Raw genomic sequence first — 56,735 nt, forward strand, 5'->3', positions numbered from 1 at the left:
AGCACGGGTTTCCCGAGCAGGTCGCCGAGCGGCACCCGAAGCACACGGGCCAACTCGGCGAGCATGTCGATCCGGGGAGGCTTGCGTCGGCCCGACTCCGCCTTGGCGAGCCAGTCTGTGCTGCGGCCCACCAGTCCGGCCAGTACCTGCTGGGTGTAGCCGCGGCGTCGCCGGTGGAAGGCGATGCGCTCACCGATGGTCAGATGATCGCCGAGCCCATGCATACAGATCCTCCTCGGCTGCAGGAAGTGCGAGGGACAACTCAGGAGATGGACTCCGGCACTGTGGCGCCGCTGGGCACCAGGAGCCTCACCGTCAGCCGAGACCAGGCCTCACAGCATGTACGAAGGCGAGCCAAGCCCACCTTCCGAAGAAAACCTCAGGTCCTCCCTCACTCTTCGAGTCACGGACCACAATGCCGTCGCCGGTGAACGCACACTGGACGCACTCCCCTCCCGCACCATTGCTGTACGACGACGTGAACCACTTCGGACGGCTCGTCCCGTCGGGCGTTGCCATGCTCAACTCGCGTATTCCTTCGAGATCGTCTCGATCAGATGGATCGAACGCAGAGGGCTCAGAGCTGCGGCTCTGAGGCCGTCGAACGCTCGGGTGTACTCACGGACATGATGCTCGCCCTCCAGATAGACGGCATCGGTGATGCCGTCCCGGTAGACGATGTCAGGGTCCTCCGGGGCGGGAAAGCCCAGCATGGTGAAGGAGCCCGTTGCCGGGTAGGCGCCCGAGTCGAAGGGGAGGACCTGCAAGGTCACGGCAGGCAACTGACCGACCTCCAGCACCTGTTCGATCTGCTCCCGCATCAGTCTTCGGTCCCCGATGACATTGCGTAGAGCGCCTTCGTTGACGATGAACCAAGCTTCCGGGGCATCGGGCTGCTTCAACATCGTCTGGCGCTCCATACGCACCTGAACTGCTCTGTCGATGTCCTCGGCAGACATGTGCGCGCCGACCCTGTGCAGTTCCGAGGCGTAGGCAGGGGTCTGCATGAGACCGGGTACCAGCTCGCACTGGTACTGGCGGAACGTGGAAGCGTCCTGCTCCAGGCCGATGTAGATGTTGAACCACTCCGGAACGCCTGAGCCGTGAACCTGCCACCAGCCCCGCAGCTTGGCCTGACGGGCCAGCGACTTGAGGAACTCGCGCAGTTCCTCGCTCGTGCCGTAGAAGCGGCAGAGAGCGTCGATGTCGGAGGGCTGGACCCGTCCGCTGCCCGTCTCCATGCGGTTGACCTTGGACCCGCTCCAGTCGAGAGCCTGGCCGACCTGGGCGCAGGTGAGAGTGCTCTGCTCGCGGAGCTTCTTCAGCTCGATCGAGAGACGGCGCCGGCGTGCGGTAGGTGATCCGGCCATATCAACCCCGTTTTTCGAATAGCGGGCGTTCAGTCTCTCGCCAAGGGGGCTGCATTCCAATCACTCGGAAGTGGGATTCTCGCTGTGCACATTGCATGAGGGGATGCGAGCGCTGCACCCTGATGTCGCAACACTCATCGTGACAGCTCGTAACGCTTCGCGCTCGGCGGGTGTCACGGGGACGAAGGGAGCTTTCGTGGGCCAGGGAGAGTGCATGACGCGCAAGCCGTGGGACCTTGCCTTCACGGCCGATCCGACAGAGGTGGCCGCCTTGCGCCGGGTCATGCGGATGCATCTGGGGATCTGGGGACTGCACGAAGTCGCGGACGAAGCCCAACTCTGCGTCAGCGAGTTGGTGTCCAACGTCATCACACACGTTGGCCTCGGGACCCAGGCCACTCTCTCGGTCTCGATGAGCGGGGTGCATCTCCGCATTGAGGTCCACGACCCTGACACGCGGGCCCTGCCCACCCTCCTCGACGCGAACGTCCACTCGGAGGGTGGACGAGGCATGGCCCTGGTCGACGCGGTCGCCGCCCGCTGGGGCGTCCAACTCCACCTCGACCGAAAGGTCACCTGGTGCGAGCTGGCAACGGGGCTCACCTCACCGAACGGGCACGTGGAGCGCCCCGGTGTGCGGCGAGCCGAGGCGCTGCTGGAGTTCTACACCGGCGACGAGCCACCCCTTCGACCCAGCCAGGGAAGGGTGGGCAAGGCTCTGGCCGAGGAGTCGGTGGTCATGCTCATCGCCGACTTTCTGCACTGGCTGCGGGCGCACGGCTGCGATGCGGACGAGGTCCTGGACCGTGCGCATGCCCGCTTCGACTTGGCACCGGACAGCTGAATCGGACAGCGGCCCGCCGATCAACACTTCGTGCGAGATCGGCAGGACGCTGTTTTGTACTCGGGCTCGGCCCCCGCCGAGCGGAGATCACTGCCGCAACACCTCCACGAAGAAGCCCACCTCGGGATCGTCCGGGGTACCGACAAGCAGTGCGCGATCCAGGAGGACGTTGTTGTGCTCGCAACTAGTCTCCGGGAGCATCACGCAGGCATGGCAGGCCGCCAGGTTGATTCCGCCGGCGCCGGATGCCTCGGTCTCCATGCAGAGCGGATCCGAGGAACACCACTCGGCACGGCGGACGGCCGAACGGGCCGTACGGTCGAGGAGTTCCGGTTCGCCTTGAGCGACCAGACCCCCCAGGCTGCCCGCAGAGTCGCTCGTCGCCGTGTAGACGAGTACCCCCGCCATGTCGTCCGCGGCGTAAAGGCGCTCGCGCAGGGCCGCAGCCGGGTAGCCCGCTTCCAGGCTCCACTCGTTGATGAGGACGTGGGCCAGAGTGTGCAGCAGCACCATACGAGGAGTGGCGGGGGAGGGGGCAACCCGGCTCGGGTCGTTGGCCCGCTGCTCGAGCATCCGCTGGTGGGCGGCACGCATCCGCTCGACCCGGGCTGCCACCGCCGGTGCCTTCTCCCAGGCGTCGAGTCGGTCCTCGTTCAGGCGGAGGAAGACTCCCTCGCCCCGCACCTCCATGGCCGGGAGCCAGGGCAGAGAACGTTCGGACAGCGGCATCTCTTTGGAATTGGTCGTCGACTCGGCATCGATGAGCCGGGTGAACGACTTCAGGGCACGCACCTCGCGAAGCCTCTTGACCAGCATCGGGCCGGTGATGCCGAGCGGATCGAGCACGCTCTGGTCGCCCAACGGGGTCTCGCAGACAAACTGCTCGTCGCGAGAGTGCTCGCTCTCGTCGTTGCCCGAGCGCAGGCGCTCGTACTCCTTGTTGCGCAGGGCACGGTAGCGGTGGTCGAAGCTGGGGGCCGTCTCGCTGTCGGGGTCCTCCTCGCGCTCGGCGTCGAGGAACGCCATCACCTCGTCCAGCGGTACCGGACACTTTCCCTTGAAAACACCTCTGAGATAGATCTCGACGTGCGCGCGGTCGTCGTACTCGCGGAGCGCGTCCCAGTGCTCGGCGAGCGGATCCGCGCGGCCGTTGCTCCATGGAGGGATGGACAGCGCCGACTTCAGCACCGGCTGCCACACCGCTGACGAACCACGCTGCAACGTGCGCAGGGGGTGTCCGCACCCGTCGTCGGGAGAGGACGCACCGAGCCACGGGCGGGTGCCTCGGCACATGAGCCCCAGGTCCTTGAGCGCGCTCCTGCGGAAGGAGCCCTCCATCGAGGCCTCGGAAGCCTCCCCGCAGGTGCAGGAGACGAGGATGGAACGGAGAGAGGCAGTGCGCCCGGTCGTGCGCATTTTGAGCTTTCCTCCGCACTGTCCCGCCGTCGTGGCACCACGATCCGTGGAGCCGTGCACCCACTGCCAATACGGGAATTCGGCGAGGTGCCCGGCCTCGCAGGCGACGACGAAACGGGATGGGACCAGGTCGACCTCGCACGTACCGCAGACGCTTCGTCCGGCGGGCGGGTTGAAGTCGCGGTGCCGTTGCAGGTCGTTGCACTCGGGGCAGGAGTGCATCAAGGGGAATCGCCGGACGCGGAGACCGTCCCTGCTGGTGTCGTCGGAAGCGGGTGGCAGCCGGAAGTAGTCGACGTCGAGCACTCGGGCCAGTCGCCGTTCGTAGATCCGCGGGGACTCGTCACGGCTCCAGCTCTGCTCGGCCTCGTCGAGTCCCGAGACGATGAAGGACTCGTGGTCGACGGCGATGAGAGAACCGACGCCGTAGGTGGTGATCGCCTGCGCGCGGCGGACCGCACCACGCCGAGGGAAGTTGTGGGCGGGTGCGGTGCCGTTCGCACCGGTCCGGCGACGACGGGCGGGGGGCGGGGTCATCGGGTTCCCTCCATGAACAGGGCGGTCTCGGCGTCGACATCACGCAGGCTCCACAACGTGGGATATGCCTCGGCGTGCCGGGACAAGTCGTCGTACGCCTTCAGGAGCGAAGGGGCACGATTGCCCCTCTGAGGCTCGAACAGCAGGTTGTTTTCGATGTCGGCCTCTTCGCACCACCAATCGACGAACTCGTCGAAGGCCCGGGACACGGCGCCGGTCTCCTCCTGGGTGACCGCCTCCACGCGGTCCAGGAGGATCGACTTGATGCGCCCCCGCAGTATGTCTTCGTAGGACTCGACCTGGCCGGCGCCTTCGTTGGGGCGGGCGGCGGGGATCATGATGCGGGCGAGGGCGACGATCACCGCGTGCAGGCCCCGGTCGCGGGCTCGGGCGGAGAACGGGGTGACGGAGGTGGACTCGACCTCGCGGTACAGGGCCGAGTGGAAGTGTTGGAAGCTCTCGTAGTGGGAGCGGTCCCGGGACCGGGTCGCGTTGAGCATGACCGCGACCAGGCCGGGGTGCGCGCGACCGACCCGGCTGGTGGCCTGGATGTACTCGGCGGTCGTCTGCGGCTGGCCCATCACGGCCATGAGACCGAGGCGGTCCACGTCCACGCCGACCGCGATCATGTTGGTGGCCAGGAGGACATCTACGGTGTCATCGTCGGGTAGCCGCTTCTCGATGCCCTTGAGGCGGGTGGGGATCTCGCTGGCGTCGATACGGCTCGTCAACTCGGAGTAGTTGGCGACCGAGCGGACCTCCACCCCCTCGCGCTCGGCCAGCAGCTCCAGATAGGCCACCACGTCGTCATGGACCTGGAGTTCGGCCGCCGACAGCACCCGGAGGCTGTTGAAGTAGCCGACGAGACTCCAGTACGCGTCGCGCACCTCGTCCTCGGTCTTTGCCTGCTTGGCCCGGTGCAGCAGGGTGGCGTACGTGCGGATCAGGAGGGTCGACTGGCTGGTGCCGGGGGCCAGGAGACCGACGTAGCGGCGGCTCGCCTTCTCCTCGCGAGGCGTCTCCACGGCGAACCACGAGTCACGGGCATCCAGACCGGCAGGCGGGAACTGCCGTACTTCGCGGGCGAAGAGATGGCGTCCCTGGTCGGCGGCGCGACGGATGGTCGCCGTGGAGGCGATCACCTTGGGCCGGTCGGCGAGTGCGTCCACAGCGGTCTCGTAGAGCCCGGTGAGTGTCCCCAACGGGCCCGAGATCAGATGGAGTTCGTCCTGGACGATCAGTTCCGGGGGAGGGGTGCCGCCGTCCGGGTCGTCGTCGCGGTTGAAGAGCGCGGAGGTCGCGGGACGCCACGGCATCGACGCGAACTTGTCGACGGTGGCGATCACCAGGGTCGGTCGCGCGTCGTACACCGCCTCGTCGATCAGGTGGACGGGCAGGCCGTCGGCGAAGTCGCAGTCCGCGCCGGGGCATCGGACACGCATCCGCTTGGCGTCCTCGTCGACTTCGTAGTTCCGTGCGTCGAGGCGGGTTCCGCACCAGGGGCAGGCGTGCAATTGGACGGGGTTCTCGGTGGCGAGGCGCTTGTCGAGATTCCTCCGCAGCTCGTCGAGCTTCAGCCCTGCCATGGTCAGAGTGTTGGGGGTGGCCGAACGCCCCACCCACATGCCGACAGAGAACTCCTCATGGCCCAGCTCGGGCGTACTGCGCCGCATGTGCTCCATGGCACAGAGCAGGATCGCCGCGCGCTCGAACTGCTGGAGGGTGAGCAGCCGCAGCGTATAGCGCATGAGGACGGTGACACCGCCGCCGTCCGTGCCCTTGCGGATGCGGCGCAGGAAGGACGTGAGGGCGATCAGTCCGAGGTAGGCCTCCGTCTTGCCACCACCGGTGGGGAACCACAGCAGGTCGGAGATCTGCCGGTCGCTGTGCTCGCGGTCGTCGATGCCGGCCAGGCAGAGCAGCACGAACGCGATCTGGAAGGGGCGCCAGCGACCGGCGGCCGGGTCGGGGGCGCCGACGCGTCCGCCCTTCACCCATGCACTGCGGGCACGCTGGTCTGCCATGGCGTGATTGGCGAGTCGGAAAGCCCTCATCAGATCGGGCTTGGTCCGCAGCAGCTCGATGCCCTCACGGATTCGGTCGAGCGCCTCGCGGCAGGCCCTCACCTGCTCCCGCGCGGGCTTCTCGTGGGGGGTGCCTGTCAGAGCGTCCGCCTCGGCCGACTTGCGGTCGATCCAGTGTTCGTACCCCGTGGCGAGGCCTTCCAGAGCGACCAGGACGTCGGCGTCGGACCGCTCGGCCAGCCCCAGCATGGACAGCGCCGAGCTGTCGATCTCCGGGTTGGAGTCGGTGAGCAGTACCTCCACGGTGGGCACGAACTGGGTCCGCACCTCGCGGACGGCGGGCAGTTCGGATTCGGTCACACCGATCGGCGACGGAGTCCAGTCCCACTCGGCGGCGCAGCCGTGGCCGACCGCGAAGGTCGGGGCGTGGCGGTGCAGCAACCGACTCGTGGCGATCTCCGGGTCGTGGTCGGCGGCCGGGGCGGGACGCTCGACGAACATGGTGGAGCCGTCGGCGGCCCGGACCGTGAGACGGCACTGGAACAGGGAGAAGGCGTCCTGGAGATCCCACTCCCCGACCTTTTGCGTGTTGATCAACGTGATAGTGATCGTGATCGTGCCGTTGGCCTGGTCGAGACGTCGGACGTTGACGTGCAGCGCGGCTTCCGGGGCGAGATCGATCCTCATCCTCGGATCCGGTCGGGTCACATCGATGGTCTGGTCGGGGAGGGCGAGTTCCTTGCGCCGCCACCGCTCCCGCTGGTCGGCGGTGGTTCGCGCCTCGGCGCGGCGGGCCGGGACGCGCTTGCCGTCGGCATCGGTGGGCTCGTAGACAGCCGCACGGGTCGAGACCACGATCGAACTGCTGCTGGCCGGGCGGACTGCGAAGGTGAGACCCATTGAGGAGGGACGCCTGTCTCCCGAGGCGCCGACCTCCTGCGCGGTGCCTGACTCCTCGGCGTTCTCGTGGGCGATCACAGGGGTCGCATCCAGGCCTTGCTGTCCGTCGGCGTCGTCGTTCTGCTGCTCCTTCGCGGCCTTGTCCGCGGCCCGCGGATACAGCACGCCGGTCAGATATCGGTCGATCGGCGCGTCCTGGCTGAGCACCTCGCCCTGGTCGGCCGGCTCGGAGTCCTCAGCGGGGCCCAGGAGTTCACGACGGAGCCCCGCCAGGAGTTCCTCGTCCCGGACCCGGTAGTGCTCGGAGTGTCGGCCTGCCACCTGCGTCATGCGCGCTGCTCCTCGTAGTTGTCGGCTCTCCGGTACCGGCCGATGCCGGTGATCCGCGGGACGATCCACACACCTCGCTCACCGAGACCGGCGTTGGCGCCGGCGGCGGTGCTGCCCGTCACGGTCTCCAGGGTGTCGATCCGCAGGCCGTGGATCTCGTCGGGCCACCAAGGCTCCCAGGTGCGGTTGACCTTCTGCACTTGGAACAGCTCCTCGCGAAACCTCCGCGAGGCCTCGCCGATCTCCTGCCCCTCGTGCACCAGGGCGTACGGCGGGCTTTCCGTCTCACCCATCGGCAAGTTGTGGTGCCTGCGCAGCAGTACCTCCTGGCCTGGACGGACCTGGTTCAGGAGATACGCCTGGGTGGCGACGGCATCCGTCTCCTGACCGGGTGGGTCTTCCCGGTTCACGTCGCCCGGCTCGGCGACGATCCCGTACCTGTCGTACGACCGCCACGACCCGAGATAGCGCCGGCCGTGGTGCCGGCCCCCTGCCCTCCTGAAGAGCGGCAGCTCGGGAGGGGCCACGTGGTACAGGTCCTGGCGGGCACGTGTCATCGCCACGTACAGGGCGCGGGCCTCGGCGGGCAGGTCCAACTCGTCCCGGTACCTCTTGTGGAGTTCGGCGAGAGTCGGTGGCGTCAGGACGATCACCCGGTCGAACTCCAGGCCCTTGGCCCTGTGCACCGTCGAGACGACGACGTGGGCCGTCTCCGGGTCGGCCGCTTCGTCGGGGAATCCTCCCTGTGCGATCGCCCGGCGCAACCGGTCCAGATCGAGGACGCCGCGTCCCGTACCGCGCGCGGTTCGACGCAGCACCGACCACAGTGCGGCGGCGTCGGGTTCATACGGGAGCGGGATTTCCGCCAGGAGCGTACGGAAACGGTCCTCGGTTAGGGCGTTCGCCTCCGTACGGCGCAGCAACTCGGCCACCCAGTACGGCACCGGCCGCTCCTCCAGCGGGCGCCGCAGTCGGTGGTCGACGCCGTGCGCGTGCAGCAGGCCGGAGACCACGAGGGCCTGCTGGTTGTCGCGGGTGAGGAGAGCGCACGTGTCGGAGAGGTCCCGCAGACCGTCCAGGGTGAACTCGTCGTCCAGGTCGCCCATTCCGTTCGCCGGATCCAGGAGAAGGTCACGCAGTGCGTCGTAGAGCGTTCCCGCCTCGTCCGGATCGCTCAGTTGTTGGAGGCGGGGGCCGAGTCCCAACGCGACCCGGGCCTCGGTGGTGGTGGCCCGGAAGTTCCGCGTGAGGTGCAGCTCCACCAGGTCATCGGGGTAGGAGCAGCGCAGCCAGTCGAAGAATCGGCCCGTTTCGTCGACGCGTTCGCCCAGGTCCTCGATCTGGAAGCCGTACACGGACTGGGCGGCGTCGCCGACAACGGTGAAGCCGCAGCTGTCCTGGTACCGGTCGAGAAGCGTCTCCACCAGCTCGCGGCGTCCGCCCAGCAGGTCCTGCACCTCGTCGATCACGACATGGGCGGGCGGGACCGCGTCGCCGATCTCCAGCGCGCCCTTCTCGATCGCGCTGGTCGCGGCGGCGATCCGCTCGTCGAAGCCGACAGCGCCCCACTCGCCGTCCGGATGCGCCTGGAGGAGCACCTCGTAGGCCCAGGCGTCGAAGGTACGGGCGCGCACCCGGTGGGCTCGTTCCCCGTGTCGGGAAATCCGCTCACGCAGCTCCCGGGCGGCGGCCCGGGAGAAGGTGAGCACCAGGATCTCGGCTGCCTCCAACGCCTGTTCGGGGTCCTCATTGCCGCACAGCGTGTCGAGTCGGCGCACGAGGGTGTGGGTCTTTCCAGCACCGGCTCCCGCGGTGACCAGTACACGGGCATCCCAGGGCTGCTCGACCACGGCCAGCTGCTCGTCGGTGAGCGGAGGGCTGTCCTGGTAGACATCGGTCACTTCCGGCTCCAGAGGTGCTCGAAATCATTGAAGGCGAGGTCGGTGTCGAAGTTGGTGATGTTGTCGCTGATGTTGAGGATCAGGCAGCTGTCCTTGCCGCCGTTACGCGGTCCGCGCAGGCCACGACCGATCATCTGTTGATACACGTTGGTGCTGAAGACCGGCCGGGCCACGACCACGGCACGAGTGGCCGGAGCGTCGAATCCCTGGGTGAGCACACCGTAGTTGGTGAGGACCCGGATACGTCCGTTTCGGAAGTTCTCGATGCGAGTACGACGGTCCTGTGCACTGGTCGTCGAGTCCACGGCGGCGGACCGGACGCCCCGGTCGTTGAGCATGGCCGCCAGGTACTTGGCGTGGTCGACGGAGGTGGCGAAGAGCAACGTTGGCCAGTCATCCGGCAATTCGGCCACCGAGTCGACGATGCGCCGACTGCGCGCGTGGTCGTCGGCGAGCCGCTGTTCGGCGGAGCGGGAGAGCATGGCCATGCGATCGGCGTGCGTCTTCTCGTCCCGGGTGAGCTCGATACGGCCGCCCTCAAGGGTGCGGTGCTCGACCTGGGCGAGCATCCCCCAGTCCTGGAGGTCGCGATACGGGTCGCCCGATGGGAAGACTCCTTCGTCGAGTCGCCGATTGCCGAAGCGGCTGGCCAGACGGCGGGTCTCCTCCTCGTTGCGGTTCCGGAACGGGGTGGCGGTCAGGCCGAGGAGATGCCGGCCGGTCTCGTACTGTGTGAGTCCCAACTGGCTCAGGATCTCGGTGTATCGCTTGGAGATGGCGGTGTGCGCCTCGTCCACGATCACCAGCGCTGCCTGGCGCAGCCATGCGTACTGGTCGGTGCCCAGGCACCGTTCCAGCTTGGCGTCGGTGGCGACCACCAGGTGCGGGTGGTCGACCACGTTCCCGACCTCGTTGGTGCTCCACAGCCGGCTGATGGTGAGCGGGCGTTCGGCACCGACCTTGCTCCAGACGAACTTCCAGCTTTGGACGGCCTGTTCGCACAGCTCCTCGGTCTGTGCGATCCACAGCAGCGGACCCTTGAGGTCGCCAACCCGCTTCACCCAGCGGATCACAGCCTCGGCGGTGACCCGTGTCTTGCCGGCGCCGGTCGGCAGCGACAGCATGCCGCGCTGGGGCGCCAGTCGGTCGAGCATGGTGGAGATGTTCCGGACCAGATCTTCCTGGTACTCGTGGAGGCTCGGGAAGTCCCGAGGGCCCTCGACGGTCTCGAACGGAGGCGGGGACGGAGTCCTCGAACCGGCGAACGCGAGTGGCAACCTCAGTTCCGAGACGAATGAGATGGCCGCCGATGAGCCCCCGTATGCGACCGGGGCGTTGGGGAAGCGCGCCTGGATGTCCCGGGCATGCTGCTGGAGTACTCCGTCACCGTGCGCGTTGAACGCCATCTGCGCGATCCGGCGCCCGGACGGCTCAACGCCGTCAGTCGCCAGCAGTTCGGCCTCCATCAATCCCTCGGGGAGGCCGGTTCGGAGCGCGTCGGCACCGATCAGCAGCTCGATCTTGGCCACCACGTCCTCGGCCTCGCGCACCGCCTTCTGCGCCGCCTTCAGCTCGCTGTCCCGCGCCATACGGTCCTGGTGCTCCAGCACCGCTCGGCAGCCGGCGGGGCCGAGGCCCAGGCCGAGTTCGCGGTCGATCAGCCGCAGCATCGGCTCAGGCTCCAGGGGCACGCGGACCTTGACGGTGCCGTCCTGGCGAACGGCGTCCAGAGGGGAGGCGTGCGTGCCGTTGGGCGTACGGGTGACCTCCTCCAGTTCGCTGCACCGTTGCACCATGCTGTTGCGGTTCCCGCTGTTCAGGCGCTGCCGCAAGGCGGGGAACAACTCGACCAGCGGCACGGGGTCGCCCTCCGTGACTTCACGGGTCTCCAGGCTGATCACGTCGGCGTAGCGGAGCATGCCCCACTTCTCGATCATCAGCTCGGCGTCGTCGGCCGTCGGTACAAGCAGCGCTGGGAGCTGCTCGGCGCGCAACGCCTGGTACTGAGCGGCCCCGACGGCGACGGTGATCTCGTTGTCGGGCCGGGTTCCCCAGACGTCGCCGATCCTGCAACGGGTCAGGGAGTCCTCGGGGAAGTCCGCGCCGAACCGGGTCAGCATCACGTAGGTGGCGCCCACGAAGGAGTCGTCCTCGCTGCGGGTCACCTCGTTCAGCAGTGCCTCCCAGCGGTCGGCGGGGACCTCGTCGACGGTGGTCGGGAGCCGCAGCCTGCGGGCCTTCTCGGCAGAGATGTCGGCGACCGGCAGCACGTCTCGGTAACCGGAGAGCTGGGGGCCGACAGCTTCCCTCAGCGGCTTGATCCCCTGGGAGGTGGCGATCGTGCCGAACTTCTTCAGCATCCACCTGATCGGCGAGGGCACCGCCTGTCGGGTGTTGGTCTGCGCACCGATTTGCCGCGTCCAGTTGTCCACGACAGCGTCGTCGGGCAGCACCTTCAGAAACGCGGCGCGGGATTCCTCGGAGAGGGCGCGGAATAGGTGGAGCGGGCCGCCGATCGGGGCACCCTCGACCCTCATCCGGTTCAGCGCGGGGCGCGGGGCGCTACTGTCCAGGCGGCGCAGGTAGTCGGTGTGGAGGGCTTCGCGGTACTCCTCGAACCACGTCTCGCCCTCCTGGGGCCGGACCCCGCCGGACGGTCGTTCCCGCAGACCGACCTGGGAGAAGAAGGGGGTGTCGTCGGAGTGGAAGGCCATGTCGACGGCGATGCTCGGGTCCCGCTTCGCGTCGACCACGACACCCGGCAGCATGCAGTCCTTGATCGGCCTGAACCGACCGTCGGCGTTACGCACCCGGAGCGTCGAGCGTGCTTCGGGCACCCGCTCCAAGACCTTGTGGGTCAGACGACGGACCCCCGCCTGACGGAAAAGCTCCCAGAACCGCTCCCAGTCGGATGGGCTGTAGTGGTCGAAGCCCTGATCGAGAACGCTGTCGAACCGGCCCTCGACATCAGCCTCCCTGATGCCCAGGACGTCAAGCGCGTGCGCCAGCGAGGGGTCTTGGGCGAGCTCGTCGACCACGTACACCAGGGACTCGCGCAGCCCGTCCTGGTTGGTGCGGCGGTAGACCTTGCCGTGCACAGGGGCGACGAGACCATGCTCCTCGGTGAGGACGATGTGGGCTTTGCGGGCCTCTTCGACGAACGGGGAGCTGACCTCGATCATGTCGGCGAGAATGCGGACTGCCGTCGCGGAGGCCCGCGCGGTGCCGCTCTCGACGAGGGCCTCCAACCAGTGGCGAACGTCCGCTCGTTGGTGCTTGGCTGCACCAAGGATGTGTTCGACCTTGCCGGAGCGCAGAGAGTCCACTTCGACGCTCGGATGCAGCCAATTCGACGGACGGTCCGGGCACTCGTGCCACCACCGCAGCCAACGCAGGAGGGACTTCGATTCCTTCCTCGGGTCCTTGGGACGCGGGTGCACCCGCAGGTCCTTCGGCACGCGCAGTACGCCGTTCTGGTCAGGAAGCGACGCATTCACCGCGGTACGCATCCAGATCTCTTCGGTCAGGAACTCGTCCGCCCAACTGATCGCCTCCTTTACACGGCCGGGCAGCAGGGGGAGGTAGGCGGCTGGGTCCTCGACGGGCGCCAAAGCCGGGAGCGACTCGACGACCAGTTGCGCTGCCGCGCGGATCATCTCCTGGTTGAAGGGGGAGGAGTCGAGCAGATTCTGCCGGTCCTCGTTCGTCTTCCAGGCGCCGTTGAGGATGCCGCTCAGCGACATCTCGTACTTGGTCGGGAAGAAGGACCAGAACTTGCCGCGTCCGCGTGATTGCGGGCTGACGTACAGGCCGCTCTCTTGATCCTTCTCCAGGGCCGGGACGCCCCACGCGAGGTCGAGCGAGAGCCGGTCGTGCAGTTCTCCGGCGTCATCGCGGGCAGCCGGACCGGGTTCGTGGCTCGTGGTGAACACGCGCCACCGGTCGGTCGTGACGGCCTTCCCTGTCCGCTCCTCGACCACCGTGTGCAGGTCGCCGGTCTGCCGGGCGGTCAGCGTCCGACGGACCATGGGCCGGGGCCGGCGGTCCTCCAGCACGACCTTCGCGACGTGCGGCGAGAAGAGTTGGAAGCCGGCTGGGAATTCCTCGCGGGGTTCGCCGTGGTCCTTGCCACGTCCGCCGTGCATGTCCCGGCCCAGCCGGTCGTCGGCTTTCGTGAGTAGGGGCAGGCGAACGACGGTGGTGGCCCAGCTCAGCAGCTCGTTCAGGACGCGATCGGAGGCGCGCTCGGCCTGCATGTCCAGAGGTCGGGCCATCCGCAGCACAGGAGCGTCGAACTCGGGGCCGTAGCGTGCCGCCACGCCGGGCACGGCCTTGATCTGCTCGAACGACCAGGCTCGGTCGAATCCGAAACTTCCGGTGCTGCTGAAGAATTCTGGTGCGTCGGTCACGACGAGGACCGATTTAACGCCCACTCCGAAACGCCCGATCTGGCCTCCACGCTTCTTCGACATGCTCATTCGAAGAATTGTCTCCGCGCCTTCTGGGGTCACCGGGTTACCCTCGTTCGCGCAGTACAAGTGGGTTTCCGTGAGGATGAAATAAATTCGACCGCCTCGCTCGTCGGCCATTTCGTCGGCCGCGTTCTGGGCGAGCTCGAAAAGCTGGCGGTCGCCATATCCGCCCTGCGTGATGCGGCGCTCTCCATTGGCGTGCTCGGCCACGAGGCCGGGGTCCACGGCGTATGTCTGCAGGACACGCGATGACTGTTCGAGAACGGTTTGAATTACCGGAGAGGACGAATACGGCACTGCTTCTGCGCTCCTGGGATGTCAAAGGTTCGGCGAAAGATCGAACGGCGGGCCCCTGCTCGTTCGCCATGGCACGTGGGCGTGGGCGTATTCCCACAGTGCCGTGGTGAAGCGGATAACTCGCGGTGAAAGCGTTGGTTGTTGCCAGACCGAGATTCCCCCGGACATGCTCGGGACTCTCTGGGTCAGGCAGGGGGAGTGGTCTAGTTCGGCAGCCCCTGGAACAGCTTGGCCAGGACAGGGAACCTGTCGGTGAAAACCTCCTCGGACAGGTCGTGTTCGCAGAGAATCCCCAGAACTTCGACCTTGCTTTCTGCGGTCTTGATCCTCAGCTCGAACGAGCTGGAATCCCGAAGCGAGTCAAGCGACTCACTGTCCTGTTCATTCATCGAGTGGTGCACCCCTGTCGGTCGTCGCATCCTGCAGCTGCACAGGGGTGTATTCGAGCACACGTCCCCCGTGTGAAACGAAATGGAAAATATCTATGACCTGGTTGAGACTTGCTCCCTCGAAATAAGCTAGCGGATGGGGTCTTGGGTGGCCAGCCGCTTTCGGAAGGGCGTTTCTTGGAAGAGCTCTGCAGGGTGATGGCTAGGCAGATGGTGGGATTTTGGGCGCACTTCTCCCCCGGTCGCCCGGTCTTCCCGTTTTCGGGTTTCACGAGCGAGATGAGATCCCCATCGTCAACAACGCTATCGGCGTTCACTCGAACGTGTCAATCAACTTCCTTCCCCCTGGGCGGAGTTGATGCTTCCGCTTGTGGAAATAGGGCATCTGGTTCCAAAGTCGATCATTCGAGACAAGTTGGACGCTCGACTGAAGTGATTCAAGTGATCAAGATCGATCAACTGTTGGTTGACGCTGCTGCGCGTGTCAAATTAGCCTGGTGGTCCACAACATGCGATCAGCATGGGACTCCGAGGAAAGAGCAGGCGGCGCGTGGAGACAGGTGAGGAGTTCGGGCCCTGGTTGGCCCGACAGCTCAAGCTCGCGGGGAAGACGCAGGCCGAACTGGCCGACGAGCTCAAGCTGACCCGGGCCGCCGTGTCCGCGTGGATCACCGGCAGGTCGACTCCTCGCCCGACCGTCATGACGGACATCGCCAAGGCGCTCGGCACGGACGTGGGCACGGTGCACACCCGTACCACCGACACCCAGGCCGGCCTCCCGATCTCCTGGTACCACCGCCCCGGCTACCCCGACGGCGGCCGTGAATTGGGCAATGCCGCAGCCTTCGCCTTCGACGCCGACGTGCAGGTCCTCGCCCGAGAGACCTGCCAGAACAGCCTCGATGAGCGTCGGAAGGACACAGGCCGCCCCGTCAGGGTCCGCTACACCCTGCACGAGCTGACGGGGAAGTTCCTGGACGACTTCCGCGACGCCATCCTCTGGAACGACCTCTTCCCGCACTACTCCGCCGTCTCGGAGACCGCCGGGAACCAGAAGGTCGGCAGGGTTGTGGACGCCGGGGTGCGCGACATGTACGAGAAGGGGCGCCTCGTCCTGCTGCGCGTCGACGACTACAACGCGTCCGGGCTCACCGGCGACGACTACGAGGACGGCAAGTTTGCCGCCGTGATCAGGCGTCAGTTGGAGAGCCTCAAGTCCGGGCCGGGTGCGGGGGGTTCGTACGGTCTCGGCAAGGCGACGCTGTGGGCCACCAGTGCGCTTGGCCTCGTGCTCGTCAATTCCACCCTGTCGGAGGCCCACGAGGGGCGTACCGAGCGGCGGGTCATCGGCCGCCTGGAACTTCCCTGGCGGGAGGTCAACGGGGAGCCGTGGGCCGGTCCGGCATGGCTCGGGCGCCCCGACCCCGATTCTCCTGGTGCCAAGGTCGCCCGCTCGTGGTGGGCGGACGAGGAGACGGTGGCCCGTCTTCATCTCACCCGGGACAGCGACGAACCGGGCACGTCCTTCCTCGTCGTCGGTGCCCAGGACGTGGCCAGCCTCGACGAACGCTCGTCCCCGGACGGCGACCAAGAGGACATGGACGGGGAGGAGGAAGAAGGCGCCGAGGATACCCGCGACATTCGCAGGATGCACCGCCGCTTGGTCGAGGCCTTGGGGCGCGACTTCTGGGCCGCGATGACCGGTGGGGGCGGCAGGCTTCCGCTCCTGGAAGCCTCTGTCCGTACGATGCGCAACGGTGAAGTCGTCGTGGCGGAGGAGCAGGTCGACCCTTCTGTCGAGCAGCCTTCCCGGACCCGTGCCCTGCGGGCGCACTACGAGGGCGTCACTGTGGATCGGCTCACCGAGGTCGGTCAAGTGGCGTCCCAGAACATTCCGCTGAAACTGCCGCTGTCCGGAGGCGTGAAGAGCGGAACCCTCGGGACACACCAGGCAGTTCTGCTGGTAACCGATGTCTTGAGCGACGGAGAGGAGAAGAAGAACGGGCCGAAGAACCAGATGCATTCGCTACGAGGCAACCGTATGACCGTCAAGAGAGCATTGGTCCCGAACCTGCCAATCGGTACCAATGCATTCCAGGCCGTGCTCCTGGTGGGAGAGGCCGCCGGGGAATCGGCCCCCTTCGCGGCCGAGGCCGAGGAATTCCTGCGGGCGGCGGAACCGCCCGAGCACGACCGGTGGGGGCAGACGGAAGAGCTGGCCCTGCGGTGGTCACCCTCGGCCTACCGGCGGATCAACACGATGACCGCCGAAGCCAACAAGGCCGTCAAAGACCTCGTCGCACGGCCGAAGCGCGGTGGCGGCGCCGAGGGCGGCGAGGCCCTGCGCAAGGCGTTGACCGTGAAGAAGAAGTCGAAGGCCAAGGTGCCCACCGGGCCTGTGGTGCCGGAACTGGACGCACTCGATGCGACGGTCGGCGAAGAAGGGGAGTGGCGGATCACCGCGGAGGTGAAGATCCCGCGCGGCGACGAGATCGTCCCGATGGTTCCGGTCGCCCAGTTGGACGTGCGCTCCGGTGGTCGCCCGAAGCTCGACTGGGCGGAACTCGTGGCCGTCGAGGGTTGTGAGGTGGAGGACGGGATCCTGCGCTTCCCGCCCGGCACACGACGGGCCAAGTTCCGTGGCTCCACCGACGTAACCAGCCATCCCGTGAGGGCCATGTTCACGAGCCTCGTACTCGAACTCCGTGCCGGCAAGGGGGAGTGAGGCGTGAAGTCCTACCCCTACGATCGCCTCAAGCGACCGGTCACGCTCAGGGTGACCTCGGTCTCCCTCAAGCTGCCCGACGGCACCCGGGATCAGTTGGAGACCACCGCGTTCTCCACCCAGCAGCAGGCCGTCGCGCTCGGCATCGCGGGCCACGCCGACTGGGTGAGCGCCACGATCGGGCTCTCCGCCACGCTGCCACCCGGTGCGAACGCGCCCGATGTCGCCTGGTCCGAGCTACGCGTCCTTGCCGTGGTGACCGATGGCGAGACCAATGCCCGTACGTCCACGGATCTCACGCGGGACACGGAGGACGGCCGGGACTGGTCGGGCTCCGTCGAGGTGCTCCGTGACGACCACCTGGGGCGTGCCTCCCTCACCGCATACGCGGTGGGAACGGTCGGCGGGGTGCGGGGGCGGTCCATCGCCGAAACTGACCGGAACTGGGTCATCGACACGGTCTCGGACGACCCGGTCCAGGAGCTCCGACTGGAGGTGCGCAGAGCCTCGTTCAAGAAGAGTTCGCGGGAATGGTTGCAGGCGTATGCCGATGCCCCCTGGGTCGTGGACGCTGCCGCCCGGGTCCCGACGGTGTTCGTGAACACCGATGTCGAGGGAATCCTCGGACTACTGGACAGCAACGGGTCGGCTGTGGAGAGCAAGGTGCGCGACCTCTTGGTCGCGCAGATGTCCACCGACGTTTGGACAGCGGTGTTCCACGGTGCCATCGGCGACCTGGAGGTGGAACCCGGCGCCGGTCCGGTCTTCCCGACCGACTGGCGGGGCGAGGTGCTGCGGGAGATGCTCCCCGATGTGGTCCCCGGCGTACACGTCGAGGAGGCGCTACGGCAGGTGCACCGCCGCCGCACCGGAGACTCGGGCTGGGTGGAACTCCAGACCCGCATCCACTACGCGGCGATCCGCCGCGCCGACGCCACCAAGGCCCTCGCCTATGTCATTCGCGGGCTGGAACAGATGAACCGGGAGAGCGAGACGTGATCACCAAACCGAGCCATGTCCCGGAGCGCCTGGCGCTGCTCGACGCCTCGGCCGCCGACCCGTTTCTCACCGAGGGACTGCTCAAGGGCGAACAGGTGCATGCCGGCATCGACCTCGCCAAGGTCGTGGAGCTGCTTCCGGAGGACGACGCCAGATGGTGGGTCGAGCCGCTCCGAAGCCTGGTGGAAGACGCCATGTTCGAGTTTCGGGAGGACCGCACCCGAGCCGACGCGTGGTTGGCGCCTCGGCTCCACGCCACGCTGCGGCTGACGCGGCGGGAGGCGGCGGACAAGCGTCTGTGGAACCACCTCGCGTTGGCAGTGGCTCCCGACTACGTGGTCTGGCGTCACCTTTCGGAACCGACGGCGAAGAAGCCGGAAAGGCGTGTCCCCGCGGAGCGCTTCCGGGGATCTGCCGATCGGCAGTGTTTTTCACGCCTGTGGTGGGCAGCTGAGCTGTTCAGGAACGGGGCGGACTACGAGCCGGTCGAGGCCGCCTGCAGAAACCAGGACCTCATCCACAGCGTTCTGAAGAAGGAGATAATCGACCACCGCCCCACTGCTCAGGCTGTGGTCCGCCTGCTGAAGAATGGACTGGTCACCACTGGGCGAGAGGTCGATGGCCTCAGCGTCGCGATCAATGCGGCCGGCGCGACCCTGGTCTACGACGTTCTCGCGCCGGATGAACCCCGCGACCCCGTCCATCTGCGGGACTGGATCGCGCAGGCGGAATCCGCGCCACCGGTTGAGCGGTACGAACTCCCGAAGGGGCCCGACGAGGATCCCGTCCCCGAGGAATCCGTGGCGGTGCTCACCAGCTACTTCGCGGACATGTTCGAGACTGCGCCGGTCAGGGGCAGGAAGAGCGGGGATTGACCTGGAGCCGTTCTCGGACTATTTCGCCGACGCCTTCTTGCTCTTGCGCGGGCGCACGGAAGAGGGCGGCGGCACTTGGTCCTTGGGCCGCGGGCACTTGTCGGTGCAGTCGTTGGCGGCCCCACAGCCGTTGCTCCGCAGCTTGGCCCGCTGCTCCTCCGTGGCCGGCTGCCACGGCTTGCTCAACGCTTCCGGGTCCGGCCTGGGAAGCCCGAGAGCTGCGCTCAGCAGGTGTGCACCGAACAGCGGCGGTACGGCGTTGCCCACCTGCTGGGCCTGCGCCGTACCGGACCACGGATAGTCCGGCGGGAAGCTCTGCAGCATCCCAGCCTCGTTCATGCTGAACCGTGCGCCCTCGTAGACGATGCTCTCGTCGAGGTGTTGGAAGACTACGAAGCGGCTGATTTTGCCGGTGACGGTGAAGGCGGGCTGTTGGTCGCTTCGCACGCCTCGTCGTCCGGGGTGGCTGGAGCTGCCGTAGTTCGAGCGAACCAGGAACGGAGTGCGGCGCCCCGGATGTGAGCCCACCTGGTTCGCCAGGGCATCACCCATCGACCTCCAGGGTCGCAGGCCCTCGTCGCCTGTCGCCCGGTGCCCATGGGTCTCCGGTTCGGCGCCATCGTAGAGGGTCGCCTGACGGACTTGGTCTGCGGCGGCCTGGTCCCCCTGCTCGTTCTTCCCGTTCCTTCGGTGCCATCCCTTGGCTTCGTAGGATTGGTGGGTCGGCGAGGGAAGCGAGGGCTCACCAAGCCCCTCGCGCCGAGCGATCAGCACCGCGCGGGATCGCGTCTGCGGAACCCCGTAGGTCTCGGTGTCGAGGACATCGACGACGACCTTGTACTTGGTCCCGTCGGGCAGCCCTGTCTCCTCCAGCACCTTGGCATAGTGCTTCCAGAGCGCCTCGACCTCGCGGACCTGCTCCAGGACGATGACGTCGTACGGGCGGTGCTCCCGGTTAGGGCTCCTGGTCGCCTGAATCGCGTATCGGAGGGGCTCGAGGACCAACGCGGTGCGTGGATCGGTCAGGGTCTTCAGGTCCTCGTCGATCTCTTGGTCGGAGTCGCCCGCCATCAGTCGCTCGATGTACTCCTTGACCCTGTCCAGAGCTTGGCGCCCGGCGCCGTGCCCGGCCACCGAGTACGTCTGGCACGGAGGGCCGCCGGCGAGCACGTTGATCTCCGGCGGTAGCGTCTCGAAGGCGTCCCTGCGTACCGCACTCACATCGGCGTGGAGGGTGTCCAACCCGGCGGCGTACCGGGTCAGGCACGCGCTCTTGTCCCACTCGATACCGAGACTCGGGATGTCGAGCGAGTGACCAGCGACGTCCAGCCCACCAGGACCTGCGAAGAGGTCAAGGACAAAAGGCTGGTCGAGGATGTACTTGAGGGACGCCGTGCTGGTCATGTGGCGGAATTCTAGCCGGCCGGCGGGGCGGGTGGTTCCAGAATGAGGGCAGCGGCGACAGCTCGTCCCAGTGCCTTCCCCACGGGTGGTGGTGTCGCGTGTCCGATCTGGCGGTACCGGGCGGTCTTGCGCCCGGTGATCTCCCACGTCTCGGGGAAGCCTTGCAACAGCGCAGCCTGCGTGGGCGTGATCTTCACCATGTGATCCCTGCCGAGTGTGGGATCCCATACGAAGTCCGCGTCGGGAACCTCGTCGCCCACGGTGTGACCGTTGACACCCATGGTCGCCCAGGTGTTCTTGGCTCCCGTCGGCCCTAGATCCGCGCCGCCCCGGTTCTTCGAGCCACCGACCAGAGTCGGAGCCGGTCGATCGGCTTGGGCGGCCCAACAGGCGGCGTCCCGCCAACCGCGTGCGGCCATGGAAGGCCCCAGAACGGCACCGACCGTCGTCGGCTGCGGCACGGTTGGTGCCGGCGGCCGGAACGCCGCGGCCCACTTCCGCTCGATGGCGACCAGGACGCCCTGCTTGCGGTTCTGAGGCACGCCGAAGTCGACGGCGTTCACGACGAACCAGCTGAACTCATAGCCCAGGTGGGCCAGTTCGGCTCGGGCGAAGTCCCGGAAGGGCTGGTAGGCGGCCGAGTGCGCGAGCCCGGGAACGTTCTCGATGAGTACCGCGCGAGGCCTGATCGCATGGACGAGAAAGATCGTGGCCTCCAGCAACCGCTCCTCCACACGCGAATCCGCGCGTCCGACGCTCGCACTGGACTTCACTCGTGGCAGGCCGGCGGACAGGAGATCCACATCATGGCTCACGGGGTACTCGGCCGGGTCGAACTCCATCAGGTCGGTGTGAAGTACGTTCCAACCCGGCCTGTTGGCCCGCAGAGTGCCGACGGCCAACTCGTCGTCGTCCAGCAACAGGCGCGGCTCGAACCCCGCCTGTTCGAGGCCGAGGGCGAGCCCACCGGCCCCGGAGCACACATCGACGAAGGTCAGTCCACTCATTCTCTTCTCCCCCGGGTCCCTTCCGTCCGCCGCCACTCCACAACTGCTCCCACCCGTCCGGCTACTTCCTCGGGAGCTTCGTGCTCCCAGAAGCGCAGCACTGTCCACCCTGCGGCGGTGAGGTGTTCAGTCGTCTCAAGATCGCGCGCCATGTTCTTGTCGAGTTTCGCCCGCCACCACTCCGCGTTGACCTTCGGATGCGTTGCGTGCACGGGGCAGCCGTGCCAGAAGCAGCCGTCCAGGAAGATCGCGATCTTGGCTTTGCTGAAGACGATGTCGATGGTTCGACGAGGCATTCCCGGTACGGGCACATTGACTCGGTAACGGAGTCCCGACGCGTGCAGTAGCCGTCGGACGGCGACCTCCGGGGCCGTATCGCGGGAACCCTGGCGGCTCATGCGGGCCGAGACGGATGGGGAGGATGGGACAGCACCAGACACGCAAGCATTCTGCCGGCGGGTCCGAGATGTTGCCCAAGCCTTTGTCCCGGGTGTGGTGCCATCCTCGAGACCGAGTCGCCGTGCCTCTGCCCGAGCCCCTTCCAATGATCACGGCACCCGGCGCCGTAGGCCACTCGCTTCCCCCCCCTTGACCCGACCCGCTCCAACACGGGGGAGAAGCGAGCGAGCGGCCAGGGGAACGGGGGGCGCGGGTGGGGGTCCCTTGCGTGAGCTTCGTTCTGGGCGTGGGTGTGGGGGCGCGGTCGCGTCTCGCCTGCACGCCGGGGGGCGGCGGATTTCCCACCGAGTGGTGGCAGGGGCCCAGTGGGGCCTGCCGCCAGGGTCGGCTCAGGGTTTCATCCGGCACATACACCAACGCACCCCCCCGTCTACCGCGAGCGAATCGGGTCGTGTCGGCGTTCACAGACGCCGAAAACCCGCCAGGCTGTCTGGCGGGCTGTGCGGGCGTGCTCCGGGCACGGTGAAGGTCAGGTCTTGAGTCCGTGGCACCCCTCATACGCCGACGCCGACCCACACCAGCAGGAAGCCCCCCGCTGCGGCGGCCAAGCCACAGCCCTCCCCCGCGCTGCCAAAGTCGTCGCGTACTGGGGCAACAGATCACCGTCCCCCGGAGTCGCCCCCTCCGACGCCGCGAAGGCCTCGTAGGAGGGGACCGTGCCCGTGACGATGCCCAGGTTCGGGGTGCCGGAGGCCGCCAGTTCTCGTAGGGACGCCTCTATCGTCGCCAGGTGCTCCTCGTGCGAGGTGTACTCCGTGGAGAGGGTCGGATACGCGGACACCAGTTCCGTCAGTTCGGTCGCCGGCCAGTGCAGGACCGCCACCGGGAACGGGCGGGAGAGGGCCTCGCGGTAGGTGCCGAGTTCGGCGCGGAGGCGGGAGATCTCCGCCTCCAGTTCCGCCGGGTTGTCCGAGCCCAGGGACCAGACGCGCTTGGGGTCGTGGAGTTCGTCCAGGGAGACCGGGGAGGAGTGGAGCGTGTCGGCCAGCGCGTCCCACTCGTCGTGCGCGGCGCCCAGCATGCGCCGTACGCGGTGGCGGCCGAACAGCAGGGCGTGCGTCGCGTACGGAGGCTCCGGTACGTCGGTCAGCAGGACCTTCGCCCCCTCCGTGAACGCCGCCTCCGCCGCCTCCAGCTCGTCGTGGGACTCCAGGGCCTCCGCGACGATCACCCAGGGGGCCGGGTCGCGCGGGGCGGCCGCGCGGATGCCCTCGATGATCGCGCGGGCCTCGGCCTCGTGGCCGTACTCCCAGAGGTTCGAGGCCTTGAGGGCGCGGACCAGGTGGGGGTTGTCCAGGTCGTCGCCGCCGTCCGCGGAGGAGAGCAGGCGGTCGTAGAGCGTGCTCGCGGCGGGGCGGTCGCCGGAGAGTTCCAGGTGGGCCGCGGCCTGGAGCAGCAGCGGCTCGGCGTCCTCGGGGTACAGGCCGGCGGTCCGCTCCAGGCGGGCCGCTTCGGCGGTGTGGTCGACGTTTTCGGCGGGCGTGTCGGGGCGCATGCACGACACCGTACTGCCCGTCGGTGACAAAGGTCAGGTACCTGGTGGGGCAGCTATCGGCCAGGAGCCCGACCAGGAGCTTGACCAGGGCCCCGGTGCGAGACCCGGCCAGGGCCCCGGTGCGGGGCCCGGCGCGGGCCCTCGCCGAGCGGGCCGAGCCCTCGTCGCGGTGCGGCGGCGAGGGCTCGGGGCGGGTGCCGAGGAGCGGATCAGATGGTCACGTTGTCCACCTGGAGCGTCTGCACCGACTTCGCCGGGAAGGACAGCGCCACCGTCTTGCCGCTGAGGAAGGTGTCCGAGCGGGCCTTGTAGAGGTCGCCGCCGCCGGACGTCAGGGTGGACCAGCGCGGGACCAGGCCGCTGGTGCCGCCGGAGACCGTGGTGAAGCGGGAGAGGTCGAAGGTCAGGGTCTGGGCGGAGGTGGAGGTGTTCAGGGCCACGATGACGAGACGCTTCGCCGTCGCGTCGTACGCCGCCACCGCGTTGGCGACGCCCGTGTCGAGGATCTTCATGCCGGGGCGGATGTGCCTGCTGAACTGGGCCATCACGTAGTACTTCGTCTCGACCGCGCCGGCCTGGAGGGTGCTCGCGTCGTACTTGATCACGCCCCAGCCCGCCGTCGGGTCCATGACCTGCCAGTAGACCCACGCCGTCGGGTGCAGCCAGCGGAAGTCGTAGAGGAGGTTGAAGGCCATGGTGTAGCCGGTGCCGTCGCTGTCGCCGGTCTCGGAGTTCCACAGGGCCTTGCCGGCCGTCGTCACCACATCCGTGTACAACAGGTCCCTTCGGCCGCCCGAGCCCTGGTAGCCGTGGACGTTGACCCGGTTGACGTAGCCCTTCGTGGTGGAGGAGAAGGAGTTCCAGGTGGTGCGGGCCAGGTCGTAGTTGGTCTCGTCGCTCGCGGAGATCCTCATCGACGTCAGGCCGCGCTTGTCCAGCTCACTGCGCAGGTACGGCAGGACGGCCGCCTGGACGGTCGCGTCCATGTGGCAGCCCTCCTGCGTGCCGGTCGCCGTCCACCAGGAGGACGAGGGCTCGTTGAAGGGGTCGACCGTCGCGAAGTTCACGCCCCAGTTGTTCTTGGCGTAGAGGGCGACCGCGGCCAGGTGCGAGGCGTGCTGGCGGTAGTTCCAGGACTGGAGGTTGTTGCCGCCGCCGGAGGCACCGGACGGGTTGTGGTTCAGACACATCCACCACATGGGGGAGTTGGCGAAGAGTTCGGTGGTCGCCCCGCGGGAGACCGCCTTCTGGAGCATCGCGCGCTGGGTCGCGTCCGCCGTCCAGTTCCAGGCCGAGGACGTGGGGTCCTCGTTGTTCCAGTCCTGCCAGTAGCCCTCGATCTGCTTGAAGGCGGGGATGCTGGCGGAGGCCACCATCGACTCGCCGCTCACCGTGTTCCAGCTGCACGCGCCGAGGTTGTAGCGGGCGATGTTCAGGCCGAGGCCGGGCAGGCTCGTGCCGTTGTAGGTCACCGACTTGGTGGTGAAGAAGGCGTCGGCGAAGTCGTCCCGGGCGCCGAAGACGTTGGCCCACCAGGCGAGGGAGGTGCCCCAGCCCTCCCAGGTGCCGTAGGAGGTCGACGGGTTGACGGCGATGGTGGCGTCGGCGTGGGCGGTGCCCGTCGCCACTGCGCTGCCGAAGAGCGCGCCGCCGGTGGCGGCCAGCAGTGTCCTGCGTCGGATCATGGCTACTCCGCTCCGAGTTGTGGCCGGTCCCGTGCGGCCGAAACGAAGCATCGGGTGTGGCGCGTGGGGTTGTCGAGAGTTTGGACAGCCCTTTCTCCAACCTGTGGAGGAAGGGGTGGGCCGGGTACCCGGCGAGGGTTCGGGGGCGAATGCGCAGGTCGTGCGCGCAAGGCTCTGGAGAGCTCGTCCGTACGGCCTTATGGTGCCCCGATGGCACGCAGCGTGCGGATCCCCCTCGTGCAGCACAGCTCCCTGCGTCGGCGTGCCCGGTACCGGCGGGTGCTCTGGACCGGCGCCGAACTCCTCGTCACCACCGGGGTGTTGGTTCTCCTCCTCGTCGCCCATCAGCTGTGGTGGACCAACCGGGAGGCGCGGGAGGGCGCCGAACGGAAGGTGGAGGCGCTGGAGCGGGAGTGGGGCGGCGACCGCGGGCACGACCTCTCGGGCGGCGGCGGGGGCGGGGCGTCCGGCGGCTCCGCCACGGACTCGTCCGGCTCCGGTGCGACGGGCGGGACGACCTCCGGTACGACGTCCGGCTCGGGCGGCGGTACGAACCCCCGTGCCTCCGAGGCCTACGCCGTCCTCCGCATCCCCCGCCTCGGTCTCCGGGTCCCCGTCGCCGAGGGCACCGACAAGCAGAAGGTGCTGAACAAGGGGTACGTCGGCCACTACGCCCACACCCAACAGCCGGGCCAGGCAGGCAACTTCGCGGTCGCCGGGCACCGCAACACCCACGGCGAACCCTTCCGGCACCTCAACCGCCTCAGGAAGGGCGACAGGGTGGAGGTGGAGACGAGGAGCACGACCTACACGTACACCGTCGACAAGATCCTGCCGCGGACCTCACCCCGCGACTCGGGCGTGGTCCGGCCCGTGCCCCGCTCCCTGACCGAGCCCGCCTACGGCTACACCCTCCCGGGCCACTACCTCACGCTCACCACCTGCACCCCCGAGTACACCTCGCGCTACCGGCTGGTGGTGTGGGGGAAGCTCGTCGCGTCGCGGCCCCGCGGGTAGCCGGCCCGGGGAGGCCCACCTGGCAAGGGTGGGTGGGCCGGCAAGGGTGGGTGCGCCGGCAAGGGTGGGCGGGCCGCGTGGGTCGTCCGACGAGACGATGTCCCACCGGGTCGGCTGTTCATCCTCCCCTCCCCAGTGCCTCCCGCACCGCCGTGAGGATCGCCTCCGGGCTCGCGCCGATGGCCCGGGCGACCGCGGTGAAGTCGCGGGTGAGGGTGGCGAGTTGGGCGGGGTCGAAGCGGACCGGCCCGGTGGGCAGGGCCGCGACGCGGGTGCCGGCGCCGCGCCGGGTGCGGATCAGTTCGGCGGCCTCCAGCTCGCGGTAGGCGCGGGCCACGGTGCCGGGCGCGAGGCCCAGGTCGGCGGCGAGCTGGCGGACGGTCGGCAGGCGTTCGCCCTCGGTCAGCCGGCCGGTGAGGATCAGCGTGGCGAGCTGCGCGCGGATCTGCTCGTACGGCGGGACCTGGCTGGTCGTGTCGACCCGGACGGCGGCCTCACTCATCGTCGACGGCCCGGGGGACCACGATGGTGAACACGGACCAGCCGAGGGCGAACAGGCTGAGCAGGCCCAGCGGGTAGATCACCAGGGCGGTGACGTTGCCCAGCATTCCGGCGCATCGTGAGTAGAACAGCACTCTGCCGATCATGCCCAGGACCAGCAGCAGCTGGCTGGAGACGAGCAGGCCCCAGGCCGCGGTGATCGCCCAACTGCGGTCGTGGCGCTGCCGGTTCTCGCCCGGGCGGTGGGCGATGCGGCGCAGAGCCCAGGCGCAGGCCGCGGTGCCGAGAGTGACGGAGACCAGGACCGGGGTGGCGTAGTGGAGGCCGGGCCAGGGGGTGAGCCGGCGGGTCAGGCCCACGGCGCAGGTGACGGCGAGCGCCCGGCCGCTGTGGCCCGCGCGGTCGGCGTCGGCCGCGGCGATCCCGATCGTCAGCAGCAGGACGAGGAACGCCGACTGCAGGACGAGCAGCCGGGCCATCCGTGGCGGTACGTGGTCGCGGACCCGGCGCGGGGAGAGGGCCGCCCTGCGGACCCGGTCCTGCGGGGCGGGGGTGAGGGAGTCGCCGAGCAGGACCCCGCCCACGGCGCACAGTCCGAAGGCGGTGACGGCCGCCACGAACGGCATGGCCATGTCGTCACTGTCCATCGTGGCCAGCCCCTGGGCGACCGCCGCCCCGAGCGCGAGCCCCGCCCAGCGGGCGCAGAGGTCGGCCCGGGCCAGGAGTCTCTCGGGCGTGACGGTGTCGATCATGTCGTCCCCCGGTGGAATGCTTGTATCAAGTGGTGAGTACAAGATGCCGGGGGCGGCTTCTTGTGTCAAACCCTTGATACAAGGCGGCGGTGCGCCGAACGCCCCGGGTGTGGAACCCTGGTACCGGTCCCGGACGTCCATAGGGGAGACGGGCGAGACCTGCGAGACGTGCGAGAAGCGAGACGTGCGAGAAGGGGGAGGGGGGAACGTGATCCGCAAGCGGCTCACCGCGCGTTCCGCGCCGCTGCTCCTCTTCCTCGTGCTCGACGTCCTGCTCCTCGACACCGGCAGCCTCTCGGCCGCCGTCGCGCTCGCCGCGACCGCCGCCGCCTCCTCCGCGCTCGCGGTCTGCGCCCTGGTCGCCTCCCGCAGCGCGCCCGTCGTCCCGCCCACCCGGGTACGCACGGCCATCAGGGACCGCGCCCGGCGCACGGCCTTCCTGCCGCAACGCGACCCGGACGCCTCCGGCCGGCCCCGCCCCCGAGCCCCCGGCCCCGCCCTCCCGGCGACCGCCGCGTAGGGCACGTCCGTCTTCTCCCCGTGACCCCGCGCGGGTCGTCATGCCGCCCCTTTCCGCAGTTCCGGCACGACGAGACCCCCGGAGGGCTCCTCACCCATGTCCGTTTTCGCCACCCTGGTCGAGCACCTCGCCGACCTGCTCCAGCCGCTGTTCGGCGCGTCCGCGGCGGCTGCCGCGATCGTCCTGTTCACGGCGGCCGTACGACTCCTCGTCCACCCCCTGTCCCGGGCGGCGGCCCGCGGCCAGAAGGCCCGGACGGCGCTCCAGCCGAGGATCGCCGAACTGCGCAGGAAGCACGCGCGCAACCCCGAGAGGCTCCAGCGGGCGGTGCTCGACCTGCACGCCGAGGAAAAGGTGTCGCCGCTGTCCGGGCTGCTGCCCAGCCTCTGCCAGGTGCCCGCGTTCTTCCTGCTCTACCACCTCTTCTCCAGCACCTCGATCGGCGGCGAGGCCAACGCCCTGCTCGCCCATCGGCTCCTCGCCGCGCCCCTCGGCGACCGCTGGACCGACGCGCTGGGCGGTGACGGGCCGTTCGGGCCGGCCGGGCTGGTCTACCTGGCGCTGTTCGCCGTCGTCGCGGCCGTCGCCACGGTCAACTTCCTGCGGGCCAGGCGGGTCCCGCTGCCCGAGACCGGCACCGGCCAGGAGGTGCCCGGCCTCGGTGCGATCACCAAGGTCATGCCGTTCCTGTCCTTCTTCACCCTGGTCACCGTGGCCGTGGTCCCGCTCGCCGCGGCGCTGTACGTCATCACCAGTACGACGTGGAGCGCGGTCGAGCGGGCCGCGCTGTACCGGTGACCATGGTGACGGTCCAGTACGTGAACCGGGTATTGCGGAGTGCAGGCGCAGCTTGGAGGATCGGCCAGACATCGGATGGCTGCACCCGGAGATGGTGATCATGAAACTTCTGCGAGTCGGTACGGCGGGCGCGGAGCGTCCCGCGCTCCTCGACGCCGACGCAACCCTGCGGGACCTGTCGGGTGTCGTGGACGACATCGACGGCGCGCTGCTCGCCGACGCCGACGCGCTCGGCCGCGTCCGCGCAGCCGCCGAGGCCGGCGACCTGCCCGCGCTCGACGCGACCGGGCTGCGGATCGGGCCGCCGCTGGCCCGGATCGGCAAGATCGTGTGCATCGGGCTGAACTACCACGACCACGCCCGGGAGACCGGCGCCGAGCCGCCGGCCGAGCCCGTCGTCTTCTTCAAGGCGGCGGACACGGTCGTCGGTCCGTACGACACCGTGCTCGTCCCGCGCGGGTCCGTGAAGACCGACTGGGAGGTGGAGCTGGCCGTCGTCATCGGGCGCACGGCCCGCTACCTGGAGTCGGCCGAGGAGGGGCTCGCGCATGTCGCCGGGTACGCGGTGGCGCACGACGTGTCCGAACGGGAGTTCCAGATCGAGCGGGGCGGGACCTGGGACAAGGGGAAGAACTGCGAGACGTTCAACCCCCTGGGACCGTGGCTGGTGACCGCCGACGAGGTCGGCGATCCGCAGGAGCTGTCGCTGCGGCTGTGGGTCAACGGGGAGCTGAAGCAGGACGGGACCACGGCCGAGCAGATCTTCCCCGTGGGGGAGGTCGTGCGGTACGTCAGCCAGTTCATGACGCTCTACCCCGGGGACGTGATCAACACGGGGACGCCGGCGGGGGTGGCGCTGGGCGAGCCCGAGCCGAAGCCGTTCCTGAGGGCGGGGGACGTCGTGGAGCTGGAGATCTCGGGGCTGGGTAGGCAGCGGCAGGAGTTCAAGGACGCGTGAGCGCTCCGCTTGGGGGGCGGGGAAGTGCGGTGGTGTGTCGGGTGCGGGCCCGGTGTGGCTTGTCGCGCAGTTCCCCGCGCCCCTGAAGGATGCGCAGTTCCCCGCGCCCCTGAAGAGATTGCGCAGTTCCCCGCGCCCCCGAAAAGATTGCGCAGTTCCCCGCGCCCCCGGAAAGAACGCGCAGTTCCCTGTGCCCCCGAGCAAGGTCCTTCTACAGGTACTTCTCCAGGAACCGTTCCAGTGCCTCGACCACGAAGCGGTGGTCCTCCAGTTGGGGTAGGCCCGAGACCGTCACCGCGCCCACCACGCCCACTCCGTCCACGGTGATGGGGAAGGAGCCGCCGTGGGCCGCGTAGGTGTCCTGGTCGAGGCGGGAGGACTCCTCGAACGTCGTGCCCCTCGCGCGGAAGCGGGCGCCGACCAGGTAGGAGGAGGCGCTGTAGCGTTCCACCACGCGGCGCTTGCGGGCGATCCAGGCGTCGTTGTCGGGGGTGGAGCCGGGTAGGGCCGCGTGGAAGAGCTGCGAGCCGCAGCGGTGGATGTCGACCGCCACCGGGGCCTCGCGCTCGCGGGCCATCTCCACCAGGAGCGAGCCGAGCGCCCAGGCGTCCTCGTGGGTGAACTGGCGGAAGACCAGCCGTCGTTCCTGCGCCCGGAGCTCCTCCAGGCTCGGGGTGATCTCCGGGGTGAACTTCGGGGTCAGCTCGTGGGTGCTCATGACAGCGTCACCGCCACTCCGTCTCGTGCCGAACGGCGGGCCGCCTCCAGGACGTCGAGGGCGGCGGCCGCCTCGGCGGCGGTCACCGGGTTCGGGCCGCCGTCGATCAGTGCCTTGGCCACCGCAGCGTAGTAGGCGGGATAGTTCCCGGGGAGGGTCCGTACGGGTCGGCCGCCGCCGGTCAGGGGGGATTCCCCGGCGCCGACGCGGCCCCACAGCTCCTCGGGTTCCTCGCCCCAGCCGGGTCCGGGGCGTCCGCCCTCGCGCAGCGCCGCCTCCTGCGGGTCCAGGCCGTACTTCACGTAGCCCGCCGTCGAGCCCAGGACCCGCAGGCGCGGACCGAGCTGGGGGGTGGTCGCGGACACGTAGAGGTGGGAGCGGACCCCGCTGCGATGCGTGAGCGCGACGAAGGTGTCGTCGTCGGCCTGCGCGCCGGGGCGCCGGACGTCCGCCTCGGCGTACACGGACGCGGCGGGGCCGAACAGGGTCAGCGCCTGGTCGACGACATGGCTCCCGAGGTCGTACAGCAGACCTCCGATCTCTGCGGGGTCGCCGGACTCCCGCCAGCCGCCCTTCGGCTGCGGCCGCCACCGTTCGAAGCGCGACTCGAACCGTCGTACGTCGCCCAGCTCGCCGTCGGCCAGCAGGGCGCGCAGGGTGAGGAAGTCGTTGTCCCAGCGTCGGTTCTGGAAGACGGAGAGGAACAGGCCCCGCTCGTCGGCGAGGGCGGCGAGGGCGCGTGCCTTAGCGGCGGTGCCGGCGACCGGCTTGTCCACGACGACGGCGAGGCCCGCCTCCAGGGCGGCCGTGGCCAGCGGGACGTGGGTGCGGTTCGGGGACGCGACGACGACCAGGTCCAGCTCGTCGGCGCGGGCGAGGAGGTCCTCGGCGGTCGCGGCGAGCCGTACGTCCGGGAACTCGGCGCGGGCCTGGTCCTGCCGCTCGGGGTTCGAGGTGACCACCGTGTCCAGGGTCAGGCCCTCCGTGGCGGCGATCAGCGGGGCGTGGAAGACCGATCCCGCGAGGCCGTAGCCGATCAGGCCCACGCGCACCGGGGTCTCGCCAGTCTTGCGTCCAGTCATGGCCCCACTTTCGCAACGCTGTTGCCAAAGTGCAAGCAAGGGGGAGAATGGAGGGGTGAACGGGACGAACGGAACCGGGCGCACGACCGGCGTGAACCTGCCGGACCTGCGCAACCACAACGCCGCGCTGGTACTGGACCTGCTGCGGGCGGCCGGCCGGGACGGCATCAGCAGGCTGGAGCTGGCCGACCGCACCGGGCTCACCCCGCAAGCCGTCAGCAAGATCACCGCACGGCTGCGGGAGGAGGGATTCGCGGCCGAGGCGGGTCAGCGCGCCTCGACCGGCGGCAAACCGCGCACCCTGCTGCGCCTGGTCCCGGGGGCCGGGCACGCCGTCGGCGTCCATCTGGACCGCGACGAGCTGCGGGCGGTGCTGACCGACCTCGACGGGAGCGTGGTGGGGGAGCGGCTGGTACCGCTGGACCTCGGCGCGGGCGCCGAGGCGGTCCTGGACACGGTGGTGCGGGAGGCCGGGGGACTGGCGCACGGCACGAGCGGCTCGCTGCTCGGGGTCGGGATCGCGCTGCCCGGCCCGCTCGACCACGTCAACGGGGTGCTCCACCGCGTCACCGGCTTCGCGGAGTGGGACGGCTTCCCCCTGCGCGACGCCCTCGCCGATCGCCTCGGGGTGCCGGTCGTCGTCGACAAGGACACCAACGCCGCCGCCCTCGGACTCGCCGTCGGCGGCGAACGCGGCTCCTTCGCCTACCTCCACCTCGGTACGGGGCTCGGGGCCGGCCTGGTGATCGGCGGGACCGTGCACCGGGGCGCGCGCACCGGGGCCGGCGAGTTCGGCCACCAGGTGATCCAGATGGACGGGCTGCACTGCTGGTGCGGCAACCGGGGCTGCGTCGAGGCGCTGTGCCTCGCGGCGATCGGCAAGGGTGACGTGAGCGAGGCCGCCCGGGTGCTCGGCGAAGGGGCCGCCAACCTCGTCGGACTGCTCGACATCGACCTGGTCCTGCTGGGCGGCCGTACCGTCACGGCGACACCGGGGCCCTTCGTCCGCGGGGTCACCTCGGTGCTCGCCGACCGCGCCCGCCGCGAGGGCCTGCCCGAGGCCGTACCCGTACGGCTCGCCCCGGGCGGGGACCGGGCGGTCGCGGACGGCGCGGCCCAGCTCCTGCTGGCGCCCGTGTTCGGCAGGGGCGACGGCTGACGGCACCCGCACAAGCCTGCACCGAGGGGGTGAAAAATAGGTCCATCGCATAGTCGTACGGTCGTGTCGGCGCCCCGGACCCCCTCCCGCCCGGCAGGCTCACATGACCATGCGAGTGTCCACGCCCGACGCCCTCCGCCGTGCCGCGACCGCAGCCGCCGTCGCCGCCGCGACCGCCGCCCTGCTCGCCGTGCCCGCGCACGCCGAGGACGGCGCGCCGTGTGCCGGTCCCGACGCCACCGCGTTCCCCCTCACCACCCGGCTGCACGGCGGCCCCGACTCCTACCGGGCGGGCGGCGGCTACGGCACCTGGTACCTCGACCTCACCAACACCACGGACCGCGCCTGCGCGGGGGTCCACCCGGTCGTCGTCCTCGTCGACTCCGGGCGCGCCCTGCGGCCCGGCCAACCGCACCTGGACTTCTACGCGGACGGCCGGCCGCATCCGGTCCGCTTCGAGACGACCGACGAGGACGAGCTGGTCGGCGTCTTCACCGACGGCCCCGACGGGGAGCCCGGCGCCTTCCCCGGCTTCACGGTCGCCCCCCGCGAGACCCTCACCGTCCGGGTGCGGCTCGCGCTCACCTCGGACACCGCGGCCGACGACATCACCGCCAACGCGGCGCTCGTCCAGCGGCACGGCGACGACGGCGACTGGATCGGGCAGTCGAACGACTACCGGTTCGCCGTCGAGGGCGGGCCCCGGACGAGCGCCGCGCCCGAGGCCCCCGCGAGCGAGACACCCACCGAGGGCGGCGCCACCACCGCGCCCGGGACCACCCCCGTCACTCCCCCCGCCCCGTCCGCCTCCCCGTCCTCCTCCGACTCCTCCGCCTCGCCCCGCCCCACCGGCACCCCCTCCCTCGCCGACGAGGCCGCCGAACTCGCCCGCAGCGGCCTCGGCTCGATCTCCGCCCTCCTCGCCGCCACCGCCTGCTTCGTCGCCGCCGGCATCGCTGTCCTGCTCGCCCGCCGCCGCAACTGAGCCGCTCCGGTCCCGGGGAGCGTCTCCCCGCCCTCGGATGCTCCGATTCCGGGCATTCCCTCAAGATCGGGCGGTGATTAGGCTGGGGCGGCACCCGCGTACGGCAGGAGATCCCGCACATGGCAGACCGCAAGCCCATCGAGTCGTGGCTCACCGACATGGACGGTGTGCTCATCCACGAGGGCGTTCCGATCCCCGGAGCCGACGCCTTCCTGAAGAAGCTGCGCGAGTCCGGCAGGCCGTTCCTGGTGCTGACCAACAACTCGATCTACACCCCGCGCGACCTGCACGCCCGGCTGCGGCGCATGGGACTGGACGTGCCCATCGACAACATCTGGACCTCGGCCCTGGCCACCGCCCAGTTCCTGGGCGACCAGCGGCCGGGCGGCACGGCGTACGTCATCGGCGAGGCCGGCCTCACCACCGCCCTGCACGACATCGGCTACGTCCTCACCGACCACGAGCCCGACTACGTCGTCCTCGGCGAGACGCGCACGTACTCCTTCGAGGCCATGACCAAGGCGGTCCGGCTGATCAACGACGGCGCCCGGTTCATCTGCACCAACCCGGACGAGACCGGCCCGTCCACCGAGGGCCCCCTCCCGGCCACCGGGGCCGTCGCCGCGCTGATCACCAAGGCGACCGGCAAGCAGCCGTACTTCGCCGGCAAGCCGAACCCGCTGATGATGCGCACCGGCCTCAACGCGATCGGCGCGCACTCCGAGACCAGCGCGATGATCGGCGACCGCATGGACACCGACGTGCTGGCCGGCATGGAGGCCGGGATGCAGACCTTCCTGGTGCTCACCGGCCTGACCCGCCCCGAGCAGGTGGAGAACTTCCCGTACCGCCCCTCGCAGGTCGTCGACTCCATCGCGGACCTCGTCGACCGGATCTGAGCCGCCGGAGCCGAAACCCGGCCGGCCCCACAACCCACCCGTACGGAGTAGTGAGACCCCGCCGGAGGATGCGCGCGGGGTCTCGGCGGGGGAGTCTCCAGAGAGCTGGAGGTTCACGATGAGTTCACTGAAAGTCACGCTCTGTGCGGGCGCCGCGGCTGCCGCCGCGATGCTCCTCCCCACGGTCCACGCCTTCGCCGAGGACGGCGGCGGCAAGGGCGGCAGCGTCTCCGTCACGCCCGAGACCCCGACGCCCGGCGCCGAGGTCGTCCTGAGGGTCAGCGGCTGCGGCGGGAAGACCGCCACCGCGGCCTCTACGGCCTTCGTCGCCGACGCCCGCCTCGTCGTCGTCGGCACGGGCGGCACCCTCGTCGGCGAGACCCGGGTCCGCTCCTCGATCACGGCCGGCACCTACGACGTGCGGATCACCTGCGTCGACTTCCAGGTCAAGGGCCGCATCACGATCGTGGCGCCGGGCCGCGGACCGTCGCAGTCGCCCGCGCGGCCGACGGTCCCCGGCGACACCCCCGCCTCCCCGGTCGCCCCCGTGCACGCGGGCGGCGGCGGCACCGCGCCGCTCGCCGCCGCCGACGAGGCGCGGGTGGAGGGCCCCGGTACGGCGCAGACCGTCACCGGGCTGGTGCTGGCGGGTGTGGCCGCGGCCGTGGTGGCGTACCGGGGCACCCGGGCCACCCGCGCCGCCCGCCGGGGCCGCGGGACGGGCTGAGCGATGGCCGACCCCGAACGCTCCTCCGGCCGCGTGGTCACCGGAGTGGCCTGGGCGGTGCTGCTGCTCGGGCTGTGGCTGTGGGGGCGCGAGGTGACCGACGTACGGCCGGGGGCGTCCGCGCCGACCACGGGTGACGTGGCCGCCGTGGGCCGCCCGGCCGACGCCGAGCTGCCGCCCGCCGCCACACCGCTCACGGCCGCGCTGCCGCAGCGCATCGACATCCCCGAACTGGGCGTGCAGGCCCCGGTCGTCGCGCGGGGCCTGGACGCCGCGGGCGGGATCGACCCGCCGCCGTTCGACCAGGCGGGCGTCGTCGGCTGGTACGCGGCCGGTGCGAAACCCGGCGCCCGGGGCACCGCGCTGATGGTCGGGCACGTCGACACCGAGACCCGCCCCGCCGTCTTCTACAAGCTCAGCACCATGCGGGCGGGCGAGACGATCCGGGTGGTGCGCGACGACGGCAGGGTCGCCGAGTTCACCGTGGACGAGGTCGAGGTCGTCCAGCGCGCCGACTTCGACGCCCGGGAGGCCTACGGCACCCGGCAGGCCGACCGCGCCGAACTCCGTCTCATCACCTGCGGCGGCACCTTCGACCGGGTGAGCCGCAGCTACACGGCGAACGTGATCGTGTCGGCGTACCTGACCGGCCGAGCCTGACCGCGCGAGGGGATGCGGATGGATGCCGGAAGGGGAGCCACGGCCCTGCGGGGCGCGCTCCTGAGTACGGCCGTGGGCGCGCTCCTGCTCCTCACGGGCTGCACCTCGGGCCCGTCGGGAGCCGACGACACCGAGACCGGCGCTCATGGAAGCGCCGAGACCGGGAAGCTCCGGGCCGGGGGTACCGCACGCGGGGAGTCTCAGGCGGGTGATGCCCCGGCCGGGGAAGCCTCGGCTGGTGATGCCCCGGCGGGTGAGGCCATGGCTGGGGCGAGTGCGGCCGGGGAGCCCCCGCCCGGCGGGGCCGCTCCCGGCGGCGCCGCTCCCGCAGTGGGCACGACCGGAGGTGCCGCACGTGGGGAGGCCCGGTCGGGTGAGAACTCGGCGGGCGAGACCTCAGCTGGTCAGGCTCACGCGGGGGAGGCGCAGGCGGGTGAGCCCCTCGCCGGGGAGGCCCAGGCGGGCGAGGCCCCCGCCCGGCAGGCCCCGGTGGGGCAGGGCGCGGTCGGTTCGCGGGGCGGGCAGGGGGGTACCGCCTTCGACGAGCCCTTCTGGGCCGACCCCGGGAGCCCGGCCGCCCGGCAGCTCGCCGTGTACGAGGGCGAGGGCAGGGCGGCCGAGGCGGCGGCGGTCCGGCGGATCGCCGGGCGGGCGACCGGGGAGTGGCTCGGCGGTGCGGAGCCGGAGGCGCGGGCCCGCGCCGTCACCGAGGCCGCCGCACGGGCGGGCCGGATCCCGCTGCTCGTCCTCTACGACATCCCGCACCGCGACTGCGGCCAGTACTCCCGGGGCGGCGCGGCCGACGGCGCCGCCTACCGTGCCTGGACCGCTGCGGTGGCCCGGGGCATCGCCGACCGCCCCGCGTTCGTCGTCGTGGAGCCCGACGCACTCCTCCACCTGGTCGACGGCTGCACCCCGGCCGCCCTGCGCGAGGAGCGGTACGCCCTCCTGGCGGACGCGGTCACCACCCTCACGTCGCTCAAGCACACCAAGGTCTACCTGGACGCGGGCAACGCGGGCCGGGGCCGGACGGCCGGGATGGACCGGGCGCTGCTGCGGGCGGGCGTGGCCCGGGCCGACGGCTTCGCGGTCAACGTCGCCAACTTCTACTCCACCGGGGACTCCCTGGCGTACGGCAGACAGCTGTCCGCGGCGGTCGGCGGCAAGCACTTCGTCGTCGACACCAGCCGCAACGGCAACGGGCCGTACCGCGAGGGCGACCCGGCGAAACGCTGGTGCAACCCCCCGGGCCGGGCCCTGGGCACCCCGCCGACCACGAGGACGGCCGACCCCCTGGTGGACGCCTACCTGTGGGTGAAGACCCCGGGGGAGTCGGACGGGGAGTGCAAGGGGGGTCCGAAGGCGGGCCGGTGGTGGCCGGAGTACGCGCTCGGCCTCACCCGCTGATCACGGCGACCCTCGACCGCGCCACGCGAAAGGCATGCGCAAGGCACGCGAAAGGCACGCGAAAGGCCCCCCGCTTCCGCGAGGGGCCTCTGCCGTCTGTGCGCCGCCAGGGACTCGAACCCCGGACCCGCTGATTAAGAGTCAGCTGCTCTAACCAACTGAGCTAGCGGCGCCTGCTGACGTCGTAACTCTACAGGACGCCGGAGGGTGCCCCCGACCACCCCGGCCGGGGCCGCCCTCCCCTCCGGGCCGGGGTACATCATTCGGACCGTCAGCATGCGCGCCGGAGCGTCAGTTGAGAAACTGACGGACGTGCACAGCCGCGGACATTTCCATCTGGAGTGTGAGGGGAATCGCATGGAGGCTCCGGTATTCGAGGAATTCGATCCCGCGAGTGACTGCGACTGCCCCGGATGCGCGCACTGGCGCCTGCTGCATCCCCATTCCGCCGTGTCGGGGTCCTCCCGGTTCGGCGGTCATCCGGCCCCCCGGCGGACGCTCGTCGTCGCCACCGCGGCGGCCGCGACGCTCGGCGCGGGCCACGCCGTCCCCGCCCTCGCCGCCCCGCAGGCCCCCGCCCGGCCGGGAATCCCCGCAGGTGACGAGCCGGAAACCCCTCAGGGCGGCACAGCGCCGCTGCACGGTCCGGGCGGGCGGCCCGCCCAGCCCGAGGCCACCGTGAGAACTCCGGCGACGACCCGCGCGGAGATCATCCGGCGGGCCAAGGAGTGGGTCGCGGCGCAGGTGCCGTACAGCACGAGCGCGTACTGGTCCGACGGTTACCGGCAGGACTGCTCGGGATTCGTCTCGATGGCCTGGCAGCTGCCCGGGAACGAATGGACGGGCACGCTCGCCCAGTACGGGACGCGTATTTCCAAGGAGGAACTCCAGCCCGGCGACATTCTTCTCTTCCACAATCCGGACGACCCCCAGAAAGGCTCGCACGTCGTCATTTTCGGCGGCTGGACGGACTACACCCACACCTACTACCTCGCCTACGAACAGACCCGCCCGACCGCACGCGGCCAGGCCACCCCCTACGCCTACTGGAGCCATGCCGACCGCTATGTCCCGTACCGCTACAAAGGCCTCGTGGCGGGGTCCGGTACACAGGCGTCCGGGCCGCAGGCGACGGACGGCGAGGGCGCCGGGAGCGCCGGGTCGGCCGTGGCCTACCCCGGCCCGTCGTTCTTCGGTCCCGGGGCGAACAACCCGTACGTCACCCGGCTCGGCCGGCTCCTCGTGGCGCGCGGCGGGGCCCGCTTCTACGTCTCGGGGCCCGGCCCCCGCTGGTCGGAGGCGGACCGCCGGGCCACCCAGGCGTTCCAGCAGGCGCAGGGCTGGCGCGGCGCCCAGGCGGACGGTCTTCCCGGCCCCCAGACCTGGCTGCTGCTGAGCACGGGAGGGGGCCGGGACATCGCCCCCGCCGCGTCCGCCCCCGCACCCGCACCCGGGCCCCCCGCGTCGCGCGCGCCGGCCTTCCCCGGCCGCGGCGCGTTCCGGCCGGGGGCGCAGAACGCGTATGTCACGCAGCTGGGGAGGCAGCTCGTGAAAAAAGGGTTCGGCAGGTACTACGCCCAGGGTCCCGGAGCGCGCTGGGGCGAGGCGGACCGGCGGGCCGTCGAGGCGTTCCAGCGGGCCCAGGGCTGGCGCGGCGGCGCGGCGGACGGCTACCCGGGGCCGGAGACCTGGCGGCGCCTGTTCGCCCAGGGGTGACGGGAGCCGACCGCAGCCGTTCCGTTCGTACTCCTCGGCCCGTGGGGTCCCCGTGGGGTCACTCGTGGGCCGCCCACTCACTGTCATGGCGTATCTGGCGCGGAGGCTGGAGGCACGCAATGCACCCGACCACTTCACACACACCCGAGCCCGGCAGGTCCTCGGACCCCGGCGCGGCGGCGGACGGGACCGCGGAGTCCGGCCCCGCCGCACCGGTGCCGTCGGCGCCGCCCCCGCCCGTGGGGGAGGGGCGCGGCGGGCGGCTCATCCAGAACGAGGCGACCACCGAGATCCCCGTCCATCTGCTGTTCCGCGACGAGGCCGGACCGCGGTCGGTCGCGGTGGGGCCCGCCGTAGTGGGGCCCGCCGTGGTGGGCGCCGCCGTGGCGGGGAGCCCGAGCGGGGAGCCGCCGCGGCTCAGGCGGCCGGTGGCGGCGAAGGCGCGGCCGCAGGCCGAGGTCGACCCGGCCCTGGTGGAGCGGGCCGCGCGGGTGCTGCCGGGTGCGGCCGGGGTGCTCGCCGGGGTCTGCGGGGCGGCGGGCTGTGTGGCCGCCTCCTGGTGGGCGGGGGTGCTGCCGCCGCTGGTGGAGCAGGCGCTGCGGCTGCCCGCGTGGGCGGGGGCCGGGCTCGGTCCGGCGCAGTGGGCGGCGTACGCGGGAGCCGGGGCCCTGGGGCTGTTCGGGTTCGGGGGGCTGGCCCGGGGGCGGACGGGGCAGGCCTGGGTGCTCGGTCTGTTCGGGCGCTACCGGGGGACCGTCCGCCGTACCGGTCTCCTCTGGGTCAATCCGCTGCTGCTGCGCCGGCGGGTCGACGTCCGGCTGCGGCACTGGCGCGGTGAGCCGATGCCGGCGGCCGACGGCAGCGGGGTCGCGCTGCGGGTGGTCGTCCTCGTGGTGTGGCGGGTGCGGGACACCGCGCGGGCCACGCTGGGCGTCGAGGACCACGAGACGTATCTGCGGGAGTGCGTGGAGGCGGCGCTCGCCCGGATCCCGGTGGAGCCGCCGGGGGCCGGCCGGGGGTCGGTCGAGGCGGCGGGGGAGGCGCTGACCCGGCGGGTCGCGCGGGACGCGGGCGCGGTCGGCGTGGAGGTGTTCTCGGTGCAGCCCCTGCGGATCGAGTACGCCCCGGAGGTCGCCGCCGCGATGCACCGGCGGCGGATCGCCGCGCTCGACGCCCAGCACCGGGCGACCGTGCTGACCTCGGTGGTCGACTCGGTGGAGGACACGGTGACCCGGCTGACCATGCGCGGTCTGGTGGAGCTGGACGACTACGAGCGCAAGGCGCTGGTGAAGGACCTGACGGTGGCGTTCGCGGCGGGCCGCGGAGAACAGACCCCGTGATTGGTCTGGACATGCTCATGGAACGGCCATAATCTCGCACTTGGTCTAGACCTGCACGGCTCGGCTCAGTGAACTCCCCACGTTCTCCAGGAGCGGCAGCATGCGCGAAAAGACCAAGTGGTACGCCGCCGCGCTCGGGCTCACCACGGCGGGAGCCCTCGTGCTCTCGGCCGGCGGCGCGAGCGGTCACGGCTACACCGATCTGCCCGTCAGCCGGCAGAAGCTCTGCCAGAACGGCACGGTCACCGGCTGCGGCGACATCCAGTGGGAGCCGCAGAGCGTCGAAGGTCCGAAGGGCTTCCCGGGCTCAGGGGCGGCCGACGGATCGATCTGCTCCGCGAACAACGCCCGCTTCGCCCAGCTCGACAGCCCGAGGACCCCCTCGGGCGGGGCCTGGCCGGCCACCCGGCTGACCGGTGGCCGGAGCTACACCTTCCGCTGGCAGTTCACCGCGATGCACGCCACGACCGACTTCAGGTACTACGTCACCAGGCAGGGCTGGAACCAGAACCACAACCTGGCCCGCTCCGACCTCGACCTCACCCCGTTCCTCACCGTCCCCTACGGCGGCGGGCGTCCGCCCGCCACCCTCTCCCACAGCGGCACGCTCCCGTCGGGCCTGTCCGGCCGTCATGTGATCCTCGCGGTCTGGACGATCGCCGACACGGGCAACGCCTTCTACGCCTGCTCCGACGTCACCTTCTGAGGGCCCGTCGGCCGGCCAGGGTCCGCGTGCGCAGCCGACGGGCGTGCGCGGACCCCGGAGGAGGCCACCCGCGTCCGCCCGGGAGTTCTGAGCTTCTCTTGAGTCAACGCCGCCCCGCGCTCGGGTACGTTCCCTGCACACCGGCCGGGCAGGCCGGTGACCGAAGCTCGGGGGGCTCGTATGGACATCTTCTTCCTGGTCGTCCCATCGATCATGATCATGGGCGTTCTCTTCGCCATGTACACGGTGATCAGGCGGACGCGCCGCGTCAGCCGGGCCTGGGGCAGCGGGCTGACGGCCGAGGCGCGCTGTCTGCGGACCTACACGACGACCAGGACGAGCACGGGTGAGCACCGCCGGGTGACGACGGTCCTGCACCACGTCTACGAGTTCACCACCCGCGAGGGCCGCACGGTCCGGTTCGAGGAGGAGAACGGCCCGGGGACGATCCTGGAGGGCGACATCGTCACCGTCTTCCATCCCGCCGACCGCCCCGAGCAGGCCACCGCCCACCCCCCGGCGCACGGGCGGCTCTTCGCCCAGTCCGGCTCTCTGCTGCTCTTCCTCGGCCTGGTGCTCGCCGGCTGCGTCGCCTTCATGATCGGCGCCCAGACGGAGATCTCCGCCTGGAGCGACGTCGCTCCGTAGGGCCGTCGCGCCGTAGGGCCGTTAGGGCCGTTAGGGCCGTAGGGCCGTGACCGGGGTGCGCGCAGGGCCGGCCGTGTCACCTGCGCCAGAAGAGATGGTGCGTCACGCCGCTCGGGCTGGGCACGACCTCCAGGTGGAACCGGTCCAGCAACTCGTCGGGAGAGTCCCACAAGCGGAGCCCGGAGCCGATTTCCACCGGCGTGACGACCACGTGCAGGGTGTCGACGAGGTCGGCGTCGAGGAACTCCCGGACGGTGGTCACGCCGCCGCCCAGCCGGACGTCCTTGCCCCGCGCGGCCTCCCGTGCCTGCGCGAGCACGTCGGCGGGGTCGCCGGCCACGAAGTGGAACGTGGTGTCGGAGAGCGTGAACGACGGACGCGGGTGGTGGGTCAGGACGAACACCGGCGTGTGGAAGGGCGGCTCGTCACCCCACCAGCCACGCCACTCGTGGTCGCGCCACGCTCCGCGCTGGGGTCCGAACTTGTTGCGGCCCATGATCTCGGCACCGATGTTGTGGCCGAAGTCGCGGGCGAAGTAGTCGTCGAGGCCGCGGCTTCCGCCGGGCTCGGTGCGGTTGGGCCAGCTCGCCGTGGCGCCGGCCCAGGAGAACAGCCGGGCCGGATCCACGGCGTGGCCGAACGGCCGCTCCAGGCTCTGGTCCTCCCCGGCGGCGACGCCGTCGCTCGAGACGGTGAAGTTCTGCACGCGCAGCAACTGATCCATGACTGTCCTCATCAGGTCCGGTCGCCTCCACGGAAGGCGATTGTGCGGAGGACCATTGCGTCCTCCGTCAGGATGTCGAACGGAACGCGGCCGGATCGACAACGGCGCCCGGGTTTCTTCCGCACGTGCCCCGCTCGGCCGTTCCCGCGCGCCGTCCGCATAGTCATCTGACGCCATGTCAGCTACCGTGCGCCCCCATGGAGTCCGTCGCCGCACTCGTAGCGCACCGCTGGGACGACCACCGGCCGGGACTGTGGTGCGAGGACACGGTGCTCAGCCATCACGAGGTCGCGGCCGGTGCCGCCGCCCGGGCCGCGCTCCTCGCCGAGCTGCTGCCGCCTGGCGCCGCCCCGCATGTCGGCGTGCTGCTGGACAACACCCCGGAGTTCCCGCTGTGGCTGTCCGCCGCCGCGCTCGCCGGCGCGGCGGTCGCCGGGATCAATCCCACCCGCCGGGGCGCCGAGCTGGCCCGCGACATCCTGCACACCGAGTGCGCCCTGCTGATCACCGAGCGGGTTCACCTCCCGCTGCTCGCCGGGCTCGACCTGCCCGGCGTCCGGGTCCTGGTGACCGGCACGGAGGAGTACGAGGCTCTCCTCGCGCCCTGCGCGGGCGCCCGCCCCGACCCGTCCCTTGCCCGCCCCGGCGACCGTCTCCTGCTCTACTTCACCTCCGGTTCGACCGGCGCTCCCAAGGCCGCGATCTGCACCCAGGGCCGGCTGGTCGCCGCGGGCCGGTCCCTGGCGGCGCGGTTCTCCGTCGTACCGGAGGACGTGCACTACGTGTGCATGCCGATGTTCCACGGCAACGCGGTGATCGCCGACTGGGCCCCCGCGCTGGCGGCCGGGGCCGGGGTGGCGCTGCGCCGCCGCTTCTCGGCCTCCGGGTTCCTCGCGGACGTGCGGCGCCACCGGGCGACGTACTTCACCTATGTCGGCCGGGCGATCCAGTACCTGCTGGCCACCGAGCCGGGCCCGGCCGACCGGGACCATGTGCTGCGGCTCGGCTTCGGGACCGAGGCCGGGGTGGTGGACGCGGCGGCCTTCGAGCGGCGCTTCGGGGTGCCGCTGGTGGAGGGGTACGGCTCGTCGGAGGGCGGCGCGGCGGTGCAGTGGACGCCCGGCACACCGGCCGGCGCGGTGGGGCGGGCGGGCCCCGGGCTGGCCGTCCTCGACGCGGAGTCGGGCCAGGAGTGCCCGCCGGCCCGCTTCGACGCCGCCGGGCGGCTGCTCAACGGGGACGAGGCGATCGGGGAGCTGGTCAACCGCGGACCGAACCCGTTCGAGGGGTACTGGCGCAACCCGCAGGCGGAGTCCGAGCGCCGCCGGGACGGCCTGTACTGGACCGGCGACCTCTTCTACCGCGACACCGGCGGCTACCTCTATTTCGCCGGGCGTACGGAGGACAGGATCCGCGTGGACGGCGAGAACCTGGCCGCCGCGATGATCGAGAACATCCTCGCCCGGTACGAGGGCGCGGACGCCGTCGCCGTGTACGCGGTGCCGGACCCGGTGACCGGGGACCAGGTGATGGCGACGCTCGCGGGGGAGTTCGAGCCGGCCGCCTTCGCCGCGTTCCTCGCCGCCCAGCCGGACCTGGGGACGAAGATGGCGCCCCGGTTTGTCCGGGTGGTGGAGCGGATGCCCGTCACCGCCACCAACAAGATCCACCGCGCGCTGCTGAGGCGGGAGGGGGTGCGGTGCGCGGACCCGGTGTGGTGGCGCCCGCCGGGGGAGGCCGGCTACCGGCCGCTGACCGAGGGGGACGCCGAAGGGCCCCTCGTGTCTCCACGAGGGGCCCTTCCTGTGTGCGCCGCCAGGGACTCGAACCCCGGACCCGCTGATTAAGAGTCAGCTGCTCTAACCAACTGAGCTAGCGGCGCATGACTCCCGCCCTCCGCCCTTCGGCGGCCGGCGACAGAGAAAATACTACCTGGTCCTCTGGGGTGCTTCGGACCAGCCCGCCGCCCCGGGCAGACGGGACTTTCGAAACTCGCTCTAGATCGCCAGGGAGAGCAGGACCGGGGCCGCGTTCCTGTTCAGGGCGTCGGCCGCCTGGCGCAGGCGGTGGGCGTGGGCGACGGGCAGGGACAGGGCGAGGCAGCCCACGGAGGAGCCGGCGGTGATCGGGACGGCCGCGCAGACGGTGCCGACCGCGTACTCCTGGAGGTCGAGGTGCGGGACCGTCGGCGGCTGGGACTCCAGCCGGGACAGCAGCAGCCGGTCACTGGTGATGGTGCGCGAGGTGAGGCGGGCCATCTTGTGCCGGGAGAGGTGGTCGCGCCGGCCGTTGTGGTCGAGCTGGCCGAGCAGGCTCTTGCCGAGCGCGGTGGCGTGCGCCGAGGAGCGGAAGTCGAACCACTCGTGGACGGCGGGGGTGGCGGGGCTGTCGGCGTACTGGGCGATGGTGACCTCGCCGTCGACGTACCGGCTGACGTAGACGGCGGCGCCGATCGAGTCGCGCAGCCGGTCCAGGGTGCGCTGGAGCTGGGCGCGCAGGGCCTGCTGGTGGCCGTGGGCGGAGCCCAGGCGGGTCAGGGCGTCCCCGGTGACATAGGCGCCGCCGGTGATCTGCTCGACGTATCCCTCGCGGCGCAGCATGCGCAGGAGCGTGGTCAGCCGGTCCCGGTCCAGGCCGGTCTCGCGGGCGAGCTCGGTGTCGGTGACACCGGTGGAGTGCCGGGCCACCGTCTCCAGGACGCGCAGGGCGTCCTGAGCCGAGTGGTACGGCGCGGTCGGCTCGTGCTTCAGCGCCACGGTGTTCCCCCCTGGTCGCTTCCTCTGGCCGTGATCCATGAGCGGTGATCCATGAGCGGTGATCCTGGCAGCGAATCACTTCCACGATAACGGCCAAGGAGGCGGAGGGGAGGGGTTGTTGGCGAGAAGATGGTGTGCCTTTGGCGTCCTCAACTGCGACACTGACCCTCTGGCATATGCCCAAGGCATGCCCAGTCGCTCCGGCCCGGTGCGCGACCTGCCCCGTTACCGCACCGCGCTCAGGAACTCCCGGGTCCGCTCCTCCTCCGGCGCGCCGAAGATCTGCTCCGGCGGACCCGCCTCGACGACCCGCCCCGCGTCGAACATCAGTACCCCGGTGGACGCGGTGGCCACGCGCGCACAGCCCGCGGCGCCCAGCGCGCCGAGCGCCGTCGGCTGAGGGGAGTGTGCTGACCGTCAGCGGCCGGGGACGTATCCGCGCGCCTTGTCGACCACGTTCCGCAGCGGCCGGCCCGCCGCCCAGCGCTCGAACTGCTCCACGAACTGCGCCCCCAGCTCGTCGTGCCGGCCGACCGCGGCGCCACTCATGTGCGGGGACACCAGCAGGCCCGGGACCTGCCACAACGGGCTTTCGGGCGGCAGGGGTTCGGCGCCGAACACATCCAGGGCGGCGCCCGCGATCCAGCGGCTGCGCAGGGCCCGTACGAGGGCCTCCTCGACGACCAGGCCGCCGCGGCCGACGTTGAGGAAACGGGCCGAGGGCTGCATCACGCCGAAGCGTCGGGTGTCGAACAGGCCCCGGGTCAGCTCGGTGAGCGGGGCCGCCGCGACCACCCAGTCCGCGCGGGCGAGCAGCCGGTCCAGGTCGTCGGGGCCGTGGATGCCGGTGCGCGGGACCCGTCCGACGAGCGCGGTGGTGACGCCGAGCGCCTTCAGGGTGCGGGTGATCGCCCGGCCCACCGGGCCCGATCCGACGACCACGGCCCGGGTGCCGGCCACCCGCCGGCTCTCCCGCGGCCGCCACTCGCGGCGCGTCTGCGCCGTCCAGGTCCCCGGCAGGTCCTTCGCCATCGCCAGGACCAGCGCGGCGACGTACTCGGCGACCGGCTCGGCGAAGACTCCGCGCGCGTTCGTCAGCACCGTGTCGGACGCGGCCAGTTCCGGGGAGAGGACCCGGTCCACGTCCGCGCCCGCGGTGTGCACCCAGCGCGGGCGCGGCCCGGTGCCCGGCCAGGCGGCGCGCACCGCGTCCGAGGAGGTGTCCCACACCAGCAGGACGTCGGCCCGCGGCAGCAGCGCGCCGAGGGTGGAGCCGTCGGCGTGCAGCACCCGCACCCGGCCCGTGAGCCGGCCGAGGCGGGGGAGGGGCTCCGCGTCGAGGACGAGGAGCGTGGGGACGGCGGCCATCCGGTGCCTTCTCATGACCAAGGGCCTGACGTGCGCGGACGGAACACGGTCGCACCCCGGCCGACGGCCGTCAACACGTCCGGACCGCCAACCAGGTGAGGATGGCGGCCGTGGGCTGCGCACACGGGGTACCCGGGTACCTCCGGAAGAAGAGCAGCAGCAGGAAGGCCGTCATGACCGCACTCGGATTCCTCCACCCGGGCCACTGTGCCGAGGACGACTACCCCCGTATCGAGCAGCTCCTGGCCGGCGACATCCGGGTGGACCTCGTCCGCGCGGACCCCGGGCAGGAGGGCGGGGAGGACGGCGGGCTCACCGACGCCTCCCTGCGCCTGGGCGCGCCGCACCGGCTCGCGGCGGGCGTCGAGCAACTGCGGCTGTCGGGCGCGGAGGCCATCGTCTGGGCCTCCACGCGCGGCAGTTTCGGCTACGGCCAGGAGGGTGCCCGCGAGCAGGTGCGCACCTTGGCCACGGCCGCCGGCATGCCCGCCTCCTCGACCTCGTTCGCCTTCGTGCACGCGGCCCGGGAAGTGGGCGCCGCCCGGGTCGCGGTGGGGGCCACCTACCCGGACGGGGCCGCCGCGCAGTTCGCGGAGTTCCTGCGGGCCGGCGGACTGGAGGTGACCGCGGTGCACGCCGCCGGGGTCACGGCGGAGCGGGCCGGGGCCTACGGCGAGGCGGAGGTGCTCGCCCTGGCGCGGGCCGTCGACGCCTTCGGCGCCGACGCGGTCCTGCTGCCCGACACGGCCCTGCACACCGTCGCCTGCCTCCCGGCTCTCGAACGGGAGCTGGGCAAACCCGTCCTGACCGCGAACCAGGTGACCGTGTGGGAGGGGCTGCGACTGACGGACCGGCGGGTGAACGCGCCGGAACTGGGGGCGCTGTTCCGGCGGGAGCCGATCGTGCAGGTGTGAGCGGCCTCCCGGGCGGCTGCGGGCGGGAATAAACGGGGACACCCTCCTGTTAGTGGGTGGAGGACACCGCAAGCCCGACAACAGGAGGACTCCGTGGCGGCAGACGAGACGGCGACGGCCGGGACGGCGGCAGACGGGACGGCGCCCGGCGGCACCTCGACGGCCGGCACCGCGACGCCCGGCGGGACCGCTACGGCCGGGTCCGCGACGGACGGCAGGGCGCCCGGCGGCACCGCGACGGCCGGGACCGCTACGGCCGGCACCGCGACGCCCGGCGGGACGGCTACGGCCGGGTCCGCTACGGCCGGCAGGGCGCCCGGCGGCACCGCGACAGCCGGGACCGCTACGGCCGGCACCGCGACGCCCGGCGGGACCGCGACAGCCGGGACCGCGACGGACGGCACCGCGACGCCCGGCGGGACCGCTACGGCCGGGACCGCGACGGACGGCAGGGCGCCCGGCGGCACCCCGATGGACGGCACCGCGACGCCCGGCACCGCGACGGACGGCATACGCGCCACCGCCCACGGCACCGCCCCCGCCCCCCTCTCCGTCCTCGACCTCGTCACGGTCGGCTCCGGGCGCACCGCCACCGACGCCCTGCGCACCAGCGTCGCCCTCGCCCGGCTCACCGAGTCCCGCGGCTTCCACCGCTACTGGGTCGCCGAGCACCACTCGATGCCCGGCGTCGCCTCCTCCTCGCCCGCGGTGATCCTCGCCCACCTCGCCGCCCACACCGACCGCATCCGGCTCGGTTCGGGCGGCGTCATGCTGCCCAACCACGCGCCCCTCGTCATCGCCGAGCAGTTCGGCACCCTGGAGGCCCTCGCGCCGGGCCGGATCGACCTCGGCCTCGGCCGCGCCCCGGGCACCGACGGCGCCACCGCCGCCGCCCTGCGCCGGACGGCCACGCTGCACGAGGGCGCCGACGACTTCCCCGAGCAGCTCGCCGAGCTGATCCGGTTCCTGGACGACGACTTCCCCGACGGGCACCGCTACCGCCGTGTCCACGCCGTACCCGGGCCGGTCCAGGCGACCGCGCCCGGGGGCGTCCAGTCCCGGCACCGCCCGCCGGTCTGGCTGCTCGGCTCCTCCGGTTTCAGCGCCCGGCTGGCCGGACTCCTCGGCCTGCCCTTCGCCTTCGCGCACCACTTCTCCGCGCAGAACACCGTCCCGGCCCTCGACCTCTACCGGGAGTCCTTCCGCCCGTCCGCGGTGCTCTCCGAGCCGTACGCCGTGATCGGCGTCTCCGTCCTGGCCGCCGACGACGCACGCGAGGCGCGCCGCCAGGTCCTCGCCACGGGCCTCAACATGGTCCGGCTGCGCACCGGCCGCCCCGGTCTCTTCCCCTCCCCCGAGGAGGCGGAGGCGCACACGTTCAGCGAGCTGGAGCGGGAGTTCGTCGACTCCTGGTCGGCGAACATCGTCCACGGCACCGCCGACGAGGTCCGCACCGGCCTCGACGACCTGCACAAGCGCACCGGCGCCGACGAGCTGATGCTCACCAGCCACGCCCACCGCGGCGAACTGCGGCTGCGGTCGTACGAGCTGGTCGCGGACGCGTACGGACTGCCGGCGGTCGGCTGAGAGCCGGTCGCCCGGGGGCACCCTACGGGTTCTGCGGTGCCCCCACGGGTGCGGCCCGGTCCGGGCCCGCCGCCCGCAGCTCGGAGATGCGGTCCGGCGACACCGCCCGCGAGTACAGCCAGCCCTGGCCGGTGTCGCAGCCGATGCTGCGCAGCCGGTTGGCCTGCGCGGCGGTCTCCACGCACTCGGCGGTGACGGTGAGGCCGAGGCGGTGGGCGAGGTCGATCATCGCCTCGACGACGACCTCGTCGGCCGGGTTGGGCGCCGCGCCGGTGCCCTCGTACTGGAAGCCGCGGACGAACGACCCGTCCAGCTTGAGGACCGAGACCGGCAGCCGGCTCAGATAGGCGAGGTTGGAGTAGCCGGTGCCGAAGTCGTCGATGGCGATGTGCACGCCCATGTCGCTGAGGGCCTGGAGGGCCTGGAGCGGGCGGCCCGCCGAACCCATGACGGCCGACTCGGTGAGTTCCAGCTGGAGCAGGTGCGGCGGCAGCCCGGTCTCGGCGAGGATCTCCGCCACGTCCGCCACCAGGTCGGAGTCCCACACCTGACGGACCGCCACGTTGACGCTCACGAACAGCGGCGGCTCCTCCGGCCGGTCCAGCTGCCAGGCGCGGGCCTGACGGCATGCGGTGGCCAGAATCCATCGGCCGAGCGGGACGATCGAGCCGTCCTCCTCGGCCAGCGCGACGAACCGATTCGGCGGCAGCGAACCGAACCGCGGGTGGTCCCAGCGCACCAGCGCCTCCACCCCGCGCAGCCGTCCGTCCGACATACCGACCAGCGGCTGGTACTCCAGCCGGAACTCCCCGCGCTCGATGGCGGGCCGCAGGGTGGAGGCGAGGGCCTGGCTGGTCATCAGATGCGCGTTGCGCTCCGGGTCGAACAGCGTCCAGCGGTCCTTGCCGTCCACCTTCGCCCAGTACAGCGTGGTGTCGGCGGCCTGCATCAGCGCGGTCGCGGTGGTCCCGGCGGCGTGCCGTTCGACGACCCCGATGGACGCGGAGACGTTCATCCGCTGTCCGGCGAGGTCGAAGGGCGCCTGGAGCGCCTTCAGCACGGACTCCGCGAGATCCGCGAGCTGTTCGGTGCCGGTCGAGTCCTCCACCAGCAGTGCGAACTCGTCCCCGCCCAGCCGGGCCACCAGCGGCTCGCTCGGCCGGTTCTGCCCGGCCTCCTTCGCGCACTCCGTCAGCCGGTCGGCCACGGTCGCCAGCAGCCGGTCGCCGACGCGGTGGCCGAGGGTGTCGTTGACCGCCTTGAAGCCGTCCAGGTCGAGGTAGCACAGGCCGATCCGGCCGGTTCCGCTCTGCTCGTACGACTCCGCCTCCAGGGCCGCCGACACCCGCTCGAAGAACAGGGTGCGGTTGGGCAGCCGGGTCACCGGGTCGTGCATCTGCAGGTGCCGCAGCCTCGCCTGGAGGTCACGGCGGTCGCTCACGTCGGCGACCGACAGCAGCACCCCGGGCGGCCCGCCCCCGTCCAGGGGGGCGACGGTGACCTGGGCCCACAGCGTGCGCCCGTCGGGGTGTTTCAGCCGCCGGGTGCAGCGCAGTTTCGCCTGGCGGCCGCGGAGCACCTCGCGGTAGGCGTGCCAGGTGCGGGCGTCGGAGGCGAGGTCGAGCAGGTCGGCGGCGACCCGCCCGACCAGGTTCGCCCCGTCGCCGCCGAGCAGCTCGCCCAGCGCCTGGTTGGCGTCCACGACCTGACCGTCACGATCGACGAGGGCCATGGCCAGAGGCGCTGCCGCGAACACGGAACGGTAGGCCGGGGGGTCGGCTCCGTCCAGGCTCTCCGCACAAGTAGCGGCATGACTGTCACGCTCCGTGACGGCGGACCGGTCGAGGTCTGCCGCGGGCGTCGACCCTTCGGACGTTCCGCTCACCGCTCGCTCCCGCAGTGCACTCGATCGCTGTCCTGGCAGGAAAGTGTGCCGATCATAGATGCTGCCCCCGGAGTTGCGCAGCCACTGCCCAGTGTCCCGGAACACCCCACCGTTCTGACAGATCGTTTCTGCCCGCAGGTGGACCGCTTCTGCGGGTGCTCGATCGCTTGTGACGGACCGTGAGAATTCCGGGGGTGTCGGGATTGATGCCCGCTTTCTTCCTCCTCACTCTTCTGGGGCAGACAAACAGGGCATAGCGTGACAAAGTCGAACAGGCTGGGGGCGGTGTCCCGCGAACCGCCCCCGGAGGTCCGAAGTGCCGCGACTGTTCCCGCGCCCCCGACTGCGCAGCACTGCGGCCCTGTGCACCACCCTCTCGGCGATCGCCGCGATCTCGCTGGCCACCGGCCCCTCCATCGCCGAGCCCTTCTCCGCCGCCCCCTGCGTCCTCAAGCGCACCGACGCCCACCACTCCGAGGGGCTCGACACCTGGAACACCGCCTACCCCCGCCCCACCCGCGCCCTCGACGCGGTGATGGTCTTCCTGTCCTTCCCGGACCGCGCCCCCGCCACCACCCCCGCCGAACTCGCCGCCGACCACTTCCCGGCCACCAGCCGCTTCTTCCAGCAGGCGTCCTACGGCCGGTTCACCCTGCGCGCCCACCCGCTCGAACGCTGGATCCGGATGCCGAAGCCGTCCACCGCGTACGCCATACAGCGCGACTGGAACGCCGAGCGCCGCGCCGCCTATCTGCACGACGCGCTCGCCGCCGCCGACCCCTCGGTCGATTTCTCCCGGTACGACCTGGTCTACTTCGTCGCCGACCCGGACGCGCCCGGCGTGGACTCCGACGCCACGAAGGTCGTCAACCTGGACGAGCCCCTGCACGCCGACGGCACCGACATCCGCCGGGTCGTCACGGTCTTCGAGCAGCACCCCCCGGACCGGCTGGTACTGGCCCACGAGACCGGGCACGTGTTCGACCTGCCCGACCTCTACCACCGGCCGGTCGACGGCAAGGGCGACTGGGACACCTACGTCGGCGACTGGGACCTGATGGGCAGCCAGTTCGGACTCGCCCCCGACCTCTTCGGCTGGCACAAGTGGAAGCTGGGCTGGCTGGCGCCGCGCCAGGTGGTGTGTGTACGGAAGGCGGGGCCGACCCGGCTCACCCTCGAACCGCTCGGCGCCGGCCCCGGGGTCCCCGTCACCGGCACCTCCGGCGCACCCGCCTTCGGCCTCGGCGACGGCGCCAAACTGGCCGTCGTGCGCACCGGCCCCGACTCCGTCCTCGCCTTCGAGGCCCGCGGGCCCATCGGCAACGACCGCGCCGCCTGCCGCTCCGGCATCCTCGTCTACCGGATCAGCGGCGACGCCCAGTCCGGCCGCGGCCCGGTCGAGGTGATCGACGCCCACCCGCGCACCGACGCCTGCTGGGAATCCTCCGTCTACCCACCCCTCGCCGACGCCCCGGTCGCCCTCGGCGAGAACTTCACGGTGCCGGGCACGGGCGTACAGGTACAGGCGGAGAACCGAACCCCCACAGGGGCCTGGAACGTGAAGATCACGCTGCCGCGCGTCTGAGTACATCCAGACGCCGGGCGGCTGGTCCGACGCGGAAGGGGGTGTGGGTGGCGGAGCCCCCACCGCGCGCGGCCCGGCCGCGCAGAAAAAGACGAGGGCGAGGCTGGTTCGCGCTTTCCGCGAACAAGCCTCGCCCTCGACGTCGTGCGCCGCCAGGGACTCGAACCCCGGACCCGCTGATTAAGAGTCAGCTGCTCTAACCAACTGAGCTAGCGGCGCCTGCTGACGTCGTAGACCTTAGCATCCTGGTCCGCCGGGGGAAAAATCGATATCCGCACCGCCGCACGGGCCGCCCGCACGGCCGCCCAGAGCAGCACCTCGGGCCCCGGCAGCCACGGGTGCCGGCAGTCCGGGGCGACCACCCAGCGGGTGGGCCCGTGCTCCCGCTCCGGGGTGAGCGCGGGCACGGTCACCGCGTCCCCGGTGCCGTGGCACAGCAGCGGCGGCACGGAGTGCGTACGGCCGTCCGGCCGGCCGCGCGTGCCCCACTCCTCCCACTCCAGCAGCGACGGCAGCCGCTGGGCCGTGCCCGGCGCGGCGAACAGCAGCGTCCGCCCCCGCAGCACCGCCACCGGCCCGGAACCCGGCCCCTCGCGCCACAGCCGGTCCAGCATCAGCCGCCCGAACACCGCCGGCGCGCTCACGATGTCGAACACCGAGCCACAGGGCAGCACGACCGGGGCGTGCGGCCGCTCCTCCCACAGGGCGAGGGTGCTGCGCGGATACGTTCCGGCGGAGGCCAGCCAGACGGCGCCGTCCGCGGTGACACATGCGCTGCTCATGCCCACCTGTCTACCCGCTGTGAGGGGACGGATCCCGAGAGTTGCGGAAAGCCGGGACAGGGGGTCGGGAAGCGGAGTATCTTGCCCGCCTGCCCGTCTGGCATATGCCGTTCGGGTGGTGCCGGTCCCGCGGGGACTACAGCGGGTCCACCGGCCCGCGGCCCTCGGCGTCGCCTCGCAGCAGGTCCCGGCCGAACTCGACCATCTTCTTCGCGTAGTCCTCGGTCCACTCGGCCCGCCGGGCGATGTCCGCGGGCGTCAGCCGGTCGAAGCGGCGCGGGTCGGCGAGCTGGGCCGCCGCGACGGCCTGGAACTCCAGCGCCCGGTCGGCGGCCGCCTGGAACGCCACCGTCAGCTCCGTCGCGCGTGCCAGCAGCGCGCCCGGGTCGTCGATCGACTCCAGGTCGAAGAAGTGCTCCGGATCACCGGCCGCCTCCGCCGGCTCGAAGAGCAGGGGCGCGGGGCGTAGCCGCGGTTCGTGCCGACGCGGCGTGGGCTCCGCCATGTCTTGTCCTCCTCGTACGTCGTACGTCGTGCGGGCGCGCGGGCGCGCGTTCCTGTGCGGACCACCTTCCATTGTCCCCCGGCGGCGCAAGAGCCCCCGGGTCCCGCACTCTCAAGGAATCCGCACCCCGGGATGTTCCCCCGCCCCGACCCGTTCCAGGCCTGCGGCCGTACCCCCGCCCTCCGCGGAGCCGGGGCACGTACGTTCGCCGGTCCCACGGGCCGGGGTCCCGCCCGCCTACCAGTGATCCCATGTGGACATCATTGCCTCCCAGCCGTCCGGGCTGTTTCCCGTGGCCGCCTCCGGCGGCGGGCCGGACTCCGTCCGGCGGGTGGGGCGGCGTGGCGCTGATCGTCTGCCCGGGCAGGTGCCGGAGAGGCGGTCAGGGACGCCAGACCACCCGGTGCTCCCCGAGGCAGGCCAGCACCGCGTGATTCGCCTCCCAGCCGTCCGGGAACTTCACGAGCGTGCCCAGCTGGACCGGTTCCGTGGACGGGTAGTCGTCCAGGAGGTCGCTCACACCCGCGCGGCAGACCACGATGCACGCGTGACGGTGGCGGGAGGCGAGGACGCAGAGGCGGCCGGTCTCCAGGTGGAAGGCGGTGGCGTCGGGGCGGCCGGAGAGCGGGTGGAGGATCACCGTGACGTCGAACTCCATGCCCTGGAGCCGGTTCGCGGTGTCCACCGTGACGTCCGCCACGCCCAGCTCGGCCAGCGCCGCCCGGACCGCCGCCGCCTGGTCCCGGTGCGCGGTGCCGACGGCGATCCGGCCCGCGGTCACGGGCGTCGGGTGCGGGGAGCGCTCCGAGACGGCCGAGCCGCCCCGGTCCAGCAGACGCCGTACGACCGTCGCCACCGCCCTGACCGCCTCGGGGTCGGTGCGGGGCGTGTGCCGTGCGGGCAGCTCCAGCAGGCCCCAGCCGGACTCCGCCGCCTCGTCGATCACCCGGTCGGGACCCGAGCCGTCGGAGGGCACGCCGAAGGAGAGCCGCCGGTCGCCGTGCCCGGTGCCGCTGCGGAAGGGTGTGTACGGGTAGAACGCGTCGGAGACCAGGGGCGCCGCGGAGGCCGGGAGGCGCCAGGAGACCGGCAGACGGTGCTGGGGCAGGTCCGGGTTGTGCGCCAGCAGGGTGGTCACGGCGGAGCCCGAAGGGTCGTACGACAGGCCCGCCCACTGCTCGCTGCCCACGATCGCGAACGGGTCCAGCTGCCCCGGGTCGCCCACGAACAGCGCCCGCTCGAACAGCCCGGCCACGGCCAGCAGCCCGTCCGAGCGCATCTGGTACGCCTCGTCCACGATCGCGTGCCGCCACGGCTCGTCGACCTTCACATGCGCCCACTTGGCGGCGGTGGAGATCACCACCGGCAGGCCTGCCAGCTCCGCGGCCTTCGCCGACTTCTGCACGTTCTCCAGGCGGTCCAGCGCCTTGTCGTACGGGTCGGCGTCGCTGCTGTGCAGCCGCCCGACCGGCAGTTCGGGGCTCTTCTCGGCGAGCCGCAGCACCAGATCGTCGACCTGCGCGTTGGTCTGCGCCACCACCATCAACGGGCGCCCCGCGTCCGCGAGTTCCAGCGCCGCCCGGACGACGAGTGTGGACTTCCCCGCGCCGGGCGGGGAGTCCACGACCACCCCGCGCGTGGTGCCGTGCAGCGTGTCGTGGAGGATCGCGTCGGTCGCGCGGGTCGCGGCCGTACCGGGGTCGAAGGCGGCCTCGGTGGTCACAGGACGTCCTCCCGGGTGACGGAGTCGGGGGCTTCGGGCACCGGCTCGCCGGGCGGTCCGCCGTGCGTCCACGGCGTCTCCTCCGGGTCCGGCAGCCTGGCGCCGCCCCGCTGCTCGTGTTCGAAGAGGGTGAAGCAGATCAGGTCGCCCTTCTCCGGCACCGATCCCTGCTCCGGCTCCTTGCCGCGGCCCATCCGGTCGACGATCCGCAGCACCAGCAACCCGTCCTCCGGCCGCTCCACGCACTCCGCCGCCTGCGGCTTCCCGCCCAGCGACCGGTACGCCTTCGCCCGCTCCCCGAGATGCGGGCGGTCATCGGTCCGTACGGTGACCAGCGGGCGGGGACTGGGCCGTCTGCCCTCGCTGTACGCCATGGTGACGTCCACGACCTCGCCCTCGAACGCCTCCCCGGCCAGCCGCCGCCCGGCCATCACCAGCGGGTCGTCCAGGGCTTCCTGCGCCTCCAGCCGGGCCTGTTCCCGCTCGCGCGTGGCCAGCTTGTTCGCCGCGGTCACCGCGTCGTCGCGGCGCGGCTGCGGGGGCTCGCCCGCGGCGACCCGGTCGCGGTGGCCGGTGAACGACCAGCGGTCGCGGGTCCACCGCTCCTCGACGTGCGCGCCCTCGGGCAGCTCCCGCAGCAGGTCGAGCCCCCGCCACACCGCCTGCCAGGTGGGCAGGGTCCGGCTCAGCACCAGCTCGCGGATCTCCCCCTCGGCGGCGGCGAGCGCGCCCAGCCGGTCGTCGGCCTCCAGCCCGTCCTCGGCCGCGGCGAACGCCGTCCGCGCGCGGTCGTAGCGCTCGATGGCCGGGGCCAGCAGCTTGTTGTCGAAGGCGGGGTCGGTGGCCGGACCGGCGGGCGGGCACAGCAGCTGCCCCGCGGCGTCCCGGCCCCGCTCCGCCCGCTCGGCCGCCTCGGCGCCCGTGACGCCCGCGTGAGGGTCCCCCCGGTCGGGCGAGGCCGAGGCCGGGGGAGGGTCGATCCAGGCGAGCAGCGCGCCCAGGTGCTGGTCCTCCAGGCTGGACTGGCCGGTCGCCCAGTGCCGGCCGAGGACCTCGGTGAGGGCGAGCAGCAGCGCGGAGCCGGGCACCCGGGCGCGCTCCCCGAAGTGCGTCAGCCACCGGCCGAGCAGCGGCACGCGCGGGGGCGCCGGATGCGGCGATTCCGGGTCCTGCTCCGCCGTACG

46 protein-coding genes, 3 tRNA genes and 2 pseudogenes (2 of these 51 cut by a window edge) are annotated in these 56,735 nt (G+C 71.3%); 22 read left to right on the top strand and 29 right to left on the bottom strand.

Annotated features, from left to right (window positions below; translation table 11 throughout):
• From AQJ58_RS00750 to AQJ58_RS00755, 3 genes are all read right to left on the bottom strand, one after another.
• Positions 1-224, bottom strand: the start of a protein-coding gene (locus AQJ58_RS00750; RefSeq protein ID WP_067243806.1) for a helix-turn-helix domain-containing protein. The gene continues 1,012 nt to the left of window position 1, outside the view; only the first 224 of its 1,236 coding nucleotides appear in the window; the start codon lies at positions 222-224; its stop codon lies beyond the left edge, outside the window.
• A 91-nt stretch (positions 225-315) separates the two neighbouring features.
• A complete protein-coding gene (locus AQJ58_RS40270; RefSeq protein WP_079078625.1) occupies positions 316-519 on the bottom strand; it encodes a DUF397 domain-containing protein in 204 nt (67 codons plus the stop codon).
• A 2-nt stretch (positions 520-521) separates the two neighbouring features.
• A complete protein-coding gene (locus AQJ58_RS00755; RefSeq protein ID WP_067243807.1) occupies positions 522-1,370 on the bottom strand; it encodes a helix-turn-helix domain-containing protein in 849 nt (282 codons plus the stop codon).
• 214 nt (positions 1,371-1,584) lie between these two features.
• Between AQJ58_RS00755 and AQJ58_RS00760 the strand changes: the two genes are divergently transcribed.
• Positions 1,585-2,214, top strand: a complete 630-nt coding sequence (locus AQJ58_RS00760; protein WP_067243808.1) for an ATP-binding protein — start codon at positions 1,585-1,587, stop codon at positions 2,212-2,214.
• A gap of 87 nt (positions 2,215-2,301) precedes the next feature.
• Here the strand turns inward: AQJ58_RS00760 and drmB are convergent, their stop codons facing one another.
• The 5 genes from drmB to AQJ58_RS00785 form a co-directional block, all read right to left on the bottom strand.
• Positions 2,302-4,167: a DUF1998 domain-containing protein gene (gene drmB, locus AQJ58_RS00765; RefSeq protein WP_067243810.1), complete on the bottom strand. Its 1,866-nt coding sequence runs from the start codon at positions 4,165-4,167 to the stop codon at positions 2,302-2,304.
• Positions 4,164-7,421: a helicase-related protein gene (locus AQJ58_RS00770; protein ID WP_067243814.1), complete on the bottom strand. Its 3,258-nt coding sequence runs from the start codon at positions 7,419-7,421 to the stop codon at positions 4,164-4,166. Before AQJ58_RS00770 ends, drmB begins: the two co-directional genes overlap by 4 nt.
• Positions 7,418-9,322 (bottom strand): UvrD-helicase domain-containing protein, encoded by a 1,905-nt coding sequence (locus AQJ58_RS00775; protein WP_067243818.1) that lies wholly within the window; start codon positions 9,320-9,322, stop codon positions 7,418-7,420. Before AQJ58_RS00775 ends, AQJ58_RS00770 begins: the two co-directional genes overlap by 4 nt.
• On the bottom strand, positions 9,319-14,091 hold the full coding sequence (locus tag AQJ58_RS00780) for a DEAD/DEAH box helicase (protein WP_067243820.1): 4,773 nt from the start codon (positions 14,089-14,091) through the stop codon (positions 9,319-9,321). The genes AQJ58_RS00775 and AQJ58_RS00780 overlap by 4 nt, the downstream gene beginning before the upstream one ends.
• Positions 14,092-14,294: 203 nt before the next feature.
• A complete protein-coding gene (locus AQJ58_RS00785; protein WP_159056203.1) occupies positions 14,295-14,480 on the bottom strand; it encodes a hypothetical protein in 186 nt (61 codons plus the stop codon).
• A gap of 520 nt (positions 14,481-15,000) precedes the next feature.
• Between AQJ58_RS00785 and AQJ58_RS00790 the strand changes: the two genes are divergently transcribed.
• The 3 genes from AQJ58_RS00790 to AQJ58_RS00800 are packed head-to-tail and all read left to right on the top strand — an operon-like array spanning position 15,001 to position 19,079.
• Positions 15,001-17,205 carry a helix-turn-helix transcriptional regulator gene (locus AQJ58_RS00790; protein ID WP_199844502.1) on the top strand — a complete coding sequence of 735 codons (2,205 nt, stop codon included), beginning with the start codon at positions 15,001-15,003 and terminating at the stop codon, positions 17,203-17,205.
• A gap of 3 nt (positions 17,206-17,208) precedes the next feature.
• Positions 17,209-18,204: a hypothetical protein gene (locus tag AQJ58_RS00795; protein WP_067243830.1), complete on the top strand. Its 996-nt coding sequence runs from the start codon at positions 17,209-17,211 to the stop codon at positions 18,202-18,204.
• Positions 18,201-19,079: a DUF6339 family protein gene (locus AQJ58_RS00800; protein WP_067243832.1), complete on the top strand. Its 879-nt coding sequence runs from the start codon at positions 18,201-18,203 to the stop codon at positions 19,077-19,079. Before AQJ58_RS00795 ends, AQJ58_RS00800 begins: the two co-directional genes overlap by 4 nt.
• Before the next feature lie 18 nt (positions 19,080-19,097).
• Here AQJ58_RS00800 and AQJ58_RS00805 read toward each other — a convergent pair whose 3' ends face one another.
• The 5 genes from AQJ58_RS00805 to AQJ58_RS00820 form a co-directional block, all read right to left on the bottom strand.
• A complete protein-coding gene (locus AQJ58_RS00805; RefSeq protein WP_067243835.1) occupies positions 19,098-20,483 on the bottom strand; it encodes a DNA cytosine methyltransferase in 1,386 nt (461 codons plus the stop codon).
• Positions 20,484-20,494: 11 nt separating this feature from the next.
• Positions 20,495-21,490, bottom strand: coding sequence for a DNA cytosine methyltransferase (locus tag AQJ58_RS00810; protein WP_067243836.1), 996 nt, complete (start codon positions 21,488-21,490; stop codon positions 20,495-20,497).
• Positions 21,487-21,888, bottom strand: coding sequence for a very short patch repair endonuclease (locus AQJ58_RS40275; RefSeq protein WP_079078626.1), 402 nt, complete (start codon positions 21,886-21,888; stop codon positions 21,487-21,489). Before AQJ58_RS40275 ends, AQJ58_RS00810 begins: the two co-directional genes overlap by 4 nt.
• Before the next feature lie 530 nt (positions 21,889-22,418).
• A complete protein-coding gene (locus tag AQJ58_RS00815) occupies positions 22,419-23,444 on the bottom strand; it encodes a tetratricopeptide repeat protein (protein WP_067243837.1) in 1,026 nt (341 codons plus the stop codon).
• Between the two features lie 209 nt (positions 23,445-23,653).
• On the bottom strand, positions 23,654-25,129 hold the full coding sequence (locus AQJ58_RS00820) for a glycoside hydrolase (RefSeq protein ID WP_067243839.1): 1,476 nt from the start codon (positions 25,127-25,129) through the stop codon (positions 23,654-23,656).
• 210 nt (positions 25,130-25,339) lie between these two features.
• Here AQJ58_RS00820 and AQJ58_RS00825 point away from each other — a divergent pair, with 210 nt between their 5' ends.
• A complete protein-coding gene (locus AQJ58_RS00825; protein WP_067243843.1) occupies positions 25,340-26,146 on the top strand; it encodes a class E sortase in 807 nt (268 codons plus the stop codon).
• A gap of 118 nt (positions 26,147-26,264) precedes the next feature.
• Here the strand turns inward: AQJ58_RS00825 and AQJ58_RS00830 are convergent, their stop codons facing one another.
• Both AQJ58_RS00830 and AQJ58_RS00835 read right to left on the bottom strand, forming a co-directional pair.
• Complete coding sequence (locus AQJ58_RS00830) at positions 26,265-26,648, bottom strand: GntR family transcriptional regulator (protein ID WP_067243845.1); 384 nt, start codon at positions 26,646-26,648, stop codon at positions 26,265-26,267.
• Positions 26,641-27,399: a hypothetical protein gene (locus AQJ58_RS00835; RefSeq protein ID WP_067243846.1), complete on the bottom strand. Its 759-nt coding sequence runs from the start codon at positions 27,397-27,399 to the stop codon at positions 26,641-26,643. The genes AQJ58_RS00830 and AQJ58_RS00835 overlap by 8 nt, the downstream gene beginning before the upstream one ends.
• A gap of 208 nt (positions 27,400-27,607) precedes the next feature.
• Here AQJ58_RS00835 and AQJ58_RS00840 point away from each other — a divergent pair, with 208 nt between their 5' ends.
• The 3 genes from AQJ58_RS00840 to AQJ58_RS00850 all read left to right on the top strand — a co-directional run bounded on the left by AQJ58_RS00840 (position 27,608) and on the right by AQJ58_RS00850 (position 29,675).
• Entirely contained in the window at positions 27,608-27,919 is a 312-nt protein-coding gene (locus AQJ58_RS00840) for a DUF6412 domain-containing protein (RefSeq protein WP_067243848.1), read from the top strand.
• Positions 27,920-28,015: 96 nt separating this feature from the next.
• Positions 28,016-28,717: a YidC/Oxa1 family membrane protein insertase gene (locus AQJ58_RS00845; RefSeq protein WP_067243849.1), complete on the top strand. Its 702-nt coding sequence runs from the start codon at positions 28,016-28,018 to the stop codon at positions 28,715-28,717.
• A 100-nt stretch (positions 28,718-28,817) separates the two neighbouring features.
• Positions 28,818-29,675 carry a fumarylacetoacetate hydrolase family protein gene (locus tag AQJ58_RS00850; RefSeq protein WP_067245581.1) on the top strand — a complete coding sequence of 286 codons (858 nt, stop codon included), beginning with the start codon at positions 28,818-28,820 and terminating at the stop codon, positions 29,673-29,675.
• Between the two features lie 211 nt (positions 29,676-29,886).
• Here AQJ58_RS00850 and AQJ58_RS00855 read toward each other — a convergent pair whose 3' ends face one another.
• Together AQJ58_RS00855 and AQJ58_RS00860 are read right to left on the bottom strand one after the other, a co-directional pair.
• On the bottom strand, positions 29,887-30,393 hold the full coding sequence (locus AQJ58_RS00855; RefSeq protein ID WP_067243851.1) for a heme-degrading domain-containing protein: 507 nt from the start codon (positions 30,391-30,393) through the stop codon (positions 29,887-29,889).
• The gene (locus AQJ58_RS00860) at positions 30,390-31,475 is read right to left on the bottom strand and encodes a Gfo/Idh/MocA family protein (protein WP_067243853.1); all 1,086 of its coding nucleotides are present in this window, start codon (positions 31,473-31,475) and stop codon (positions 30,390-30,392) included. Before AQJ58_RS00860 ends, AQJ58_RS00855 begins: the two co-directional genes overlap by 4 nt.
• Here AQJ58_RS00860 and AQJ58_RS00865 point away from each other — a divergent pair.
• The 6 genes from AQJ58_RS00865 (at position 31,474) to AQJ58_RS00890 (ending at position 37,312) form a co-directional block, all read left to right on the top strand.
• Positions 31,474-32,634 (top strand): ROK family transcriptional regulator, encoded by a 1,161-nt coding sequence (locus tag AQJ58_RS00865; protein ID WP_079078627.1) that lies wholly within the window; start codon positions 31,474-31,476, stop codon positions 32,632-32,634. The genes AQJ58_RS00860 and AQJ58_RS00865 overlap by 2 nt on opposite strands.
• A 103-nt stretch (positions 32,635-32,737) precedes the next feature.
• Positions 32,738-33,619 carry a hypothetical protein gene (locus tag AQJ58_RS00870; protein WP_067243856.1) on the top strand — a complete coding sequence of 294 codons (882 nt, stop codon included), beginning with the start codon at positions 32,738-32,740 and terminating at the stop codon, positions 33,617-33,619.
• Between the two features lie 119 nt (positions 33,620-33,738).
• Complete coding sequence (locus AQJ58_RS00875; RefSeq protein ID WP_067243857.1) at positions 33,739-34,518, top strand: HAD-IIA family hydrolase; 780 nt, start codon at positions 33,739-33,741, stop codon at positions 34,516-34,518.
• A 118-nt stretch (positions 34,519-34,636) separates the two neighbouring features.
• Positions 34,637-35,245: a hypothetical protein gene (locus tag AQJ58_RS00880; RefSeq protein ID WP_067243858.1), complete on the top strand. Its 609-nt coding sequence runs from the start codon at positions 34,637-34,639 to the stop codon at positions 35,243-35,245.
• Positions 35,246-35,248: 3 nt separating this feature from the next.
• The gene (locus AQJ58_RS00885; protein WP_067243860.1) at positions 35,249-35,905 is read left to right on the top strand and encodes a class F sortase; all 657 of its coding nucleotides are present in this window, start codon (positions 35,249-35,251) and stop codon (positions 35,903-35,905) included.
• Between the two features lie 261 nt (positions 35,906-36,166).
• The gene (locus tag AQJ58_RS00890) at positions 36,167-37,312 is read left to right on the top strand and encodes a glycoside hydrolase family 6 protein (RefSeq protein ID WP_079078628.1); all 1,146 of its coding nucleotides are present in this window, start codon (positions 36,167-36,169) and stop codon (positions 37,310-37,312) included.
• Positions 37,313-37,411: 99 nt separating this feature from the next.
• Here the strand turns inward: AQJ58_RS00890 and AQJ58_RS00895 are convergent.
• Positions 37,412-37,485, bottom strand: a tRNA-Lys gene (locus tag AQJ58_RS00895).
• A gap of 184 nt (positions 37,486-37,669) precedes the next feature.
• Here AQJ58_RS00895 and AQJ58_RS00900 point away from each other — a divergent pair.
• From AQJ58_RS00900 to AQJ58_RS00915, 4 genes are all read left to right on the top strand, one after another.
• The gene (locus tag AQJ58_RS00900; RefSeq protein WP_067243861.1) at positions 37,670-39,028 is read left to right on the top strand and encodes a peptidoglycan-binding protein; all 1,359 of its coding nucleotides are present in this window, start codon (positions 37,670-37,672) and stop codon (positions 39,026-39,028) included.
• A gap of 119 nt (positions 39,029-39,147) precedes the next feature.
• Positions 39,148-40,368 (top strand): SPFH domain-containing protein, encoded by a 1,221-nt coding sequence (locus tag AQJ58_RS00905; protein ID WP_079078629.1) that lies wholly within the window; start codon positions 39,148-39,150, stop codon positions 40,366-40,368.
• 100 nt (positions 40,369-40,468) lie between these two features.
• Positions 40,469-41,074: a lytic polysaccharide monooxygenase auxiliary activity family 9 protein gene (locus tag AQJ58_RS00910; protein ID WP_067243862.1), complete on the top strand. Its 606-nt coding sequence runs from the start codon at positions 40,469-40,471 to the stop codon at positions 41,072-41,074.
• A gap of 180 nt (positions 41,075-41,254) precedes the next feature.
• A complete protein-coding gene (locus tag AQJ58_RS00915; RefSeq protein WP_067243863.1) occupies positions 41,255-41,722 on the top strand; it encodes a DUF3592 domain-containing protein in 468 nt (155 codons plus the stop codon).
• 76 nt (positions 41,723-41,798) lie between these two features.
• Here AQJ58_RS00915 and AQJ58_RS00920 read toward each other — a convergent pair whose 3' ends face one another.
• The gene (locus AQJ58_RS00920; RefSeq protein WP_067243865.1) at positions 41,799-42,446 is read right to left on the bottom strand and encodes a dihydrofolate reductase family protein; all 648 of its coding nucleotides are present in this window, start codon (positions 42,444-42,446) and stop codon (positions 41,799-41,801) included.
• Positions 42,447-42,643: 197 nt separating this feature from the next.
• Here AQJ58_RS00920 and AQJ58_RS00925 point away from each other — a divergent pair.
• A pseudogene (locus tag AQJ58_RS00925) lies at positions 42,644-44,289 on the top strand (AMP-binding protein).
• On the opposite strand, the gene AQJ58_RS00930 reads toward AQJ58_RS00925, so the two are convergent.
• The 4 genes and pseudogenes from AQJ58_RS00930 to AQJ58_RS00940 form a co-directional block, all read right to left on the bottom strand.
• Positions 44,255-44,328, bottom strand: a tRNA-Lys gene (locus AQJ58_RS00930). The pseudogene AQJ58_RS00925 and the gene AQJ58_RS00930 sit on opposite strands and share 35 nt — an antisense overlap.
• 115 nt (positions 44,329-44,443) lie before the next feature.
• Positions 44,444-45,202, bottom strand: a complete 759-nt coding sequence (locus AQJ58_RS00935) for an IclR family transcriptional regulator (RefSeq protein WP_067243866.1) — start codon at positions 45,200-45,202, stop codon at positions 44,444-44,446.
• Between the two features lie 225 nt (positions 45,203-45,427).
• Positions 45,428-45,544 (bottom strand): annotated as a pseudogene (locus tag AQJ58_RS44150) (L-cystine ABC transporter ATP-binding protein YecC); the annotation flags it as partial.
• A 75-nt stretch (positions 45,545-45,619) separates the two neighbouring features.
• Positions 45,620-46,585, bottom strand: a complete 966-nt coding sequence (locus tag AQJ58_RS00940; RefSeq protein ID WP_234359922.1) for a D-2-hydroxyacid dehydrogenase — start codon at positions 46,583-46,585, stop codon at positions 45,620-45,622.
• Positions 46,586-46,743: 158 nt separating this feature from the next.
• On the opposite strand from AQJ58_RS00940, the gene AQJ58_RS00945 reads away from it, so the two are divergent.
• On the top strand, positions 46,744-47,484 hold the full coding sequence (locus tag AQJ58_RS00945; RefSeq protein WP_067243868.1) for a maleate cis-trans isomerase family protein: 741 nt from the start codon (positions 46,744-46,746) through the stop codon (positions 47,482-47,484).
• A 471-nt stretch (positions 47,485-47,955) separates the two neighbouring features.
• Positions 47,956-49,071: an LLM class flavin-dependent oxidoreductase gene (locus tag AQJ58_RS00950; protein ID WP_067245585.1), complete on the top strand. Its 1,116-nt coding sequence runs from the start codon at positions 47,956-47,958 to the stop codon at positions 49,069-49,071.
• 22 nt (positions 49,072-49,093) lie between these two features.
• On the opposite strand, the gene AQJ58_RS00955 is transcribed toward AQJ58_RS00950, so the two are convergent.
• Positions 49,094-50,956, bottom strand: coding sequence for a putative bifunctional diguanylate cyclase/phosphodiesterase (locus tag AQJ58_RS00955; RefSeq protein ID WP_067243869.1), 1,863 nt, complete (start codon positions 50,954-50,956; stop codon positions 49,094-49,096).
• Positions 50,957-51,272: 316 nt separating this feature from the next.
• Here AQJ58_RS00955 and AQJ58_RS00960 point away from each other — a divergent pair, with 316 nt between their 5' ends.
• Positions 51,273-52,541: a M6 family metalloprotease domain-containing protein gene (locus AQJ58_RS00960; RefSeq protein WP_067243871.1), complete on the top strand. Its 1,269-nt coding sequence runs from the start codon at positions 51,273-51,275 to the stop codon at positions 52,539-52,541.
• A gap of 145 nt (positions 52,542-52,686) precedes the next feature.
• On the opposite strand, the gene AQJ58_RS00965 is transcribed toward AQJ58_RS00960, so the two are convergent.
• The 5 genes from AQJ58_RS00965 to AQJ58_RS00985 form a co-directional block, all read right to left on the bottom strand.
• Positions 52,687-52,760 (bottom strand) — tRNA-Lys (locus tag AQJ58_RS00965).
• Positions 52,751-53,323 (bottom strand): bifunctional DNA primase/polymerase, encoded by a 573-nt coding sequence (locus AQJ58_RS00970; protein WP_067243873.1) that lies wholly within the window; start codon positions 53,321-53,323, stop codon positions 52,751-52,753. The genes AQJ58_RS00965 and AQJ58_RS00970 overlap by 10 nt, the downstream gene beginning before the upstream one ends.
• 136 nt (positions 53,324-53,459) lie before the next feature.
• Positions 53,460-53,828 (bottom strand): hypothetical protein, encoded by a 369-nt coding sequence (locus tag AQJ58_RS00975; protein ID WP_067243875.1) that lies wholly within the window; start codon positions 53,826-53,828, stop codon positions 53,460-53,462.
• 382 nt (positions 53,829-54,210) lie between these two features.
• Positions 54,211-55,551 (bottom strand): AAA domain-containing protein, encoded by a 1,341-nt coding sequence (locus AQJ58_RS00980; RefSeq protein ID WP_067243877.1) that lies wholly within the window; start codon positions 55,549-55,551, stop codon positions 54,211-54,213.
• Positions 55,548-56,735: the 3' portion of a hypothetical protein gene (locus tag AQJ58_RS00985; protein ID WP_067243878.1), read on the bottom strand. 438 nt of this gene lie beyond the right edge of the window; only the last 1,188 of its 1,626 coding nucleotides appear in the window; its start codon lies beyond the right edge, outside the window; the stop codon is at positions 55,548-55,550. The genes AQJ58_RS00980 and AQJ58_RS00985 overlap by 4 nt, the downstream gene beginning before the upstream one ends.

The sequence above is a fragment of the Streptomyces sp. DSM 15324 genome (assembly GCF_001514285.1).
GTDB lineage: Bacteria > Actinomycetota > Actinomycetes > Streptomycetales > Streptomycetaceae > Streptomyces.

Bases quoted from the DNA above. Each gene is read 5' to 3' on its own strand.
- AQJ58_RS40270 (WP_079078625.1), bottom strand. From the start codon at position 519: ATGGCAACGCCCGACGGGACGAGCCGTCCGAAGTGGTTCACGTCGTCG.
- AQJ58_RS00755 (WP_067243807.1), bottom strand. From the start codon at position 1,370: ATGGCCGGATCACCTACCGCACGCCGGCGCCGTCTCTCGATCGAGCTG.
- AQJ58_RS00760 (WP_067243808.1), top strand. From the start codon at position 1,585: ATGACGCGCAAGCCGTGGGACCTTGCCTTCACGGCCGATCCGACAGAG.
- drmB (WP_067243810.1), bottom strand. From the start codon at position 4,167: ATGACCCCGCCCCCCGCCCGTCGTCGCCGGACCGGTGCGAACGGCACC.
- AQJ58_RS00770 (WP_067243814.1), bottom strand. From the start codon at position 7,421: ATGACGCAGGTGGCAGGCCGACACTCCGAGCACTACCGGGTCCGGGAC.
- AQJ58_RS00785 (WP_159056203.1), bottom strand. From the start codon at position 14,480: ATGAATGAACAGGACAGTGAGTCGCTTGACTCGCTTCGGGATTCCAGC.
- AQJ58_RS00790 (WP_199844502.1), top strand. From the start codon at position 15,001: ATGGGACTCCGAGGAAAGAGCAGGCGGCGCGTGGAGACAGGTGAGGAG.
- AQJ58_RS00805 (WP_067243835.1), bottom strand. From the start codon at position 20,483: ATGACCAGCACGGCGTCCCTCAAGTACATCCTCGACCAGCCTTTTGTC.
- AQJ58_RS00810 (WP_067243836.1), bottom strand. From the start codon at position 21,490: ATGAGTGGACTGACCTTCGTCGATGTGTGCTCCGGGGCCGGTGGGCTC.
- AQJ58_RS40275 (WP_079078626.1), bottom strand. From the start codon at position 21,888: ATGAGCCGCCAGGGTTCCCGCGATACGGCCCCGGAGGTCGCCGTCCGA.
- AQJ58_RS00815 (WP_067243837.1), bottom strand. From the start codon at position 23,444: ATGCGCCCCGACACGCCCGCCGAAAACGTCGACCACACCGCCGAAGCG.
- AQJ58_RS00820 (WP_067243839.1), bottom strand. From the start codon at position 25,129: ATGATCCGACGCAGGACACTGCTGGCCGCCACCGGCGGCGCGCTCTTC.
- AQJ58_RS00825 (WP_067243843.1), top strand. From the start codon at position 25,340: ATGGCACGCAGCGTGCGGATCCCCCTCGTGCAGCACAGCTCCCTGCGT.
- AQJ58_RS00830 (WP_067243845.1), bottom strand. From the start codon at position 26,648: ATGAGTGAGGCCGCCGTCCGGGTCGACACGACCAGCCAGGTCCCGCCG.
- AQJ58_RS00835 (WP_067243846.1), bottom strand. From the start codon at position 27,399: ATGATCGACACCGTCACGCCCGAGAGACTCCTGGCCCGGGCCGACCTC.
- AQJ58_RS00845 (WP_067243849.1), top strand. From the start codon at position 28,016: ATGTCCGTTTTCGCCACCCTGGTCGAGCACCTCGCCGACCTGCTCCAG.
- AQJ58_RS00850 (WP_067245581.1), top strand. From the start codon at position 28,818: ATGAAACTTCTGCGAGTCGGTACGGCGGGCGCGGAGCGTCCCGCGCTC.
- AQJ58_RS00855 (WP_067243851.1), bottom strand. From the start codon at position 30,393: ATGAGCACCCACGAGCTGACCCCGAAGTTCACCCCGGAGATCACCCCG.
- AQJ58_RS00865 (WP_079078627.1), top strand. From the start codon at position 31,474: ATGGCCCCACTTTCGCAACGCTGTTGCCAAAGTGCAAGCAAGGGGGAG.
- AQJ58_RS00860 (WP_067243853.1), bottom strand. From the start codon at position 31,475: ATGACTGGACGCAAGACTGGCGAGACCCCGGTGCGCGTGGGCCTGATC.
- AQJ58_RS00870 (WP_067243856.1), top strand. From the start codon at position 32,738: ATGACCATGCGAGTGTCCACGCCCGACGCCCTCCGCCGTGCCGCGACC.
- AQJ58_RS00875 (WP_067243857.1), top strand. From the start codon at position 33,739: ATGGCAGACCGCAAGCCCATCGAGTCGTGGCTCACCGACATGGACGGT.
- AQJ58_RS00880 (WP_067243858.1), top strand. From the start codon at position 34,637: ATGAGTTCACTGAAAGTCACGCTCTGTGCGGGCGCCGCGGCTGCCGCC.
- AQJ58_RS00885 (WP_067243860.1), top strand. From the start codon at position 35,249: ATGGCCGACCCCGAACGCTCCTCCGGCCGCGTGGTCACCGGAGTGGCC.
- AQJ58_RS00890 (WP_079078628.1), top strand. From the start codon at position 36,167: ATGGCTGGGGCGAGTGCGGCCGGGGAGCCCCCGCCCGGCGGGGCCGCT.
- AQJ58_RS00900 (WP_067243861.1), top strand. From the start codon at position 37,670: ATGGAGGCTCCGGTATTCGAGGAATTCGATCCCGCGAGTGACTGCGAC.
- AQJ58_RS00905 (WP_079078629.1), top strand. From the start codon at position 39,148: ATGCACCCGACCACTTCACACACACCCGAGCCCGGCAGGTCCTCGGAC.
- AQJ58_RS00910 (WP_067243862.1), top strand. From the start codon at position 40,469: ATGCGCGAAAAGACCAAGTGGTACGCCGCCGCGCTCGGGCTCACCACG.
- AQJ58_RS00915 (WP_067243863.1), top strand. From the start codon at position 41,255: ATGGACATCTTCTTCCTGGTCGTCCCATCGATCATGATCATGGGCGTT.
- AQJ58_RS00920 (WP_067243865.1), bottom strand. From the start codon at position 42,446: ATGGATCAGTTGCTGCGCGTGCAGAACTTCACCGTCTCGAGCGACGGC.
- AQJ58_RS00940 (WP_234359922.1), bottom strand. From the start codon at position 46,585: ATGAGAAGGCACCGGATGGCCGCCGTCCCCACGCTCCTCGTCCTCGAC.
- AQJ58_RS00945 (WP_067243868.1), top strand. From the start codon at position 46,744: ATGACCGCACTCGGATTCCTCCACCCGGGCCACTGTGCCGAGGACGAC.
- AQJ58_RS00950 (WP_067245585.1), top strand. From the start codon at position 47,956: ATGGACGGCACCGCGACGCCCGGCACCGCGACGGACGGCATACGCGCC.
- AQJ58_RS00970 (WP_067243873.1), bottom strand. From the start codon at position 53,323: ATGAGCAGCGCATGTGTCACCGCGGACGGCGCCGTCTGGCTGGCCTCC.
- AQJ58_RS00975 (WP_067243875.1), bottom strand. From the start codon at position 53,828: ATGGCGGAGCCCACGCCGCGTCGGCACGAACCGCGGCTACGCCCCGCG.